Source organism: Mesorhizobium sp. P2_F8, assembly GCF_056403655.1.
In genome coordinates this window covers 282,321-337,001 of sequence record NZ_JBFUFB010000006.1, presented here as the reverse complement: position 1 = coordinate 337,001, position 54,681 = coordinate 282,321, and the positions used below count along the sequence as shown (strand labels likewise).

Below are 54,681 nucleotides of genomic sequence, written 5' to 3'. Positions count from 1 at the left end.
GAGCAATGCCGAAACAACTTCGGGACGGGAAGGCACGCAAGCAACTGGAGCAGGAGCTAGACCGGTCTACGGCAGACCGCTCCAACCGGTCTACGGCAGACCGCTCTACACCGGTCCACGATAGACCGCCTTATAAGGAGGGAACAGAAGAGATCAGCGTAAAGAAGGCTCCGAACGAAGAAGGTTCAGTGTCTACGCGCGACCCCTCCAACGCCTACAGCCAGGCCACGAGGGGCGCATGAGCCGTCCCCGCCAAGATAGGTATCTCGACCGCCAGGCGTCCGGCCGGCGCGTGCTGCGCGTCGAGGTCAAGGCAGTCGACGCGATCGAGCTCTTGCACGATGCCGGCTATCTGAAGCCGAAGCCAGTCGAGCGCGATAGCTGGAGTTGGGCAGAAGTGGAGGCCGCAGCCAGCAAGTTTTTTTGTGACGCGTCACGTCATTCTGGCGCGCGCTCTGCCATGCTTCGCGTGTTGAAACAGATGTTGAAAATTGCATGACCGACCTCGACGACAGGCTCACCATAAAAACCGCGGCGACCGCGAAGTTCACTCGCGTGAAATTCGTAGACGAGGAACAGCGCGTTATCGAGGGGACTGCCAGCACTCCGGTCACAGACCGGGCCGGAGACATCGTAGAAAGCCTTGGGGCTGAATTTGTCTTGCCTGTTCCGTTGCTGCTCGACCACCGATCAGACCAAAACGTTGGTGAAGTTTTCGAGGCTCGCGTCACGTCCAAGGGCATCCGCTTCAAGGCCCGCATCGCGAAGATCGACAAGCCCGGCGCCGCCCAGGATCTCACGAACTACGCTTGGGACTTGGTTAAATCCGGCCTGCGCAAAACGGTTTCCATCGGCTTCCGCGGCCTCGAAACGGAGGTGATGTCCAATGGCGGACTCCGCTTCAAAACGTGGGAACTCCTAGAAATTTCGCTGGTGTCGAATCCGGCCAACCCGCAGGCGTTGATCGAAAGCATCAAGGGCGATCCGGATTCGCTGCCACCACCTCGCCGCACGGTTCCGACGGTTCCGGTGGTCCCTGCACCGGCGATTGTCGTTGATACCAAAGCCATCGAGATGCGCGATATCACCGGTCGCCTTCACGATCTGGGAAAGGCCCGCAAGCGCTACGCAACACGTAAATGGCAAGTCATTGGTGCCGAGCGTGACGCAATGGACGCAGCGATCAAAACCGTCGATGCCGAGACCGAAAGGCTAATTGCGCGGCAAGTCGCTATCGAGACCGGGATCAATATCCAGACCAAGGAGGTGCCGCAGCAGCACACGGCGCAGGCATGGGAGATTCGCAATCGTCCAGAGCCTTCCCTGGCCGGCCTCGACGTCAACCAAGTGCTCGCCGCGCACCCTGACCTGCTCGACCATTACATCGATGTCGTGGCAAAAATGATGAGCGACATTGACTGCGGGCCGAACGCTTTGGTCTCCCGCCAAGAGGCGGCGGTTACCGACGCCTCCATGATGTCCACGCTCATCCAACTGCGAGCAATAACGAGGCTGTTCGACAAGCGCTTGAGCGATCTCGAGGCCAATCAGCAGAAGTTCGCAGGCGTCTACCAGCGCAGCCTGCCCTATCGAAAGGGCAACCTGGTCGTGAACGCGGGAAGCATGTGGTGCGCGCTGAAGGATGCTCCAGAGGGCGCAGCGCCCGGAGCCGATGCCGAGACCTGGCAACTAGCCGTCAAGCAGGGCGATGTCCGATGACCGACAAGCCGCGCAACCCGCTCCGCCGCCCGCCGCGCAGCGCCGAGGAGCTAGACGCCGTCGGCCGCGTCCTATTCGGCGACAAGAAATGGGATGCGCACATGGCCTCCCGCGAGCGCGCCAGGCGCAAGGCCATCGAGCTCGGTCTGTCCAACAACGCCGTTTCTCTGGACGCATTCACGAAAGGCAAGACCGATGGAAACTGAGATATGGATCCCCGCCGGCTGCGTCGACGAGGTCGAGCGGGAAACCCAACGGCAGATGCGCCACTTCCTTCCGAAGCTGACACTTGCGCTCGGCCGTGAGCCGAAAGAGGTCGAGGTCGACAAGCTTCATGCGTGCCTCTTCAAGCACTTCTCAGAGGCCCGGCAGGTGGCACCGGCCGACGCTTTGCTGAACTAGAGATGGTCACGATGTTCTGCGCCGGCATCGAGATCATAAGGCGACGGTCGCGGCGCGTTATCAGGACGCTGGCAGTGGCCGTCGCCAACCCCTCGGGGGGGACCTTCGGTTTTAGATCCGCGAACGGGCGCCTAGACCGCTCCGGGGTCATGCACAGTTTGCGTGCGCGCGCCGGGAAAACTCCAGAAATTCGGATTTTGAGGTGAACCACTGATGGCAAAGCGAGGCAGACCAAGCCGTGCCGTTGCATCGAAGCGTGCATTGAAGGGCGTCGATCTGGCCGCGATCGATCCTCTTGAGATATTGCGCGAGATCGCCGCCGACACCAGCGCTCCGGCAAATGCACGACTGCAGGCCGCCCGCACCCTCCTGGCGCGCGCTGGCAAGAAAGAGGGCGGCGACGGCGCCGAGCTCGACCGTGTCTCAGCGAGGGCCTTGGTCTTGCTGAAAGGTGGCCGCAAATGAGTCGACGCGAGGAAGACGCGATTCCGATCATCGAAACTTATCGCGGTGTCGGGCTGCACGATTGCCAGACCGAGGATCGCCTTCGCCTAGTGCGCGGCGAGATCGACAAAGTGCTCGCGCTCGACGAGGTCGATCAACTCGTCGATCTGTGCGGCAATGTTCGCTGGTCGCCGGAATCGAGGCTGTTAGCCGCGGCGAAGTTGCAGGCCACACATCAGCTTGCCGCCGAGGATCGGAAGACGAGGCCAGCGTTCGACCTTAGTTTTGTCGTCGCTTGCGTGGCCGGCTTGGATAGCGTGTACTGGCGCGATCCGTCTAACTTTGCCTCGCTGCTCGACCACGGCCCCGCGCCTGGCGAACAGGGTCCGGTGCCCCGCGCAACGCCGTTGGACGATGGCCGATGAGCACCCCTGAGATGATCGGCTTTTTCCCGAGGATCGAAAGCGTCACCATCGGCGCCGACCGCTTCGACCTCACGTCATGGGATGGCGTACGCGCCTGGCTGCAGGTCGATGCTCCTCAAGAGTTTCATTTGAACAAACAGGACGAACAAGAATGCTCCGATTTAGAGGTGGCCTAATGCTGATGCCAATGTTCTCCCCAACTCACAATTCCGCAACATGGCAGACGAACGCCCAGGCAAACCCAACCGGCAACAACGCCAGTTGGAACGGGTACACGCTTCGCATGAGGGTGAACGCCGCCGCGCTTTCCAACGGCGGCGGCTCGAAGGTTCGCGTGACCTGGAAGGCAGGCAGCTCGGCCGGTTTCACCTTCGACGCCTGCTATATCGGTGCCGGCGCCTCGGTGGGTGACAACTACGATTTCGAGACGACGCCAACGCAACTGACGTTCAATGGCGGCAGCGCAGGTGCGACGGTGACCACGGGCAATTCCATCGTCTCCGATGAGATCACCTACACGGTCAATGCCAGCAAGAACCTGATCGTGTCGATCCATTTCAGCGCAACGTCTGCCGTTGGGATTGATAACGGCGCCACCAACTTTCAGGGCTATTACAAGAGCGGCGTCAGCGAGGCCGGTACCGTGAACGTCAGCGGCTATTCGGCCGGCACCGGCACAGTCAGCTATGGCCTCGCGAAGATCGAATCCTTCGTGTGATGGCGGTAGGTTTTGCGCGACAAAGACCTGACCGAACGTCCTGGCAAGGGCCGGCGCTGGCGTGGTGGCCGTTCTAGGGCAGGTACCCCGCCAACCCGGCCAACAAATAGGCGGCAAGCAAGATGCTTGTGGCCAGCACAAGGACGCCTACAGCGGTGTACCGATCATGCATCCCCCACAGTGCACGAGGCGGGATTTGGATTCTATTGGCCATAGGGGAAGCATGCGCGATGTCGAGCTAACTCAGCGGCCTTGCCGGTGCTGGACGCGGTGGGCCGAGGGCACCGGCGAATGTGATCGCGGCGACGGGCCGGCCAACAGGCCGGCGCCAGGAGGCGCGGGGCGCATCGGTGGTGTAGGAGAGCGGCCGGCGAGAACGCGCGCGCTATCGCTCGCACCGACCCAAGAGTTGGAGCGCGCCGCTGGGGTTCAATCCGCCGGCGGCGCGCTTATTCATTACGGTGTGCAATCGCCGCCGGCGCCGCCACCGGCCGTGACGCCCTTGGTGTTGAGATTTTTGCAGAGGCCGGTGAACTGATCGCCGACCCAGCCGCCGACCGCCAGAATTGCCAGCAGCGACGCCGCAGCAATGATGCCGACCAGAATAGAGTATTCAACCATCGCGGCGCCAGATTCGTCGTCGCGAAACTGCTTAAAGAACTTATGCATGTTTACTTACCCCCTTTTTGACTTTCAACCCCGGAGCCGACCTATGCTTCAAAGCCACCCCGTCGAGGATTATTTAGCGGTCGCTTAAGTTCCGGAGTCAAAGGGATTTTAACGCAACGTTAACTGGAATGATCTCCGAAAGCGCTTGGGTGTTCGAACTAACCAAATGATTTTGCGTAGATTTTGGCGACTTTAACTATAGAAGTAGCTCTTTGTTGGAAGATATATCCCGTTATTTGTACAAACTGCGATGACGTTGTTTTTCACGACGTTCAATGCGCTGCCTGCAGGCCACAGCAGCACCAGGACGCGCTGAAACGGTTCGGCGGTGTAGGACAGCGGCCGGCACGAATCGTGCGTTCTGGGGCTGCCTTGCTGCGGCGTTTTTTAGCAACAGCTAACGGAACGGAAATAGCCCTGCGATATTGAATCAAATTCGAGTTGCAGGGAGTTTCGATGCGTAAGGGTGCCGGCGTTGGCCGGTTGTCGTTCATTGAACCGTTGATGCCGACGCTTGTCGAGAAGCCGCCCGAAGGGGAAGGCTGGCAGCATGAGGTGAAATTTGACGGCTATCGCTCCCAGATCGTCAGGGATGCCGGAGGCGTCCGCATCTTCACCCGCCGCGGCTTAGACTGGACGGCGGAGTACCGCGACCTAGCTGCCGCTGCCGCCTTGCTTGAGGTGGAAAGCGCCATCATTGATGGTGAGATCATCGTTCTGAACGACGCCGGCCTGTCCGACTTCGGCGCGCTACGGAAGGCGATCACTAGGCGCCAGCAAGACCTCTATTTCGTCGCCTTCGATCTTCTACACCTGAACGGCCACGACCTACGCGACATGCCTCTTCAAGACCGCCGCGAGATCCTGGCGGCAATGATCCCGGAAGGCGGTCGCATCCAATTCAGTCAGGCGCTGCCGGGCGACGCCAAGGCGATCTTTCATCTGGTCGACCAAGCCGGACTTGAAGGCATGGTTTCGAAGCGGCGGGACAGCAAATACCGGAGCGGCAACTCGACGGCCTGGCTGAAGGCGAAATGCTACACGATCGATGAATACCAATTGCTTGGCGTGGAGCGCGAGGCAGGTAAGCCGGCCTTCGCACTGATGGCTGATCGTGCGACCGGGAGGTATGTCGGCTCTGCCTTTATCAACTCGAGCCGCGCCATCCGCGAACGCCTATGGAAGCGCGTCCAGGAGCACGCAGGGCCGGCCCCGATGGGCATGAACCGGCCGGCCACGCAATGGGTCAAGCCGGGCATCATCGGTCGTGTGAAGCACCTGCGTGGCGAGGATGACCTACGCCATGCCTCGCTGCAGGATTTTCGGGAGGAGTGAGGAGATGCAATTGATCACCGGTCTCATTGCCCTGATAGTCTTAAGTGCAGCGGGAACCGCAATAGCGTTGAAAGCTACCTCCACCCAACTGCTGATTCATGAGGAAAAGGAAGCATCGGGCTTGTTCGCGTGCCAATATTTCACCGGGACAGGCGTAGAGATCAACCATTCCAAAGCCCGCTGCGAGCGGTTCGCCGTGGTAGCGAAATAAACGAGATGGCTCTCTCTGAGGGCCTTGCAGGTGCCATCGATATCAGGAATATAATCCTTCGTTGCGGCGAACCCCTTCAACGGAGATCGCCATGTCCAAGACCCTCGCCGATACCCTGGCCGCTCGCGAAACGATGTACGTCAATTGCGAGCACCCGATGTGCTGCAGGTCGACAAAGCTCGACATCCAGGCGCTGATAGACAAGCTCGGGCCGGACCACGGTTCGATGCATTGGGACCTGGTTGGCCGCTTCGCCTGCACGGATTGCAAGGCTGCGGGCCGCGACCGCCGGCCGGTGTTCTTCACTGTGGTTCCTGATTACGAAGGGATCAACGCGAAACGCAACCGCGACTGGAAACCGACTTTCGAACGATAGACGAGGGCGTCAGGAAGGCTATATTTTAGCTATGCCTGATAAACCTGATAAGCCTGTAACAACGTACGTGGTCAGCGTCTTCGAGAAGCCGCACTGGCGGACCGTGCTGACCACGAAGGACAAGGCCAAAGCGCTAGCGATGGCGAAGGAGATCGGCGACAAGGTGCGGGTCGAGGAGATCACGCCGAAGCCCGAAGCGGCGCTAGAGCGCTTCGTTGGCAGAGACGCACCGAAGCACGATGTCCTGGCTGTTCTCGACTTCGTGCATTCGACGTTCGCAATCTTTTTGACTGGGAAAGCCGCGCTCTCTGACTTGGTAGGCGACGCTGCCCGATGCATTCACGGCTACCATAAGCACAAATCCCCCGCCGCCAGTTCTCTGGACGCTTGGGGCCGACTGGCATCCGGCCAGCGCCACAACGGCGGTAAGCAAAGCAATCAGTTGCACTGTTAATCTCCACCTGTCCTAGCGCTGCGGCAGTGGACAGTAGACGCGAACTTTCCCAGCGCTGCGCGGCGTGCGGATTAATAGCGTCCACTGCGGCCCTGGAAAAGTGATGCTATGCTGTTGCAGGCTCATGATCATACTGAAGCAAACCGTCCGAAGATCCTTGTCTTGGACGTCGATCGTGGCCGACACCGTGCGATGGCGCGCTGAGAACTTGCAGGGAACGAGATCGCCAGCGCCGTCGATCACGCGGCAAAGGAGGCCCGCCGATGCCACAGCGTCGGCATTGGCCGGAACCATGCTGGCGAGCAGCACTGCTGCAGCGAATACGATGCCCCTCATGGCGGTGAGCATCGCGCGCAAGCTTCGCCACCGCAAGGGCGTGCTTGACGATTCAACGTCGGCGGGCCTTCTCGACCTGAAGCAGCACCCATTCCTGCGCAAGACGGATCAGTGATTTGATCAGTCTCATGGCTTGCTCAACCTCACCCCAGCGCCACCGCCGTTTCGTGGAATAAATTCGACCCCAGCCGCCTCCAGAGCGGTCTGCAGGTCGAGCAACGTGCGGTCGTATGGCGTCCGCTTGCCGGCTTCGAAATTCGCGATGGTCGTTTTCGCGACTTTCGAGGCAGTCGCCAGCTGATCCTGCGACCATCCGACAAGTGCACGGGCCGCCCGACACTGTGCTGGCGAAACTGCCATTTTGATTAAACCTTGCATTAAAAGTGTTGACTACACGATAGATGCAGCCTTATACCATTAGTGCAACATTATCGCAATTGGAGAACACCAATGCCGAACACACCTGTTCGGGCAGCCGCTGAAGGCATGCCCACGCTCAACCGCCGGACCGCCCTTGCCGTAACCAGCGCGGGGCTCGTCTCTGCGATCACCGTTCTCTCCTCGCCGGCAAAGGCGAAGCCCGCCAACGCCCCGTCCGTGTCCGACGAGTTGCTGGCGCTCATCGAGGCGAAGCATGCGCAGTATGCTCGCTTCATCGCAGCGATCGACCGCGCTACTGAACTCGAAGACGCCTATTTGCCGAAGACCGCCGAACTCTATGTTCCGCTGTCCATCGGTGGCGGGCAGTCGCGCAGCCTTCGCTTTTCCGAACTGAAAAGAGTCGAGGCCGATCTGCGCGACGACATCAAGCGCCGCTACCGCGAGCAGGAGCAGAAGCTTGGCTCGCTCGGCAAGATTGCCCCTGATCTGGCGAAGCAGTCGACCGCCGCGCTTCGTAAAGCCGAGCAGACCGATCTGCGGACATTGAAGCGCCTCGTGAAGGAAGAGCGCGCCAGGCGCCTCGCTGCCGGGCTAGAGCAGGCAATCGAGGAGCGCAACGAAGCGTCAGACGCCGAGCGGGACGCGCTGAACGCCGTCTGCGCTTTCCGCTGCACCACCATGGAAGAGCACCGGGTCAAGGCCGCTTTCCTGCTGGAGTTCGCGACCGGCAAATATGGTGACCTGCAGTCCGAAGACATCGACGCGCTGCTCTGGTCGTTCCTGCCCGTCGAGGCCTTGGAAGACGCGGTCAAGGCCTCGGAAGGCGGTGATGCATGAACGCGCCCGCACGTAACGACAGCTTCGACGCCGTCGGCAACATGGAAAAGCCGCTGGCGGTGGCCAAGGATCTGGTCGTCGCTCTGGCGATGGTTGCTGAGACAATGAGCAACGCCGAAGGCAGCGTCGTCCAGCGGCTTGCATGGCTGGCGGGAGAGAACATCGCGGCGGCTGAAGCCCTCCGATGCGACCTTTTTCGGTTGACGCACCCGAGGCGGGACGAGTTCGAAAAAGAGGGTTGGCCCGGTGACGGGAAAGGCGGTGCAGAATGACCGCGGCCAGGAGAATCATCAACCCGCAATATCCCGGCATGTTGGCGGTCGACGTGATGGACCATGCGATGGACATGCTCCGCGTCGCACGGCTCGCGATCAACGCCTTTGAAGCCGACCAGTCCAACGTTTCAGAGAAGGAGATGGCGTCGATCGGCTACGTTCTGATCTACGCGCTAGATCTTCTCCAGCCGGTCCGGGAGCAGTTGAACAGCGAGGAAGGCGACGCCTTAGGCGGCAGGAAGGCGGTGCGGTCATGAATCGCCAAACCGTATTCATCGGCATGACGCCGACCCTACGCCTTCGCCTGGAAACCACGATCGAGAACCTGCTCGGGCTGCTCGACGAGATCGACGGCGGCGACGATCGCGAAGGCGATGACGAGCGGGAAGCGAGCGACGAGCGGGAGCTTGACGCTGGCGACTATGATGGTCCCGGCTTCATATCGGGAGGCCTTGGCCTCTAATCATTCCGCACACGAAACAATCAAGCCCGCTGCCTCAGTGGCGGGCTTTGCCGTAGTCTGCGGGCTTAGGCGGCTCCGTCGTATTCCTTGAGCAAGCCTTCCAACTCAGCCTTTGTACGTCTGTGATCTGAAAGGAGACTGGCGGTCAGGTCGCTATCAATCTTTCCGTCGCGCATCGAGTAATAGCGCCCTTGTCCGCTCTCCAGTCGCTCGATCGACTTCGTCACACTCACAAGCTCTTTTCTCATCCAAGCGATGTGATTTTTCCGCATTTCATCTTTCATGGATCAGATCCTACAAAGGCGGTTTTTGATCAGTAGCAGGCCTTGGCCCCGTCAAGGGTATCGACACGATCGATACAATCCGAGATCCGGCAACGACACTGCGATCGACGTGTTCGGCCAGCCCATGATCCCTCCCAAGGTCCGAAGTGGCATATTCGCAGGATGGAAGGCGAACGCAAGCCGCCGCACAGATGGCAAGCCTATGTCGTCAGCTTGATCAGAGGCTGCACCGCATCCGCGCCAAAGCGATTCCTGACGAATTGGATTTGCTTGTCGTCGCGCCCAATAACTAAAGAATTGGCTTGTTCCACGATAAGGCGGTTCGTGTTGCGGACGAGAGCCGAGGCAGAAAGCTTTTTGAACTGTTGCACCGTGTTCGTATTGTTCGCCGCGATAAACAATATGCGGGGTCCCATCCGCAAAATTATGTGCGCGAATTCGTGGCGAAGCCCCGTTCTAACAATTGGTCTGTCCGACGTCAGGAGTTCATGGGTGGCTGCATCAGTACGCACGACGGACCAAACCATTCGGTTTATCGCTTCACCGATTCTTTCGTTGTCCATGAGCGGAACGAAGACCTCGAAAAGATACTTCTCGATCGTTTCGAGCGGCACTTGAGCCATGTATTCGCTGAAAGTCGCAGGATGATCGCCAACCTTAGCGATCTTAGCGTACTCGGCCTCTTCCTCTGGGTCTGTGGCCATAATGACGTTTTTCCAGCGCGTTCGCAGCGCCATCATATCTGGTGGCATCCGCAACATGAGCGAGATCAGGAAGCGGGACCAGGCTGACCGCATCTCAGATTTCCAAGGCCCGCCAGGCCCATTCGTCTCTAGCCGCTTTAATGCGTCTGCTGCGAGAGAATCGGTGACGCCAAAGAATTTCTCTTCGATCTGTTGAGCCATCTCCGGCGGAAAGCCTTGCATCGAATACAGATCGATCGCGTAGCCTGTTCCAGCGGGGTGCGTGCGTCGAGGGACAATTTCCTTAAACGGTCGGCTGAACTCGCAAAGGCGGCCATCCGACCCAGCACAGCGCTTCAAATAGAAAATTGGCAGGTAGTGGTGCTTTCGTGGCGCATTGTGCGTCCGATTATCGAGCGCCGCCATCTTGTTGCCCCTGGTGTTGCCCGGAGGCAAGTGGGCCTATCGGAGTAGTGTCGTTCAAAATGCTTAAGTCTTTGAAAAGTTTGGCTCCCCGGGCCGGATTCGAACCAGCGACCAACCGGTTAACAGCCGGTTGCTCTACCACTGAGCTACCGGGGAACAGAGGCTCTCATGTGAGTGGCGCAGCCTATAGCAAACCCTTTTCCGCTTTGCAAAGAAGCATTTCGCATTTTTCCGAGGCTTTTTCGCTCAGGCGTTTCTCGCAATCGTTCGCGGATGCCCTCATATTAGCCGTCTTGCTGGGGATATGGAACCGAAAGCGCGGTTGCGGCTTAGATTCAACGGTGCTCCTGAACGGTCAAAAGGGTTAATCTTTCGAGACGATGACAGCACAAGACAACCAGATGCCGACGCGGAAAATCTCGGTTTTCGGGCGTGAGTTCAAAATGCCGCGCTCGCGCGGGCTCAGAATCACCATGGGCATCGTGCTGACCATCGGCGGCATTCTGGGTTTCCTGCCGATCCTCGGCTTCTGGATGGTGCCGCTTGGATTGCTGGTGCTGTCCTATGAATTCGCCATGGTCCGCCGCCACCGGCGCCGCTTCGTTGTCTGGTGGGAACGGCGCCGCCGGCCGGATTGAGGCCGACAGCGCCCGGTCTCAGCGCCCGGCGTGCTCCTCCAGCGCTTCGCGGATCTGCTTGAGAATCGCAGCCGCCGAGGCGAGCTTTGCCCGGTCACGCGGCAACAGGCTGCTCGCGCTCCCGATGCACAGGCGGTCAATGGCTTAGCGCAAAAGCTCTTCGCACTGCGGCAGCGACAGGCCGGACGCCGCATTCATGTCGTCTGCCTTGCCTTTTGCTGCCGTTGTCCGACGCATGGCATGTCTCCCGCCATGTTCAACGTATGGGCTGCTGAATGAGTTTCTTCCGGCGTCGAGCCATGCTTAACAAGCAGCTAACGTATCGTCGTCAGGCCCGGGCCTGTGATTTGACGGGACGCTGCCCAAACCGGCGAGAGGAAACCGTTCGGAATGCACGGGTGGCCGCTTGACGGCATTTTCGCCGCAACCTATTGGAACCGGGTGGAACGCCGGGAGCAATGAGGCCTCGTGGCGGAGTGGTTACGCAGAGGACTGCAAATCCTTGCACCCCGGTTCGATTCCGGGCGAGGCCTCCAATGCCCGGGCCCCCGCGCAGCAGCGCTGGGGCCTGAAGTTCCGATCGTAATGAACCGCGGTTCTGGCGCGGCAAGCGGATTGGTTGGAACATGAGCGCTGATTTCTCCGAGCTTCGCGTCAAGATGGTCGACGGCCAGGTCCGCACCACCGATGTGACCAGCGCGCCTTTGCTCGAAGCGATGCTTGTCGTGCCAAGAGAAATCTTTGTCGGGGCCGAACAGCGCGATCTCGCCTATATCGACGAGGACATCCGCATTGCCGCCGGCGCGGACGGCGCGCGCTATCTCATGGAAGCCTCGCCGCTGGCCAAGCTCATGCAACTGGCCGAGATCAGCCCGGCCGATTCGGCGCTCGATGTCGGCTGCGGCACCGGCTATGCCTCGGCCGTGCTGTCTCGGCTGGCGAAGTCCGTTGTGGCGCTCGAAAGCGATTCGGCGCTGGCTGAGACCGCTAGATCGACGCTTTCATCGCTCGGCTGCGGTAATGTGACCGTTGTCCACGGGGCGTTGCCGCAAGGACATGCGGCCAAGGCGCCCTATGACGTCATCTTCATCGGCGGCAGCGTCGCGGACGTGCCGGCACCGCTGCTCGACCAGCTTGCCGAAGGCGGCCGACTCGTTGCTGTCGAAGGCCAGGGCAATTCCGGCGTGGCCCGGCTTTTTTTTAAAGCGGGGGGGGTTGTAACCGGAAGACGCGCATTTAATGCGGCAATTAAGCCACTACCGGGATTCGAACGTATTCGCGCCTTCGAATTCTGAATGATTTTGCCTTGCAGGATAGGCGTTGTCATGGTCGCTTGTGTTTGAAATCGTTGCTGATCCGCAAAACTGGGGGCACTTTGGGGCTGAGCAGCAGGGAACATTGAACACGCGGCGCCGGCTGCTCAAGAAGGAGAAGCCGGCGTGGCGTGGTTCCCATGGACAACGAATGAGGGATACATGGTCCTGCCTATACGCAAGAGTCTTTTCGCCGCCGTCCTCGTTTCCGCGACCGCGCTTTCTCCATTCTCGGCCTCGGCGGAATCCATCCTCGGCGCGCTGGCAAAGGCCTATCAGTACAATTCTTCGCTTAATTCGGCCCGGGCCGGCGTCCGCGTCACCGACGAGAGCGTCGCCATCGCCAAGTCGGGATGGCGCCCGACCATCAACGGGTCGGCGGACATCGACTACTCAAGCAGCCATCTCAACGGCACGAACTCAAGCGTGCGGCTGACCACCGGCAATTTTGGCGTCCAGATCAATCAGACGCTGTTCGACGGTTTTCAGACCAGGAACAATGTCGCCGCCGCCGAAGCGCAGGTCCGCGCTTCTGTCGAAACCCTGCGCAACACCGAAGAGAACACCCTGTTCAGCGCGGCGCAGGCGTATATGAACGTGATTCGCGACCGCCAGATCGCCGTGTTGACCGAGCAGAACCTGCAATTCCTGACCGAGACGGCGCGCGCGGCGCGTTCGCGTTTTGAGGTTGGTGAAGGCACGCGTACCGACGTCGCGCAGGCCGACGCTTCGCGGGCCGCCGCCGTGGCATCGTTGAGCGCCGCCCGCGCGCAAGCCTTGTCCAGTGCCGCAAGCTATCGCCAGATCGTCGGCGACGAACCGGGCAAGCTCAAAGCCGCTTCCCCGGTGGCAAAACTGTTGCCGTCGAGCCTCGCAGTTGCCGTCGAGGTGGCCGCGAACGAGCACCCGGCCATCCTTGCCACCCAGCATCTGGTCGACGCGGCCGCGTTTTCGGTGAAGTCGGCCGAAGGCGCGCTGCTGCCGCAGCTGACTGCAAGCGCGGGTGTTTCGAGCGATTATCGCAATACTGTACCGGGCGTCTTCGCGTCGCAGGACGGCACTACCAATTCGGCCAACATCGGGGCCACGCTGAGCATCCCGATCTATTCCGGTGGCCGTAAATCGGCGATTGTGCGCCAGGACAAGGAATCGCTCAGCCAGGCCCGCATCGAGGTCGACGTCAGTCGCGACCAGGTGCGCCAGGCCGTCACCGCCGCCTGGACCGAGTACACTGCCGCGCAGCAACAGCTCACGGCCAACAAGCAAGTGATCGAGGCCGCGAAGCTAGCACTGAGCGGCGTCATCGAAGAACGCAATGTCGGCCAGCGCACCACGCTCGATGTCCTCAACGCACAGGCGACGGTCATCACCGCGGAGATCAACCAGGCTGGCTTTGAACATGATGTGGTGGTGGCGAGCTATGCCATCCTGCAGGCGACCGGCCGCCTGTCCGTCGACCGCCTTGGCTTGCAGGTGACGAAGTACAGACCTGAAGAGCACTACAACGCGGTCAAGGACAAATGGTTCGGCCTGCGTACGCCGGACGGCCGCTGAGAGGTTCGACTCGGACTTTTCGGTCCCTCCTGCCTGAGCCAGCTCTTTGGCTCCACTCCCCGTTGGTTCGGTATCTGGTCTAATCTGTTGAAATCCCACAAGTCCCCAGATTGGGGATTCTCGTGCGGCGATCCGTCGGTTACGCTGGCGTCATGATTCGATCCGGCTTTGCCGGAGCGGAAATCTGCAACGGGTCACAAGGGCGGCGGATGTGACGATGGCGACGGCAAGCAGCGCACAGCGCGAACCTTCCATGGAAGAGATACTGGCTTCCATCAGGAGGATCATCGAGGACAGCGACGGCGGCCGCAAGCAGCCGGGCGACACCGACGAGCTGCGCCAGGACTTGGAGCCGGCGGCGAGCGCCGGTGCAGTTGCCGACGTAGAGGCATTCCGAGCCGACCTGCAGGCCCCAGAGATCAAGAAGCCGGTGACGCTGGCGGAAGTCCAGGCACAATTGCCGGCGGCCGAGCCGGTGATCGCGCGGATGGAAACGCCGTTGCGCCCGGAGCCAACCCCGGTAAAGCCATCGATGACACTTGCAGAAGTCAGCGCCCGGGTCGCCGCCGAGCCGACCCCGCCGCTCATGGCCGACGCGCCGGAAGCGCGTCTTATTGCCGACTCGCTGGCAGTGCGCCCTGTCGCCGACGCCCCCGTTGCCGATTGGCGGCGCGAGATCGCCGCCGTCGGCGATCACGCCAAAGCTGTGCCGGACAGAGGCGAGGCCCTTAAGCCGGTTGTCCAGCCGCCAGTGGAGGCTCCGAGGGACGAACCGACTGCCGAAGCAGCCCCCGAGCCGTCTCATCCAGGCGCAAGCGCCGTGCGACCGGCTGTGGCCAGCGACGCGCCGCGTCCGGCCATCGTTTCCGAGCACACGGGCCGGCAGGTTGCCGCCGCCTTTGGCGAGCTTTCCGATGCGTTTGCCAGCCGCAGCAAGAAGACATTCGACGAGATGGCCGAAGAGATGCTGCGGCCGATGCTGCAGGATTGGCTGGACAACAATCTGCCGACACTGGTCGAGCGGCTGGTGCGCGAGGAGATCGAGCGCGTGGCGCGCGGGGCGCAGTAGTCTCAAGTGCCATCACCCTCGAAACGCCGCCCGTGAGGCGGCGTTTTTGTCGACGAGGTCAGCCCCGCGCTGGTCGCGAAGCAAATGAGGTTGTCGTCGGGATCCCTGACGATGAACGTGCGGGCGCCCCACGGTTCGGTTCGCAATGTCTGGTGGAACGGAGCCTCGGCTGCCTGAAACTCCAGGAACAGCGCCTTGATGTTGTCGAGTATGATCGTCGCCGCCAGCAGGTCATCGGCCGAATTGGCGGCCAATGGCGGCTTGTCGACATGGCGCAGGTTGAGCCTTGCGCCATCGCGGACAATCTGGGCGTAGAAGGGTGGCTCGCCATAGGTGAAGCGTGTTTCGAAGCCGAGCTTTTGCCGGTAGAAATCACAGGCCGCTGCAATGTCGCAGACAAAGAGCTGTGGTTCGGCAAAGGCGAGATGCGGTTTTGCGGCGTCTGGTGCTGCACGATCGGTCACGGTTTGAAGGCCTTCCTTCAGCGCCTGCCAGCTCTCGAAACCTGACTTCCTGGCGACGAGTTCCTGGGCATCGGCAAGCTTGAAGCCGTGATCGAGGATCTGGCTGTCGCTGAGATCGCGAAAACGCGGCAAGAGCCATCCAATCACAGCGGCGACGGGATAGTACCGCTCGCGATGCCATTTGAGATAGAGCTTGGCCTGTTTCTTGTGGTGTTCGAGGGTCGGCATGGGCGCACTGCGGGGTTGAGGTGGCGTAGGCGGGCAATGCCCCTCCGGCCGGAAGCCGATGCGCCCTACAGCAGGCTTGGTAGCGTATTGCGGCGGCACCTGCCGGTCAAGGCGCAAGCGCTACGGCCTTCTCCGAGGAACTGGCCCCTGCCAATCTGATCGATGGAAGTGGGTCTCCTTGACCTGATCCAGGCCGTATCTATTTGACGTTGAGGTTCCGAGGCAGCCCCTGCGGTTGACTTGGCCAAAACCTTCCGATTTACACCGGACCAGCAAACTCCCGACAGCGCGGACCATTTTCCCATGCTTGAAAAGACCTACGACGCAAAAACCGTCGAGCCGAAGATCGCCAAAGTCTGGGAAGACGCCGACGCGTTCCGCGCCGGCGCCGGGGCCGAGGAGGGGGCGGAAGCCTTCACCATCGTCATCCCGCCGCCGAACGTGACCGGCTCGCTGCATATGGGCCACGCGCTCAACAACACGCTGCAGGACATATTGGTGCGCTTCGAGCGCATGCGCGGCAAGAACGTGCTGTGGCAGCCGGGCATGGACCATGCCGGCATCGCCACGCAGATGGTGGTCGAGCGCCAGCTGATGGAAAAGCAGATCCACCGCCGCGACCTGACGCGCGAGCAGTTCATCGAAAAAGTCTGGGAGTGGAAGGACGAATCGGGTGGGGCGATCTTCAACCAGCTGAAGCGGCTCGGCGCCTCGGCCGACTGGTCGCGCGAACGCTTCACCATGGACGAGGGCCTGTCCAAGGCTGTGCTGGAAGTGTTCGTCACGCTCTACAAGGAAGGGCTGATCTACAAGGACAAGCGCCTTGTGAATTGGGATCCCAAGCTGCTCACCGCGATCTCCGATCTCGAGGTCGAGCAGCACGAGGTCAACGGCAATCTGTGGCACTTCCGCTATCCCATCGAGGGCGAGGTCTTCGATCCGGAAAATCCGAAAACCTTCATCACCGTGGCGACGACGCGCCCCGAGACGATGCTGGGCGACACCGCCGTTGCCGTGCACCCCGACGACGAGCGTTTCCGGCATCTGGTCGGCAAGAACATCGTCCTGCCGATCGTAGGCCGCAAGATCCCGGTGGTGGCTGATGAGTACTCCGATCCGGAGAAAGGTTCTGGTGCGGTCAAGATCACGCCCGCACATGACTTCAACGATTTCGAGGTTGGCAAGCGCCACAAGCTGCCGGCGATCAACATCCTCACCGTCGCGGCGGCGATAAGCCTCAAGGACAATGAGGATTTCCTCGCCGGTCTCGAGGTGACGCCGGAGCGGCAGGCAGTCTGGGATGAACTCAACGGCCTCGATCGCTTCGTCGCGCGCAAGAAAGTCGTCGAGCTGATGGAAGAAGGCGGCTTCCTGGAAAAGGTCGAACCGCATCGCCATGCTGTGCCGCATGGCGACCGCGGCGGCGTGCCGATCGAGCCGTTCCTGACCGAGCAGTGGTATGCCAACGCGGCGGAACTGGCCAAACCGGCGATCGCCTCGGTGCGCGAAGGGCGTACCAATTTCGTGCCGAAGAACTGGGAAAAGACCTATTTCGACTGGATGGAAAACATCCAGCCCTGGTGCATCTCGCGCCAGCTGTGGTGGGGTCACCAGATTCCGGCTTGGTATGGGCCGGACGGGCGCGTCTTCGTCGAGAAGACCGAGGAAGAGGCGCTGAGTGCGGCGATCGAATATTATCTGGCGCTGGAAGGACCATGGAAGGCTTGGGTCGAAGACAAGCTCGAGAACTTCAAGCCGGGCGAGATCCTGATCCGCGACGAGGACGTGCTCGACACCTGGTTCTCGTCGGCGCTGTGGCCGTTCTCGACGTTGGGCTGGCCGGACGAGACGCCCGAGTTGAAGACCTACTACCAGACCGACGTGCTGGTCACCGGCTTCGACATCATTTTCTTCTGGGTCGCCCGCATGATGATGATGGGCCTGCATTTCATGGACGAGGAGCCGTTCCACACCGTCTACGTCCATGCGCTGGTGCGCGACAAGAACGGGCAGAAGATGTCGAAGTCGAAAGGCAACGTCATCGATCCGCTCGACCTCATCGACGAATATGGCGCCGATGCTTTGCGTTTCACTTTGACGGTGATGGCGGCGCAAGGCCGTGACGTGAAGCTCGATCCGGCGCGCATCGCCGGCTATCGCAATTTCGGCACCAAGCTGTGGAACGCGACGCGCTTTGCCGAGATGAACGAAGTCGCGCGCAACGACGATTTCTGGCTGAACGATGCCAAGCTTGCGGTCAACCGCTGGATCCTCACCGAACTGACACGGGCGGCGCGTGAGATCACGGACGGCATCACCTCATACCGCTTCAACGAGGCGGCTGGGTCGGCCTACCGGTTCGTCTGGAACCTGTTCTGCGACTGGTACCTGGAACTCCTGAAGCCGGTGTTCATGGGCACGGATGAGGCGGCCAAGGCCGAAAGCCGCGCCTGCGTCGCCTTCGTGCTCGACGAGATCTACAAGCTCTTGCATCCGATGATGCCGTTCATGACCGAGGAACTGTGGGCGCAGACCGCTGGCGAAGGCAAGGAACGCGCCTCGCTGCTGTGCCATGCGGCGTGGCCGTCGCCGGACTTCGAGGACGCCGACGCTGCCGCCGACATCAACTGGCTGGTCGATCTCGTCTCGGGCATCCGCTCGGTGCGCTCGGAGATGAACGTGCCGCCGGCGGCGATCGCGCCGCTGGTCGTGGTCGGCGCCAACGAGGTGACCCGCGAACGGCTCGTTCGCGAGGACTCGGCGATCAAGCGGCTGGCACGGGTCGGCGACATCTCGCTGGCCGATGTCGCCCCAAAAGGCTCGGCGCAGATCGTGCTCAACGAGGCGACGATCTGCCTGCCGCTTGGCAGCCTGATCGATCTCGCCGCCGAAGCGGCACGGCTGCAGAAGGAACTGGCCAAGGTGACCGAGGAAATCGCGCGCCTGCACAAGAAGCTGTCGAACGAACGATTCGTCGCCAGTGCGCCGGCCGAGATCGTCGATGCCGAGCGTGAAAAGCTCACCGAGTACCGCGACGCGCAGGACAAGCTTTCGGTGGCGTTGACGAGGGTTCGCGACGCTGGTTGAGGGCAGATTCGTGGCGCCTCGGCGGCTTCGAAATCAGACCTTCTTGCCTCGAAAATAGGCATTCCGCTGCGTTAATGTTGACGTAAACGGAAAGTTTTGGCCCCATTGTTGCCATAATGTAACAATGGGGCCCTGAATCCCCAAAAACATATATTTTTGAGCCTTTTGGGCGGATTTTTCTCGCGTTTTGAGGGCGGCACACACTCCGGAGGCGGTTTTTTGGCCTAACCGCAGTGGCTTGTTTTGTGTCGAAAATGCGCTTGGCGAACATGTACATGTACGCCCCAGGAATTCGTTATTGCACCGTTAACCCGAATTGGTTCTAGCTTGCCGCACTCGAATTCGGGGAGGACATTCATGACTATTTTGCGACATAAAGCACTGCTGGGGGCGGGGTGCTTTTCGCTGGCTTTGATCGGGACGGCGTTGAACTCGGCGCATGCTGGCGGCTTGGAGCGCGGCGGCTACGACATCGACTTGCTGTTCGATCCGGCGCAGGTCACAGGCGAGCTTTCCGGCACCTATGTGATGCCGCAACGAGACCTGAAGAATGCAACGGATACGGATCCATCTGACGGCAATCTCAATGCGCTGGGCAAATCCAGCACGGCGCGCGATACCGAAAGCTATTGGGTGCCCTACGGCGGCATCAAGATCGGCATGGGACCGGTCGATTGCCTGGGCGACTACTCCCAGCCGATCGGTGCATTCAGCAATCCTGGTGCGAACTGGGCGGGTGCACAAAGCAATGTCGAGACGAAGGTAGAGAGCAAAGCCTTCAGCGCGACCTGTTCTTACAAAATGGACCTCAGCAAAGGTCAGTTTCGCTTCATCGGCGGCGTGTTCCATGAGGACGTTTCGGGTTTCAAGGAACAGTTGGTTGCTCCCATTCCCGCCTTTCTCGGCACAGGCATTGGCCGCCTTGATCTCCAAGGAGATGGATGGGGATGGCGTGCCGGTGTCGCCTATGAGATCCCGGACATCGCCTTGCGCGCCAGCCTGGTCTACAATTCGTCGGTCAAGCTCGACAATTTGAGTGGAACGCTTGATTTGACACAGGTGCCTGGGCTTATCAATCCCGCAAATCCGCTTCTCGGCAACGTCACTGACGTCTATGGTTCCTCGCAGGTTCCGGACTCTGTTGAACTCAAGCTTCAGTCAGGCATCGCTCCCGGCTGGTTGGCTTTTGGATCCATCAAGTGGGTGAATTGGAGCGATCTGCAGAGCATCCCGTTCTGCCCGACCTCGACCCAGGGGCTCATTGCCTGCACGACGACCAGCCCGGTGCGCGCCACCTCGCTTGATTTGCTCTACCGCGATGGTTGGACGGTTTCCGGTGGCATCGGCCACAAATTCAACGATCAGTGGAGTGGGGCGGCGGTTCTCACCTGGGATCGTGGTACGACCACCGGCCTGAGCGCGCAGACCGACACCTGGACGGTGAGCGGCGGCGTGGCCTATACGCCGACCCAGAACATCGAAATTCGTCTCGGTGGCGCGCTGGGCGTGCTTACCAGCGGATCGATCCATTCGGTCGTCGGCAGTGACGGCGTTACCTACGGTACCGAATACACCGCAGACTTTGGCAATGATCTTGTTTCGGCGATCTCCACTTCCTTGAAGGTCAAGTGGTAACCATCTGAAGTGAAAAGAAAAAAGGCCGGGCATTGCCCGGTTTTTTTTGTTTGGGCCGGCGCCGTTTGGGCCCCGGCATCCAAGCTGCGTTGCATCGTGCGATTGTGACGTTTTGGCAACACTTTCTGAACAACCCCTGCGCTAAGACTCAGGCCAAGGAAATTGCCCATTTCCCGCCATAAACCCGGCGCACCTCGATCTTGTCTCGGGACACGCGCCAAAAGGCTCGGCGATGGGGCAGGCCGCACCGCCCGCGGCAAGGAAGAGTATGGACGCCAAAGTTATTTCCAAGGCCAAGCTCCCCAGCCGCCATGTGACCGTCGGTCCGGCGCGTGCACCGCACCGTTCCTATCTCTATGCGATGGGATTGTCGGCGGCCGAGATTGCGCAGCCGCTGGTCGGCGTCGCGTCCTGCTGGAACGAGGCAGCGCCCTGCAACATTTCGCTGATGCGCCAGGCGCAAGTGGTCAAGAAGGGCGTCGCGGCCGCCAACGGCACGCCGCGGGAATTCTGCACCATCACCGTCACCGACGGCATCGCCATGGGCCACCAGGGTATGAAGTCGTCGCTGGTGTCGCGCGAGGTCATCGCCGATTCAGTCGAACTCACCATGCGCGGCCACTGCTACGATGCGCTGGTTGGGCTGGCCGGCTGCGACAAGTCGCTGCCCGGCATGATGATGGCCATGGTGCGTCTCAACGTGCCGTCGATCTTCATCTATGGCGGCTCGATCCTGCCCGGCAGCTATCGCGGCCGCCAGATCACCGTGCAGGACGTGTTCGAGGCGGTTGGCCAGCACTCGGTCGGCACGATCAGTGACACCGAGCTGCTCGAAATCGAGCAGGCGGCCTGCCCGTCGGCCGGCTCCTGCGGCGCCCAGTTCACCGCCAACACCATGGCCACCGTCGCCGAGGCGATCGGCCTGGCGCTGCCCTATTCCTGCGGCGCGCCGGCGCCTTACGAGATGCGCGACCGTTTCAACTTCGCCTCTGGCGAAAAGATCATGGAACTGATCGCCAAGAACATCCGGCCGCGCGACATCGTCACGCTGAAGGCGCTGGAAAATGCGGCGACCGTAGTTTCGGCCACCGGCGGCTCGACCAACGCAGCACTTCACCTGCCGGCGATCGCCCACGAGGCCGGCATCAAGTTCGACCTGTTCGACGTGGCGAAAATCTTCGAGAAGACGCCCTACATCGCCGACCTCAAGCCCGGCGGCAAATACGTCGCCAAGGACATGTTCGAGGCCGGCGGCATTCCGCTCCTGATGAAGACGTTGCTCGACCACGGCTATTTGCATGGCGACTGCCTGACGGTGACCGGCCGCACTTTGGCCGAAAATATGGAGCACGTTGCCTGGAATGAACATCAGGATGTGGTCCGCCCGGCCAACACACCTATTACCCAAACCGGCGGTGTCGTGGGGTTGAAGGGAAACCTCGCCCCCGAAGGCGCGATCGTGAAGGTTGCAGGCATGTCGGAGCTGAAGTTCTCCGGCCCGGCGCGCTGCTTCGATTCGGAAGAGGAATGTTTCGAAGCGGTGACGCAGCGAAATTACAGGGAAGGCGAGGTGCTCGTCATCCGTTACGAGGGGCCGCGCGGCGGCCCAGGCATGCGCGAGATGCTGTCGACGACGGCAGCCCTCTACGGCCAGGGCATGGGCGGCAAGGTGGCGCTGATCACCGACGGGCGCTTTTCGGGCGCGACGCGCGGTTTCTGCATCGGCCATGTCGGGCCCGAGGCAGCGGTGGGCGGCCCGATCGGGCTGCTCAAGGATGGTGACGTGATTTCGATCGACGCGGTGAACGGCACGATAGACGTGGCGTTGTCCGATAGCGAACTGGCGGCGAGGGCAAAGACCTGGAAGGCGCGCACGACCGACTATCAGTCGGGCGCGATATGGAAATATGCACAGACGGTAGGGCCGGCGCGCGATGGCGCGGTCACCCATCCGGGCGGTGCGAAAGAAACACATTGTTATGCGGACATCTGAGTTGTTGAGGTCGTCTGTCTTTTCGGCACTGGTCGTGTTCGCCACTTTTGGCGCGACCTTTGGCGCCGTGGGCCAGGCCATGGCCTTTGACGACAAGGTGTTCGACGACAAGACCGGCGTGAAGCCGCAATCCAGCCCATGGGCGGTGTTCCAGTTCGGCTTTTCCGCCTACAAGAACGGCCACAAGGAACAGGCCGCCGAGGCCTATAAATACGCCGCCGAGAACGGCCAGATCGGCGCCACCTGGAAGCTTGCCCGCATGTATGCCGAGGGCGACGGCGTCGCTCGTGACGACTACGAGGCGTTCAAGTTCTTCTCGGAGATCGTCGACCAGGATGTCGAGCCCGGCTCGCCCGAGGAAAGCTATGTCTCGGACGCGCTCGTGGCGCTTGGCGATTATCTGCGCAAGGGCATTCCCGGCAGCCCGGTCACCGAGAACGAGGTGGCGGCCCAGGAATATTACATGCGCGCCGCCGCCAACTACCGCAATCCGAACGCACAGTTCGAGATGGGTCAGATGTTCCTGAAGGGCGAGGGCGGGGTGAAGGCCAGCGTCAAGCAGGCCGGGCGCTGGTTCCAGCTTGCCGCCGAGAAGGGCCATGCCGGCGCCCAGGCGACGCTCGGCCATTTGTTGTTCCAGAGCGGCAAGATCGTTCGCGGCCTGGCAATGATGACGGCCGCGCTCGAACGCGCTTCGCCGGCCGACCAGCCGTGGATCCGCGGCATGCAGGAAGAGGCATTTGCCACCGCCGGCGAAGCCGACCGCCGCACCGCGATCTCGCTGGCCGATGACATCCTCACCAAGGGCGGCAGCGCGGACCAGTAGTCTCGCGGCCTGCGCTGGCCTTACCAGACGTGCTCGATTTTGATCAGTTCTCGGTCGGTTCCGTCGGCACCATGCTGGGGGCCGGCGTTGAGATCGGCGTCACATGGAGATGCGGCGCCATCGTGTTTTCAGGACAGCTGTCTCCGACCTTGGTCCACGACGTGTTGTTGAGCACCATGTCGCAGCGGGCCAGATGGCTCTGGTCGGCGACCGTCAGGCAGGCGACCTGACCAACCGGATACGATTTTCCATTGGCAAGACATTCGGGGGCGGCGAAAGCCGGCACGACCGCGGCCATGGCGAATGCCAAGCCGATCGGACAAAGAACAATTTGAATGGTCATGGGAACCCCGGCCGCCATGATGATCCCCCATCATGCGCTGGAATGTGGCCATATGAGGTCAAACGCCTGCGTGCCCGGCGTCAGGGCCTGTTGGACAGGGGTTCTCCGTCAGGCCGGCTGCAGCGCGAGGTCGATCGCCACCGGCACGTGGTCGGACGGCTTTTCCCAGGCGCGCACATGCTTTTCGATCGAGGCCGCGGAAAAGCGGTTGGCGGCTTCCGGCGACAGCAGCAGATGGTCGATGCGGATGCCGTTGTTCTTCTGCCAGGCGCCGGCCTGATAGTCCCAGAACGTGTAGGTGTCGGGCCTGTCGGTGACCGCGCGGACCGCCTCGGTGAAACCAAGATTGAGCAACCGGCGGAAAGCCTGCCGCGTCTGCGGCTGGAACAGCGCATCGCCCAGCCAGTTCTCCGGAAACCTGGCGTCGATCGGCTCGGGAATGACGTTGTAGTCGCCGGCCAGAACCAGGGCCTCTTCCAGCTTCAGCCGCTCCTGTGCCCAGCGCTCCAGGCGTTCCATCCAGGATAGTTTGTAGGGGAACTTCTTATCGTCATCGATCGGATTGCCGTTCGGCAGATAGAGCGAGGCGATGCGCAACGCGCCCTTGTCGGTCGAGAAAACGCCTTCGATGAAACGCGCCTGCTCGTCGGCATCGTCGCCGGGCAGACCACGATTGACCTCGTCGAAGCGCAGTTTCGACAGGATGGCGACACCGTTGAAGCCCTTCTGGCCGTGGGTCTCGACATTGTAGCCAAGCGCCTCGATCTCGGCGCGCGGGAACTGGTCGTCGAGCGTCTTGATCTCCTGCAGGCAGACGATGTCGGGCGCGCTCTCGGTCAGCCAGTGGGTCAGGTTGCCGATGCGGGCGCGCACGCCGTTGATGTTCCAGGTGACGATTTTCATGACGGTCTCGATGCTGTTCAGTGGGGTTCTTGCGGCGGATGGCGTTCGACCAGGCCGATCGTATTGCCTGCCGGGTCCTTTAGAAAGGCCATCCATTCGCTTTCCCCCGCCGGACCGAACTGACCTTCGGTGTCGTTATGGACGAGCGTCGGCGGCGCGGTGAAGGGGACGCCCGCGGCTTTTGCCTCGGCATGGAAATGGTCGAGGCCCGACATGTCGAGATAGACGGTTCCCGCCGGTACGCCGTCGGTGAACAGCAAGCGCACATCGCCGGCCATGATGAAGGCAATGCCCGGCGGATCGAAGCGCGCATGCACGGCCATACCGAGCACATCGCGCCAGAACGCCAGCGTTACGTCGAGGTCGCGTCCGGCCGACAGCGCGATCTGGCGGACCGCACCGATCGCGGACATTTCTATATGGAAAAGCTCGTGCCGCAGCCGCAGGAGGCGACAGCGTTCGGGTTCCGAATCTGGAACGACTGGCCCATCAGGTCGTCAACGAAGTCTATCACCGAGCCGCCCATATAGACCAGCGACAGATCATCGATCAGCACCGTGGCGCCGTCCTTCTCGATGGCGACGTCGTCGTCGTTGCGCGTGTCGACCAGGCCGAACTTGTAGGAAAAGCCGGAACAACCACCGCCTTCGACCGAAACGCGCAGCGCCGTCTTGCCAGCTTCGCCAGAGACAATCTTGGCGATCCGCCTGGCGGCGGCCTCGGTCATGTCGACTTTCATGGCAGTCTTGGCATCCGCGCCCATGGGCGTCACCTTGCTTTCGGTTTCACATGATAGGTATGAAGCGCGAGCGGCCAAGTCAACTAGACCAATCAATTGCGGCATCGATCATGACCAACGAGTTGGGCGACATCGGATTCGGCTATCGGCCACGCGCCGCCTATGCCTGCGATCCGGCAAAGTCGCGCGGGCGGCTTTTCGATGAGGTCGAAAGCCCGACCCGCACGCCGTTCCAGCGCGATCGCGACCGCATCATCCATTCGACGGCGTTCCGGCGGCTGAAACACAAGACGCAGGTCTTCATCGCGCATGAAGGCGACCACTATCGCACACGTCTGACCCATTCGATCGAAGTGGCGCAGATCGCGCGGGCGCTGGCGCGGGCGTTGCGTGGCGACGAGGATCTCGCCGAAGCCGTGGCGCTGGTGCATGATTTCGGCCACACGCCGTTCGGCCACACCGGCGAGGACGCGCTGAACGAGAAGATGGTGGCCTGGGGCGGGTTCGACCACAATGCGCAATCGCTGCGCATCGTGACGAGGCTGGAGGCGCGCTACGCCGAATTCGACGGGCTCAACCTGACCTGGGAAACGCTGGAAGGCCTGGTCAAGCACAATGGACCGCTGACCGATGGCAATGGCCAGGGCCTGAAAGGGCCGGTGCCGCAGGCGATCCGCGATTATTCGGAGCTGCACGATCTCGAGCTGGACCGGTTTGCCGGCATCGAGGCGCAATGCGCGGCGATCGCCGACGACATCGCCTACAACACGCATGACATCGACGATGGTTTGCGGGCAGGGGTGCTGACGCTGGACATGCTGGAGACGGTCTCGCTGCCGGGAACGATCCTCAAGGGCGTGCGCGCCCGCTATCCGGCGCTCGATGACGTGCGCACCGGCCACGAGCTGATGCGGCGCCAGATCACCGCCATGGTCGAGGATGTCATTGTTTCGACCACTGCCAATCTGGACCGGATCAAGCCGCAGAGCGCGGACGCGGTGAGGGCAGCCGGGGAGACGATGGTGACTTTTTCGACCGAAATGGCTGCGTTCGAGAAAGAACTGAAGGCCTTTCTCTACAAGCACCTCTATCGGCACGCGGAGGTGATGCGGGTGCGCGCCGATGCCGAGCAGATCGTCAGGGACCTGTTCGACGTCTATTTCGCCGACCCTCGCGCCATGCCGGACGGCTGGCGAGAGGGGCTCGATCGGGCCGACGATCGCATCAAGGCGCGCAGCGTGGCCGACTTCCTGGCCGGCATGACCGACACCTACGCGCTCAAGGAACATCGGCGTTTGTTTGACCGAACCCCGGATTTGAGCTAGGGCGGGCTCGATTTTGCCGGCCAACGAGCCGGATTCGCCACAAAGCCGCCAGAGCCAGTCCAAATGAACATCTTCGCCGATTTCACCGCGCGAATCATAAAAGCCGTCGAAGCGCTTGATCTAAAAGACAATGATGGCGTTTCGCCGGACCTGTCGCGCATTGCCGTCGAGCCGCCGCGCGACGCCAGCCATGGCGACCTGGCGACCAATGCGGCGATGGTGCTGGCCAAGCCGACCGGCCAGAATCCGCGCGCGCTGGCCGAAAGACTGGCGCAGGCCCTGCGTGGGGACAAGGATGTTGCCGCCGCCGAGGTCGCGGGCCCCGGCTTCGTCAATCTCAGGCTCCGGGACGGTTTCTGGCAGGCGCATCTGACCGCGCTGCTTGGCGAAGGCCGCAACTATGGCCGCTCGACGGTTGGTGGTGGCAGGAAAACCAATGTCGAATATGTCTCCGCCAATCCGACAGGCCCGATGCATGTCGGCCATTGCCGGGGCGCGGTGGTTGGCGACGCGCTCGCCAACCTGATGGCCTTCGCCGGCTACGACGTGACCAAGGAATACGTCATCAACGATGCGGGCGGACAGATCGACGTGCTCGGCCGTTCGGTTGTGCTGCGCTACCGCGAGGCGCTTGGCGAAGATATCGGCGAGATTCCAGCGGGGCTTTACCCCGGCGATTACCTGGTTCCTGTGGGGCAGGCGCTGGCCAAGGAGTTTGGCCGCTCGTTGCTGGAGATGCCGGATGAGGAGGCGCTGGCCATCGTCAAGGACCGCGCCATCGACGCGATGATGGCGATGATCCGCGAGGATCTGGCGCTGCTCAACGTGCATCACGACGTGTTCTTCTCGGAACGCACGCTGCATGCCGACAACGCCAAGAAGATCCGCTTGGCGATCAACGACCTGACGCTGAAGGGTCATATCTACAAGGGCAAGCTGCCGCCGCCCAAGGGCGAGAAGCCCGACGATTGGGAGGATCGCGAGCAAACGCTGTTCCGTTCGACCGCCGTCGGCGACGACATGGACCGGGCGCTGGTCAAGTCCGACGGCTCGTTCACCTATTTTGCCGGCGACGTCGCCTATCTCAAGGACAAGGTCGATCGCGGCTTCGTCGACCTGATCTACGTACTTGGCGCCGACCATGGCGGTTACGTCAAGCGGCTGGAGGCCTTGGCGCGGGCGATTGCCGGCGACGAGGTGAAGCTCACGGTTCTGCTTTGCAATCTGGTCAAGCTGTTTCGCGACGGCGAGCCGGTCCGAATGGGCAAAAGGGCTGGAAATTTCATCACCGCGCGGGAAGTCATTGAAGAGGTCGGTCGCGACGCGGTGCGCTTTATGATGCTGTTTCGCAAAAGTGACGCGCCGCTCGATTTCGACTTCGCCAAGGTGACCGAGCAGTCCAAGGACAATCCAGTGTTCTATGTGCAGTACGCCTCGGCGCGCTGCCATTCGGTGTTCCGGCAGGCGAGCGAGCAACTGGGCGAGGCCAATTTCGATCGCAACAGCCTGGCGTCCGCCGTAACTATGCTGACCGACGAGGGCGAGATCGGCCTGATCCGCAAGCTCGCAGAATATCCGCGCTTGATCGAGTCGGCGGCACTTGCGCTGGAGCCCCACAGGCTGGCATTTTACCTTTATGATCTGGCTTCTAGTTTCCACGGACACTGGAACCGTGGCACAGAAAATCCAGACTTACGTTTTGTTAAGGTTAACGACCGACAATTGACGCATGCCAGACTAGGGCTGGTGCAGGCTGTCTCGGACGTTCTGACGTCCGGCCTGACGTTGATCGGAGCCGCCGCGCCCACCGAAATGCGTTAGGTTTGACTAAAAAACCTGTCACCTTTTGCCCACATTGCGCTGGTAAGGGCCAACCCTACGCGACGTCCATGGCGTCCGAATGAGTGCGAGTTCGGGAACAATAATGGCAGACAGAACCCAGCTGAGAGTAGCCGATAACAACGACATCGTTGATGATGATCCGTTCGCGGAACTGACCAGGATCATGGGATTCGACCCGCGCCAGCCGGTCAAGCCGCAAGCGCCCGTCCAGCCGAAAGCGCCCGTCGCCGATCAGCCGGCGCAAGAGGACGATTTCGAAATCGATCTCGAGAAGGAACTGATGGGCGAGTTCGGCGCTGACGACAGCGACGCCGCTCCGGTCGCCGAGGCGCATGAGCCGACAGCCGAGGCCAGCGCGATGGCCGACGATCTTGCGATGTCGCTCGACGACGATTTCCACCTGGACATGGCGGATCTCGACGACCACGCACCGGTCGCCAGCCATGCGGATGTCGCCAGCCATGCCGATTTGGACGCTGCCGAAACCGCGCCAGCCATAGAGCCGGCTTTCGATTCTGATCTCGACAATGCCGTCGCCAGTTCCCTCGAAGACGTTTCGCCCTTCGAGGACGACCAGCCGATTGAGGACGAGCTTGCCGCGTCGCTCGATCAGGACTTCCGGATTGACGACGAAGYCGACGAAGTCCGGTACGCCGCGGCCATTGCCGACGCGCCTGCTGCAGTCGAGCCTGCTGCTGTTGGGCCGGCCTCCGATCCTGAATTCGACGATGCGATCTCGCTCGAAGACGAGCTGGTGCTCGACAACCGTTGGGCAGTGGAGCAGTCCGACGCGGCTGCTGAACCGGCGGCTTCGGAACCTGTCGAGTACGCCATGCCGGCGCAAGCGACTGCGCGTGACGCCCAGGCAATCTCTAGCGAGGATTTTGCCGGTCATTTCGACGACGCCATGGCTGATGTCGATATGGATTTTGACAGTCGTGATGAGCCGGTCGCCTTCCAGGAGCCGGAAGCGCATGATGTGCTTGCCGATACCGCGGACGCGAAGGGCGAGATTTCCGACCCTGAAGGCTCGCTGGACGATGGGTTCGACCTGAACCTGGACGACTCGTTTGCCGAAACGGCTGAAGAGCCGGTCGCCGTGGTTGCCGCCGCTGCGGTCCAGCCGCTGGCGCCAGCCGCCGTTGCGGCCGAGCCGGTAGATTCGCTGATCGCGGATGAACGAAGCCTGGAAGACGAGTTGAATGCGCTGCTGGGTGCCATGACCGCGCGCCCGATGCCGGTGGCCAGGGAGCCCGTCGTGGCTCGGCCGGTCGTCGTCGCCGCTCAACCGCCCGTCGCCGCAGTTGCAGAGACCACTGAGGAGCCGGCCGATCTCGCCGACCTCGAATGGGATATCGACGGACACGCGCCTGAGGAGCAGCACCGCCTTGAAGCTGTCCAGGTCGCCGATTCGGATCTCGACGTTCTACAGCTCGATGACCTGCAGGAGCAGGATCAGCGCTCGCATGTCACCGCGCAAGGCGATGTCGATTTCGACGATGATGCGTTCGACGCGGCTTTGGCGAACAGCTTGGATTCGCGCGACGCAGCCGCTTCTCGGCACGATCAGGACGATTCTCATGATTGGCTGGCGGAACGCTCCGAGCCGACGGAGCCGACCCGTTCGTGGAGCCGCGTGACGCCGGTTCCGCAGCAGCCGGCATTTAATGCTCAGCCGACCGCTTCGATAACACCCTGGGCCGCGGCGCCGGCAGTCGCCGCAGTGCCGTCCTACCGTTCGAGCGAGCCGGTCGAGACCGTCGCCCCTGCAGCCCCTGTATCCGTGCCGCAACCGCGACAGTCCTCGCACTACGAAGACATGCCCGATGTCGAGACGATCGACGTGCCCGAGCGTGTCGTGGCGTTGGCGGACGATCTCGACATCCCGGAACTGCACTTCGAGGAAGACAAGCCGGCGACGCCTGCCTATGACGATCTCGACGCGGAATTCTCCAGCCTTCTCACCGAGATGAATTCGGTGGAGGTCGCTCCTGCTCCCGCAAGCAGTGCCGCTTATAGCGATGAATCCCACAATGCCGGCTATGAGGAACCCAAGTGGGCCTATGACGGGGTCAAGCCGGGCTATGACGGGGTCAATCCGGCCTATCAGCCGGAAGCGCGGACCTATGCCGCGAGGCCGGCCGAAATGCCTGCCCGTGCGACAGCGTCGGCAGGCTATGCGGATGCCGCTGGCTTCGACCTCAACAATCTGCCCGGCAGCCAGCCGGTTTCACAGGCGGACGATTTCACCGTCGACGAACTGGACTACGATCCCGAACTGGATGAGGCTATGGCTGTTCCGGGTCTCGGCGAGCGGGAGGCCGCGAGGCCCTCGCGCCGACGTGGCCTGTTCGTTGCAGCTGTTGTCGGCGCGGTGGCGGTGGCTGGCGGCCTAGGTGCCTTTGCGCTGTCTTTCGGCGGCAAGGGCGGCAGCGATGCACCGGTGATCGTCAAGGCCGACAACGCGCCGATCAAGGTCAAGCCGGAAAATCCGGGCGGCACAGTGGTGCCGAACCAGGACAACAAGGTTTACGACGCGGTGGTCAAGGGGACCAAGCCCGCCGAGCCTGTCCAGGATAAACTGGTCACCAACGTCGAAGAGCCGGTGGATGTGCAGGCCAAGGATCCCGCCCGCGCGATCGATCTTTCCGCCGACCAGAACGCCGCGGCAACTGCAGCGGACGACGGCAACGCCGCGCCGGTCGCCAATGCCGCGCCGGCCGCCAGCGCGGCACCGGCCGATAACGCGGCGCCGGCACCGAAATCCGAAGATCGCATCGCGCAGGTGCTGCAGGAGGCCGACAAGGGCACCAACGCCGATGTCGTCGCCGTTGCGCCGCGCAAGGTGAGGACCATGGTGGTCAAGTCAGACGGTTCGCTGGTGCCGCGTGAGGATCCGGCGCCCGCGGCACCGCAAGTGGCGGCCGCTGAGCCGGCCGACCCGGCGCCGCAGCAAGTTACCCCGTCGTCCCAGGCCGATGCGGACCAGACCGGCACCGTGACGCCCGCCACCGCCCAGGCAGACGACGAGCCGGCCCTCAAGCCGGCAGCCAAACCGGCCGCGGCGCCTAAGGCCGAGGCCAAGGCCCAATCGGCAAACACGCCTGCCAAGGTTCCGGTCGCGCCGCAGCGCCCGTCCGACCAGCCGGTTGATGTCGTCGGCGAGGTCAAGCCCGACCAGGTTGCATCCATCGATCCGGGATCAACCGCGACCGGCGGTGGTTCGTGGTCGATGCAGATCGCTTCGCAGCCGACGGTCGAAAGCGCCCAGTCCAGCTACCAGGATCTGCAGCGCCGCTACGGCAGCGTGCTTTCCGGCCGCACCGCCAACATCGTCAAGGCGGAGATTGCCGGCAAGGGCACGTTCTACCGTGTGCGCGTTCCGGCGAAGTCGCGCAACGACGCGATCAACCTGTGCACCAGCTACAAGGCTGCCGGCGGCAATTGCTTCGTCTCGCGCTAGCAAGTGAGTCAACCAATCAAAGCCGGCGCGGTCTCAGACCGCGCCGGCTTTTTCATGTGGATGAGATCTGTCTTCAAGCGCATGCGGCGGGGGACGATTCCCTTTGACCGCGCGAAGCCCTAAACTCCCGTCATGACCGAATCAAAATCCATGATCCTCGGCTGTGCCGGGAAATCGCTCACTCGCGAAGAAATCAATTTCTATCGCAACGAATGCCCGTGGGCCTTCATCCTGTTTGCGCGCAACATCGGCGAGACCGAGCAGATCCGCGATCTGGTCGCCGAGATGCGCGACTGTATCGGGCGTCCGGACGCGCTGGTGTTCATCGACCAGGAAGGCGGCCGGGTGCAACGCCTGCGGCCGCCACTGGCGCCGAACTATCCGGCCGGTGGCGCGCTTGGCGCGCTGTGGCGCGACGATCACGATGCCGGCGCCCGCGCGGCCTGGCTGATGGCGCGGCTGCATGCGTTCGACCTGCTGCGCTACGGCATCACGGCGGATTGCCTGCCGGTGCTCGACGTGCCGATCGAAGGCGCCAGCGACGTCATCGGCGCGCGTGCCTATGGCAAGGAGCCGCGACCGGTGATCGAACTCGGCCGTGCTGCCGCAGAAGGGCTGATGTCGGGCGGCGTGCTGCCTGTGATGAAGCATATTCCCGGCCATGGGCGCGCCCTTGCCGACACGCATTTCGAATTGCCGACGGTGAATGCGTCGCTCAGCGATCTGCAACGGCATGATTTCGCCCCGTTCCGGGAGCTCAACCATCTGCCCATGGCGATGACGGCGCATGTCGTCTACAGCGCCATCGACCCCAAGAACCCGGCGACGACTTCCGGCAAGGTCATCGACGAGATCATCCGTCGTGAAATCGGCTTCGACGGACTGCTGATGAGCGACGACACCTCGATGAAGGCACTTTCTGGGGATTTCCCGACAAAGGCGGCCTCGATCCTTGCGGCGGGCTGCGATCTGGTCCTTCACTGCAACGGTGTTTTCGAGGAAATGGCCGGCATCGCGTCGCGCACCACGGGGCTTGAGGGCAGGTCACTGGAGCGCGCAAAACGGGCGCTGACCTATATTAGGAAACACGACGCGGCTGAAGAAACCGAGATACGCGCAGAATTCGCCACCTATTTCGATGCGGTGGCCTGACAAAGGAAGCGAGAGAGAGTGGCGGAAACATTGGAAAGCAAGGCCGCGAAGGCCGCACCGATGGACCGTCTGTGGGCCGAGAACGACGATTCCCGCGTCACCGGCGATCCGTCGCTGGTCGTCGACGTGGCCGGCTTCGAAGGTCCTTTAGATCTTCTGCTGCATCTGGCCCGCACCCAGAAGGTCGACTTGGCGCGGATCTCGATCCTGGCGTTGGTCGAGCAATATCTGACCTTTGTCGAGACGGCGAGGGCGCTCAGGCTCGAGCTTGCCGCGGACTATCTGGTGATGGCGGCGTGGCTGGCCTTCCTCAAATCGAAACTGCTCATCCCCAAGCAGCCTGGCGACGAGGGCGAAAGCGGCGAGGAACTGGCGGCGGTGCTGCAGTTCCGGCTGAAGCGGCTGGAGGCGATGCGCGACGCCTCGGCGCGCCTGGTCAACCGCAACCGGCTCGGCCGCGACGTGTTTGCGCGCGGCATGCCGGAAATGGTCATCGTCGAAAAGCGCAACGCCTATTCGGCCTCGCTCTACGATCTCCTGACCGCCTACGCCCAGCAGCGGCAGAAGCAGGCGATCAACAATGTGACGATCGCCAGGCGCGGTGTCTGGTCGCTCAAGGACGCGCGCGACATCCTGACCCGGCTGGTCGGTGCGGTGCGCGACTGGACGGCGCTGGAGAGTTTTCTGATCGAATACATGACCAGTCCCGAGGAGCGGCGGACGGCGATCGCCAGCTCGTTCGCGGCCACGCTGGAACTGGTGCGCGAAGGCAAGATGGACATGCGGCAGGACGACGTGTTCGCGCCGATCTACCTGCGCGGCCGCGCACAGGCAATCAAGGCAGTCGAGGTGGCATCATGAGCGAGCGCGCCAACGCTTCGGTTATCCCGTTCAAGGTCGATGACGAAACGGAAGGGGAGTTGTTTCCCCAGGAACCAGCCGAGCAGGTCCAGAACCCGGCCGAGCGCCTCTATATGGCGGAAGCCGTGCGCATGGCGGAGGCGATCGTGTTCGCCAGCGCTGAGCCGGTCAGCGAAAAGCAGCTGGCGGCGCGCCTTCCAGATGGCATCAACATCGCCGTCGCGATGGCCGACCTGCAGCAGATCTATGCGCGGCGCGGTGTCAATCTGGTGCGCGTCGGCGACGCCTGGGCATTTCGCACCGCAGGTGACCTGGCCTTCCTGATGAGCCGCGACACGGTGCAGCAGCGCAAGCTGTCGCGCGCGGCGCTCGAAGTGCTGGCGATCATCGCCTACCACCAGCCGGTGACGCGCGCCGAGATCGAGGACATCAGGGGCGTCGAGACCTCGAAAGGCACGCTCGACACGCTGCTGGAAACGGAATGGGTGCGCATGCGCGGCCGGCGCAAAACACCGGGACGCCCTGTCACCTATGGCACGACCGAGACCTTCCTCGACCATTTCGCGCTGGAGGAAATCCGCGATCTTCCCGGCATGGAGGAACTGAAAGGGGCAGGGCTGCTTTCGGGCCGCATGCCGTCGAATTTCTCCATTCCACAGCCGCCGGCCGATCCCGATGCGCTGGCCGACGACGAGGATGCGCTGACCGACATCGACCTCGAGGAACTCGGCCTGCTGACGCCGCGCGTCACGGAAGATTGACTGGCAATCGCGGCCAATCTGTCGAGGATGCGCGGATTCGTAGCGGGGCATCACGCCGAAAATGCGTGACATCCGCCACCCTTTCATAAACTCTGTCGCAGTTGTGTTTGAATCCCAACGCGAAAACGCATAGATCATCGCCAGGGAAAACATTCGAGAGAGATTTGCTATGGGTTCATTTTCGATTTGGCACTGGATGATCGTGCTCGTGATCGTGCTGCTGGTGTTCGGCCGCGGCAAGATTCCTGAGCTGATGGGTGACATGGCCAAGGGCATCAAGAGCTTCAAGAAGGGCATGGCGGACGACGACGTTGCCGAAGACAAGCGCACCGTCGAACACCGCGCCGACGAGACCGTTTCGGCCGCGAAGGAAAAAGCCAGCAAGAGCTGAGCCAAAGGTTCTAGTCGGAACAGAGTGCCATGTTTGAAGTCGGCTGGACCGAAATGCTGGTCATCGCGATCGTCATGATCGTGGTCGTCGGGCCCAAGGATTTGCCCAATATGCTGCGCACCTTCGGCCGCACGACGGCCAAGCTGCGTGCCATGGCGGCCGACTTCCAGAAGCAGTTCAACGAGGCGCTGAAGGAAGCCGAGCTCGACGACGTCAAGAAGTCGGTCGACGAGCTCAGGGGCCTCAGCCCAATGTCTGAGATCAGGAAGCAGCTCAATCCGTTCGAGCAGGCGGCGGCCGATGTGCGCTCAGGCGTCGACGCGGTGATGAAACCCAAGCCGGCAGACGATCCGACAGCGCCAGCCGCTTCGACGCCGCAGGCGGCCGAGCCGTTGAAGAACGGCGCGACGACCATGCCTGGCGTCAGCGGGCCGGAAGCCGCACCAGCAGCGCCGATCTTCCCGGCAATGACCGATGAATCGGTGGTGACGGCGTCAGTGCCGGCCGAACCGGTTGTCGCGGCGAAAGCGTCGGCGGTGAAGAAAGTGGCCAAGGCTGCGCCGGCAAAAGCGCCGGCTAAAGCGCCTGCCAACGTGTCGGCAAATGGCACTATGGCTTCCGCGCCGGCAAAGGCGGCGACCGCCAGGGCCGCACCTGCGTCCAAGGCGGCGGTAAAGCCTGAAAAGGCTGCAAAGCCCACTGCGGCCAAGACGGTCGCGACCAAGCCGATCGTTACCAAGCCAATCGTTACCAAGACTGGGACGAAAGCTGAACCGAAGCCTGCCGCGGCGAAGAAGCCGGCGGCCAAGAAGACGGCTGGAGCCGCCAAGTGAGCGTTTCGGACAAGGAAAGAGACGAGATCGAGAAATCGTCGGCGCCGCTGATGGAGCATCTGATCGAGCTGCGCCGGCGGCTGATCTGGTCGCTGGGCGGCTTCTTCGTCGCCTTCCTGGTCTGCTTCTTCTTCGCCAAGAGGCTTTTCAACCTTCTGGTCGTCCCGTTCAAATGGGCGACGAAGTGGGCCGGGCTCGATCCGCACAAGGTCGAGCTGATCTACACCGCCCCGCAGGAATTCTTCTTCACCCAGGTCAAGCTCGCCATGTTCGGCGGCATGGTCATCGCCTTTCCGCTGATCGCCACGCAGATCTACAAGTTCATCGCGCCCGGCCTCTACAAGAACGAACGCAACGCCTTCCTGCCGTTCCTGATCGCATCGCCGGTCCTGTTCCTGATGGGCGCATCGCTGGTTTATTTCTTTTTCACGCCGATGGTGATGTGGTTCTTCCTCGCCATGCAGCAGGCCGGCACCGACGATCAGGTGCAGATCTCGCTGCTGCCGAAAGTGTCGGAATATCTCAGCCTGATCATGACGTTGATCTTCTCCTTCGGCCTGGTGTTCCAGCTGCCGGTGGTGACCAGCCTGATGACGCGCGTCGGCATGCTGTCGTCCAAGGCGCTAGCCGAGAAGCGCAAATGGGCGATCGTCATTGCCTTCGTCGTCGCGGCGGTGCTGACGCCGCCCGACCCGATGAGCCAGATCGGCTTGGCCATTCCGACGATCCTGCTCTACGAGGTCTCCATCTGGGCTGCGCGGCTGATAGAACGCGATCAGGAAAAGCAGCGTGTGGCCCGCGAGAAGCAGGACGCGGCCGAAGAGGTAGCCGAGAAGCCGGCGGACGCGTCTTCCACATAGGCTATGGGGCTGCCCCCGCCGGGGGGCGGCGGGCTTGGCATCGATTGCCTTGTGACGGCAATTATGCTATAGATTTGGGCATGGTGCTGATTTGCGCCAACGACCCGCCGTAAGGCGGGTCTTTTATTTCCGGCTCTCGCGCCATCCCCGGTAAAGCGCGCTAAAGCGAGCTCGAAGCCCTGGCTTGATCACGCCTGATCTTGCATCGATCAACGATGCGGTTTACGCCCTCTGGCTGAAACGCATCGCCATCGTGGCGATGCGTTTCAGTTTTGTTTGAAGCATGTCAACCGCTGCGCACTTTTGGGCGACATGCTACCCAGGAGCGTTCAAACCATGCTTGACATCAAATGGATTCGCGACAACCCGAAGGCCCTTGTCGAGGCGCTGGTGAAGCGCTCGTGGTCGGCCGGTGAGGCGCAGTCCACAGTCGACGGGCTGATCGCCTCGGACGAGGCGCGGCGGGAACACGTCACCGAGTTGCAGACCAAGCAGGAGCGCCGCAACGCCGCCTCGAAGGAGATCGGCAACGCCATGCGTTCGGGCGACGCGGCGCTTGCCGAAAGGCTGAAAGCCGAAGTCGGCGAGATCAAGACCTTCATCCAGAATGGCGAGGCGCGAGAACGCGAGCTCGACAAGACGCTGAACGATGCTCTGGCGGTGCTGCCCAACGTGCCGTTCGACGATGTGCCGGTCGGCAAGGACGAGCACGACAATGTCGTCAAGCATATCGTCGGCAATCTGCCGACGCGTCCGAATTGGGTGAAGGAGCATTTCGAGATCGGCGAAGCGCTCGGCATGATGGATTTCGAGCGCGCGGCGAAGCTTTCAGGTTCGCGCTTCACAGTGCTGAAGAGCGGGCTGGCGCGAATGGAACGGGCGCTCGGCCAGTTTATGCTCGACCTGCACACCAACGAACATGGGTATGAGGAAGTCATCCCGCCATTGATGGTCAAGGACGACGTTCTTTTCGGCACCAACCAGTTGCCGAAATTCGAGGAGGATCTGTTCTTCACGGCGCATGGTGAGGGCAGGCTTGGCCTGATCCCCACCGCCGAAGTGCCTCTCACCAATCTCGTGCGCGAAGAAATCACAGCGCATGAAAAACTGCCGCTGCGCTATACCGCACTGACGCCTTGCTTCCGGTCTGAAGCTGGCTCGGCCGGGCGCGACACGCGCGGCATGCTGCGCCAGCACCAATTCTACAAGGTCGAGCTGGTTTCGATCACCGACCAGGAATCGTCGCTCGCCGAACACGAGCGGATGACGCAATGCGCCGAGGAAGTGCTGAAGCGGCTCGGGCTGCCGTTCCGCACCATGACGCTGTGCACCGGCGACATGGGCTTTGGCGCGCGCAAGACCTATGACATCGAAGTCTGGCTGCCCGGCCAGAACGCCTATCGCGAGATCTCGTCCTGCTCGGTCTGCGGCGATTTCCAGGCGCGCCGCATGGACGCCCGCTACAAGGACAAGAACGGCAAGGGCAACCGCTTCGTCCATACGCTCAACGGTTCGGGCACCGCGGTCGGGCGCGCGCTCATAGCCGTCATCGAAAACTACCAGAATGAGGATGGCAGCGTAACCATTCCTGAAGCGCTGCGGCCTTACATGGGCGGCCGGGAAAAGATCGAATCGAAATAATGCGCATCCTGCTGACCAATGACGACGGCATTCACGCCGAGGGCCTGGCGTCGCTCGAACGGGTTGCGCGCACGCTGTCCGACGATATCTGGGTGGTGGCGCCGGAACAGGACCAATCCGGCTATGCGCACTCGCTCTCGATCTCGGAGCCGCTGCGGCTGCGCAAGATCGGCGAGAAGCATTTTGCCGTGCGCGGCACGCCGACCGATTGCGTCATCATGGGCGTCAAGAAGATCCTGCCCGGCGCCCCCGACCTGATTCTGTCCGGCATCAATTCCGGCGCCAACATCGCCGACGACGTCACCTATTCGGGAACCGTCGCCGGCGCCATGGAGGGCGCGCTGCTCGGCATCCGCTCGATCGCGCTCAGCCAGGGCTACAGCTATGTCGGCGAGGATCGGGTCGTTCCCTACGAGACGACCGAAGCGCTGGCGCCGGCACTGCTGCAGAAACTGGTGGCGACGCCGCTGCCGGACGGCGTGCTGCTCAACGTCAATTTTCCGAACTGCCTTCCTGAAGAAGTCGCCGGTACGGTGGTGACCTCGCAAGGCAAGCTCGTGCACAGCCTGTGGGTCGACGAGCGCCGCGACGGGCGCGGGCTGCCTTACTACTGGCTCCGGTTCGGCCGCGAGCCGGTCGAAGGCAAGCGAGGCACCGACCTCCATGCCTTGCGCAACAGGCTGGTGTCGGTGACGCCATTGCAGCTCGACCTCACCGCGCATGAAATCCGTGACCAACTGAGCAAGGCACTTGCATGAACCAGGGCCTCACAACCGACGACCGCGAAGGTTTTGCTGCCTTTCTGCTGCGTTTGCGCGGCAGGGGGACGGTGCCGAAGGCGCTGATCGCGGCCTTCGAGGCGACACCGCGGCGCGGTTTCCTTGGCGCCCAGTTCCATCCGATCGCCTGGTCGGACCGCATGCTGCCGATCGAATGCGGCGAGGCGATCGAAGGTGCCGACCTGCAGGCGGCGGTGATCTCAGCCCTCGCCATCGAGCAGGGCAACCGCGTGCTCGAGATCGGCACCGGCTCCGGCTACACGGCAGCGGTGATGTCGCGGCTGGCGGCGCGGGTCGTCACCACCGACCGCTACAAGACGCTTGTCGAGCAGGCCAGGCAGCGCTTCGAGGCGCTCGGCATCGGCAATGTCATCGTGCGCCAGGCGGACGGTTCCGGCGGCCTGCCGAACGAAGGGCCGTTCGATCGCATCGTCGCCTGGGCTGCCTTCGACAGCCTGCCGCGCTTCCTGCTCGACCAATTGTCGAGCGGCGGCATCGTCATCGCCCCGATCGGACCGGAAGAGGGCGAACAGGTGCTGGCCAAGCTGACCAAGGTCGGCAGCCGGTTCGAACGCGAAGACATCGGTCTCGTGCGCCTGCAGCCGATCCTGCGCAGTGTCGCCGCCGTCATCTAGAGTAATCTTTTATGCGGTGCCGGCCTGCGAATTGTGAGGCCGCAAACCGCTGCATCCGGTTACGGCGAGTCGACTTAGCCAGCCCGGCCTGAGCATAGCTTCGGCACTCTGCAAGCGATCTCAAATATTTTAAGAAAATTCGCATCGGATTCTATGGGGTTAACCGACGAGTAACATTAACGCGCTTTAATCATGCCTAGTTTGTACCGGGTATGTGCGGGTTAGTGCGATGCAACTCAGTGTTTTGAAGACAAGCGGACGCAACCTGATGCGTGGTTGTGCCGTACTCATGGTCGCAGGCGCTGCGGCAGGATGCAGCTCCCAGGCCTCGCGCTTCAACAGCGTCGATGACGTCTTTACCTCGTCGACCAACAACCAGCGCGCCATCATCAACAAGCAGGACGCCGTGCAGGCCTATCCGGGCGATGTCGAGGCCGCTCCGGTCGACGGCAGCCATACGCAGTCGGTCAGCCGCTCCAGTCTCGAACCGGTCTCGACGCGGCCGCTGCCTCCGCCCGTTGCGCAGGCACAGCCGGCTCCGGCACTCGCGCCTGCCGCAAAGCCGGTACGCACCGCATTGGCCCCGGCGCTGCATGTCGACCGGACCACGACCGGCACCGTCGCTCCGGCGGCATCGCCGTTCAAGGTCGCGCAGCCCGACGCGCCACGCGAGGCTGCGGCCGGCTCGCCGCATGCAACCGAGATCGTCGTCAGGGATGGCGAAACAATCTCCGGCCTGGCGCAGCACTACAAGGTGCCGGCCGACGTGATCATGAAGGTCAACGGGTTGAGCCCGACCAAGGGGCTGAAGACCGGCCAGAAGCTGGTCATCCCGGCCTATGCCTATTCCAGCAAATCGGACGCGAAAGTCGCCGACGCCAAGCCGGCGAAAAATGGCAAGCACGACCTGCCGGCCACCGCGCCGGACAAGGTCGCCGTCCTGCCGCAGCAGCCCAAGCTTAAGGAGGGCAAGTCCGCCGCTCAGGTCGATACTTCGACCGCCGCAAGCCAGCCCAAGGAGTCCAAGCCGCAGATGGCCGCGGCCAAGGCGACCGGCGCTGCCGGCACCTACACGGTCCAGTCGGGCGACACGCTTTCTTCGATTGCCAGGAAGACCGGTGTCGGCACCGTTGCGCTGAAGCAGGCCAACGGCATGAAGGACGGCTTGCTCAAGATCGGCCAGACCTTGAAGGTGCCGGCCGGCGGAACCGCGACCGTCGCCAGCGCCAAGCCGGCGAAGATCGATCCGGTGACAACGGCGACCACGCAGCCCGCGGCAAAGACGACGCCGTCGGAAACGCTGGCGTCCTACACGCCGCCGAAGAAAGATTCGAAGGTCATCCAGCAGGCCGAAGACGACGACGCGGTTGCACCGGATGCAACCGGCATCGGCAAGATGCGCTGGCCGGTGCGCGGCCGCGTGATCTCCGGTTTCGGTTCCGGCAAGGACGGTGTCGACATCGCCGTGCCGACGGGAACGCCGGTCAAGGCGGCCGAGAACGGCGTCGTCATCTATGCCGGCGATGGCCTCAAGGAATTCGGCAACACGGTGCTGGTGCGCCACGAGAACGGCCTGGTCACCGTCTACGGCCATGCCAGTTCGATAGAGGTGCAGCGCGGCCAGAAGGTCAAGCGCGGCCAGGAAATCGCGCTGTCGGGCATGAGCGGCACGACGGACTCGCCGAAGCTGCACTTCGAAGTGCGCAAGAACTCCGCCCCGGTCGACCCCTCGGGCTATCTCGAATAGTCGGGCTGTCTCGAATAGAACAAGAAAGCGATTTTGCGGGCCGTCTGACCTCCAGTCCGGCCCGCCGGCTCAGCCCGCCCCGCAAGGAGCGGGCTTTTTCAGTGGCTTTTCTCCGACCCTAATCCTTGAGCGGCTTGCCGAGCCGCCCAGCAAGGTCCTGGGTGAACTGCCAGGCGACGCGGCCCGAGCGGCTGCCGCGCGTCGTTGCCCATTCCAGCGCTTCGGCGCGCAACGTCTCGGGATCGACGGAAAGATCGTGATGGCGGACATAGCCGTCGATCATGTCGAGATACTCGTCCTGCGAACATTTGTGGAAGCCGAGCCATAGGCCGAACCGGTCTGAGAGCGAGACCTTCTCCTCGACCGCTTCGGACGGGTTGATGGCGGTCGAGCGCTCGTTGTCGATCATGTCGCGCGGCAAGAGATGACGGCGGTTCGAGGTGGCGTAGAAGATGACGTTGGCCGGGCGGCCCTCGACGCCGCCTTCGAGCGCTGCCTTCAGCGACTTGTAGGAGGTGTCGTCGTGGTCGAAGGAGAGGTCGTCGCAAAACAGGATGAAGCGGAAGGGGGCTGACTTCAGCAGTCCCATCAGCTTCGGCAGCGTGTCGATGTCCTCGCGGTGGATTTCGATCAGCTTCAGCGGCAGGTCGGACTTGGCCCTGGCGTTGATCTCCGCATGCACGGCCTTGACCAGCGACGATTTGCCCATGCCGCGCGCGCCCCACAACAACACGTTGTTGGCTGCGTAGCCGGCAGCGAAGCGTTCGGTGTTGTCGACAAGGATATCGCGGACGCGGTCGACGCCACGGATCAGGCCGATGTCGACGCGGTTGACCTTCCGCACCGGCTCCAGATAGCCGGGATCGGCCTGCCAGACGAAGCAGTCGGCCTCGCCGAGGTCCGTTTCAGGCACCGGCGGCGGGGCGAGGCGGCTAACCGCCTCGATCAGGCTGTCGAGCTTCTTGTTGAGGGCGTCAATGCTGCTGTCGGTCATGTCGGTCTTTTGTTTTTCGCGTTTTGAAGTGGGGAGCGTGCCGATTCCGTCGGGTTCGAAACCGGTTGCAACCTTTTGTTCGAGCGTGATCTTTTCCGAAAACCGGCTCGTGCTGTTCGCGATCATGCTCTAACACGGCTCAACAGGCCGGAAAAGCAGCCGATTTGGCGGGCCACGCAGTTGCATTGGCAACTTTACCGACTATATTCCGGCCAAATTTCAAGGGGCCGCCAAACTCCACATGGACGGGTGGCGGCTGTTTTCAAAATTCAGGAGTACCTCGATGTTCGTGACACCGGCATACGCCCAAGGCGTTGGGGCTTCTCCCGACATGTTCATCAGCATTTTGCCGTTTGTCCTGATTTTCGTGATCATGTATTTTCTGATCATCCGGCCGCAGCGCACGCAGCTGAAGAAGCGCGGCGAAATGCTGGCCGCGGTTCGTCGCGGCGACACGGTCGTCACCGGCGGCGGCTTCGTCGGCAAGGTGACCAAGGTGATCGACGAAAACGAACTCGAGATCGACCTCGGCGGTGGCACCAAGGTGACCGCGCTGCGTTCGACGATCGCCGATGTGCGCGTCAAGGGCGAGCCCGTGGCGAACCAGAACGCCAAGAAATAACCGAATTTCAGGCGGAGCGATCCGCGGATACGCTCTGACGGACGACGCCATATGCTTTATTTTTCGCGCTTCAAGATGATCCTGATCTGGGTGGCCGTGGCCATCACAGTGATCCTCGCCGCGCCCAATCTGTTCTCCGCCAGCACGCTGGCCCAACTCCCCAGCTGGGTGCCGAAGCGCCAGATGACGCTCGGCCTCGATCTGCAGGGCGGCTCGCACATCCTGCTGGAGATGAATCAGAACGACCTGATCAAGGACCGGCTGGAGACGACGCGCGACGAAATTCGAACGCTGCTGCGTGACGCCAAGATCGGCTATACCGGGCTTGCCGGCACGGGTCGGACCTTGCAGGTCCGCATCACCGATCCCGCCCAGCTCGATGCCGCAAAGAAAGCGTTGAAGTCGCTGACTGATCCCGTCGCTGCCGGCCTGTTCACTGGCGGCTCCATCCAGGAAATGACGCTCGACGATTCCGAGCCCGGCCTGCTCAAGTTCAACGTCACCGATGCCGGCATTAAATACCGCACGTCGACCGCCTTGACGCAGTCGATCGAAGTGGTCGAGCGCCGCGTCAACGAACTCGGCACGACCGAGCCGATTGTGCAGCGGCAGGGCGACGATCGTATCCTTGTCCAGGTGCCGGGCCTTCAGGACCCGCAAAGGCTGAAGGAAATCCTCGGCCAGACCGCCAAGCTGACGTTCCAGATGGTCGACCAGTCGATGCCGGTGCAGGACGCGCTCAATGGCCGCCCGCCTGCCGGCTCTTCGGTGCTGTATTCGCAGGACGATCCGCCGGTTCCCTACCTGATCGAAAACCGCGTCATCGTTTCGGGCGAAAATCTCGTCGATGCCCAGGCGACGTACAATTCGCAGAACAACGAGCCGGTGGTTTCGTTCCGCTTCGATTCGAAGGGTGCGGCGCGCTTCGGCCAGGCCACGGCGCAGAATGTCGGCAAGCTCTTTGCCATCATCCTCGACAATCAGGTGATTTCCGCGCCGCAGATCCGCGAGCCGATCCTCGGCGGCACCGGCCAGATTTCGGGCAATTTCACTGCCCAGAGCGCCAACGATCTTGCCGTGCTGCTGCGCGCCGGCGCGTTGCCGGCGACGCTGACGGTGATCGAAGAGCGGACCGTTGGTCCAGGGCTCGGCCAGGACTCCATCCATGCCGGCAAGGTCGCCGGCATCATCGGCTCGATCCTCGTCGTGGCCTTCATGTTCGTGGCCTACGGCTTCCTCGGCTTCCTCGCCAACATAGCGCTGGCGGTGCACGTGGCGATGATCGTCGGGCTGTTGTCGCTGCTCGGCGCAACGCTGACCTTGCCGGGTATCGCCGGTATCGTGCTGACCATCGGCATGGCGGTCGATTCCAACGTGCTGATCTACGAACGTATCCGCGAGGAGCGGCGAAACGGCCGCTCCGTGATCCAGGCGATCGACACCGGTTTCTCGAAGGCTCTGGCGACCATCGTCGATTCCAACGTCACCTCGCTGATCGCCACGGTGGTGCTGTTCTATCTCGGCACCGGGCCGGTGAAGGGCTTTGCCATCACCTACGCCATCGGCATCCTGACCACTGTCTTCACCGCCTTCACCTTCACCCGTCTGCTGGTCTCGATCTGGCTGCGCCGGGCGCGCCCGAAGGAGTTGCCGAAGGCGCCGGTGACCTTCATTCCGCCCGGCACCAAGATCCCCTTCATGGGCATCCGCCGCTGGACGTTTGCGCTGTCGAGCATCCTGTCGGTGCTGTCCGTGGTGCTGTTCATGACCGTCGACATCAACTACGGCATCGACTTCAAGGGCGGTTCGATGATCGAGGTGCAGGCCAAGACTGGCAACGCCGATCTTGCCGATATCAGAGGCAGATTGACGGAACTCAACATCGGCGAAGTGCAGGTGCAGCAGTTCGGAGCGCCGAACGACGTGCTGATACGTGTCGGGACGCAGGATGGCGGCGAGAATGCCGAGCAGACGGTCATCGACAAGGTGCGCGGCGAACTGCAAGACCAGTATGATTTCCGCCGTGTCGAAGTGGTCGGCCCGACGGTTTCCGGCGAGTTGGCCAAGCAAGGCACCATCGCCATGCTGGTCGCTCTGGTTGGTATCCTGGTCTATGTCTGGTTCCGTTTCGAGTGGCAGTTCGCGGTCGGCGCCATCGTCGCGACGGTGCACGATGTGGTCATGACGCTCGGCTTCTTCGTCATCACCGGGCTTGAATTCAACCAGTCGTCGCTGGCGGCGATCCTGACCATCATCGGCTATTCGCTGAACGATACGATCGTGGTCTATGACCGCGTTCGAGAGGATCTGCGAAAATACAAGCGAATGCCGCTGCCGCAACTCCTGAACAACGCCATCAACGAGACGCTGTCGAGAACGACGCTGACCTCAGTGACGACGATCCTGGCGCTGCTGGCGCTGGTGCTGTTCGGCGGCGAGGTCATCCGGTCGTTCACCATGGCCATGCTGTTCGGCGTCGTGTTCGGCACCTATTCGTCGATCTTCATCGCGGCACCGCTGCTGATCCTGTTCAAGCTGCGGCCACAGGCTGAAAGCGACGAGCAGAAGCCGGTCGGCGGCAGCAAGGCGGTCGCGACCTGACGCGCGGTCCCGAAGGGGTGACAGAACGGTGACCGGCAAAGGCATCGTCATCCGCGAGGCGCATTTCCCCGGCCGAGCGCCGATCGAGGCCTATGGCAATGGCGGGTTCCGCTTCGCCGATATGTCGCATCGCGGCTCGCTGCTCTGCCTGCCATCCGGCATCCATGGCTGGGAGCCGGCGGATCCCCTGGCGCTGACGGCGGCGGATTTCGACAGGCTGCTGGCCGAAGCCGACAAGGTCGAGATCCTGCTGGTCGGCATGGGCAGGGAACTCAGGCCATTGCCGGCAGCATTGCGGGCCGCGCTTAAGGCGGCAGGCATTGCGTCCGATCCGATGTCGACCGGTGCCGCGGTGCGGACCTACAATGTCCTGCTGGCGGAAGACCGCGCCGTGGCCGCCGCGCTCATCGCCGTCGATTGACATGTCTCAGAATGCCAAAATCGTCATGGATACGGTGCGAGCCGCCGACCACGATCGCTATCTCACCGCACTCTACGCGCCGGCCGACAAGCGCGATGCGCTGCTTTCGCTCTACGCCTTCAATGCCGAGATCGCCGGCATTCGCAATCGCATCCACGAAGCACTGCCTGGCGAGGTGCGGCTGCAATGGTGGCGCGATGTCATTGCCGCTGAAGATGACGGCGCAAGCATCGGCCACCCCGTTGCCGATGCGCTGAAGGCGACGATTTCCGCTTTCCGCCTGCCGAAACTCGCCTTCGACAACATGCTCGAAGCGCGCATTTTCGACCTCTACGACGATCCGATGCCGTCGCGCACCGATCTGGAAGGTTATTGCGGCGAGACGGCAGCCGCACTCATCCAGCTTGCGGCGATGGTGCTCGATCCCGTCGCGGCGCCACGGTTTGCCGAACTGGCGGGTAGGGCAGGCTGTGCGCAGGCGATGACCGGCCTGCTGCTTCTGCTGCCGCTGCACCGCAAACGCGGGCAATGTTTTGTTCCGGCCGATATCCTGGCCGCGGCGGGATCGTCACCGGAAGAGTTTGTTGCCGGCGATGGCGGTCCTGGCGCCAAACGTGCGGTGGCAGCGATGATGGCGCTGGCGCGCGACCATCTTTCCGCTTTCGAGCAAGGCGCGTCTGCTCTGCCGGTCTCGTTGCATCAGGCATTCCTGCCGTTGGCCCTGTCGCGTGCCTATCTCAGGAAAATGGAGAGTGGTTCGCCGCTCGATGGGGTGGCGCGGCTGTCGGCCTTGCGCCGGCATTGGCTGCTGCTGCGGCGCGCGGGCAAGGGCTGGCCGGCACTTTGACGTAAACGTCAATCATGTTAAGGAGTCTCCCGGCCAAAACTGTTGCCAAAGACGACAGACCGGCCGGAGGAGATGCTGCATCCATGAGCTTGCCTTTGCTGGTCGCGATCGTCGCCCTTGGCATTGCGCTGTCGGTCGCCGCCGTACATTTCAGCGGCGGCAGCAAGACGGCCACGCTTGCCGGCACGGATCAGGCGATGAGCCGTTTCGCCGAAGATTTTCCCGACGAGGTGCCCGCAACAGTTCGCTTGACGGCTGATGCCGGGACGGCGTTCCTGGATCTCGGGCGAGGGCGCACCGGCATCGTTCACAGCGTTGGCGACTGTTTTTTGACCCGCATCGTCACATCTCGGGATGTCACGGGCTTGACCGCCGGCGACGCAAACACGGTCTCGTTTCGGCTTGCCGACTTCACCTGGAAGGGCGGCCGCTTCCACTTTGCCAGCGCAACAGATGCGCAAGGCTTGCTGAAGGCGCTTGAGCCGCAACATTCCAATTCCGCTGGGGAGGCGGTGTGATGGACAGCTACAACTTTCCGCAGGTCACCCAACTGGCCATCCCGTTCTTCGTTGCCGCGATCCTGATCGAGCTCTGGCTGGTGCGCAGCGGCCGCGCCAAGGGCTCGTTCGAGACGCGCGACACGTTGACCAGCCTGATGATGGGCACCGGCAATGTCGTCGCCGGGCTGCTGCTCGGCGTGGTGTCCTACTGGGCGCTGCTGTGGCTGTGGCCGTTCCGCATCTTCAATCTCGGCCTGTCGGTCTGGGTGTTCCTGGCTGCCTTCCTGCTCGATGACCTGCGCTACTATGTCTACCACCGCATCGCGCACAGGGTGCGCTGGGTGTGGGCAGAGCACGTCAACCACCACTCAAGCCAGCACTACAATCTGTCGACGGCGCTGAGACAAAGCTGGACCAGCCTGTTCACCTTCATGTTCGTGCTGCAGGCGCCACTGGTGCTGCTTGGCTTCCATCCGGCGGTGATTGCCTTCACCTTCGGATTCAACCTGGTCTGGCAGTTCTGGATCCACACCGAGACGATCGGCAAGATGTGGGGCTGGTTCGAATTGGTCTTCAACACGCCGTCGCACCACCGCGTCCACCACGCCACCAATCCGCGTTATCTCGACGCCAATTATGCCGGCACGCTGATCATCTGGGATCGCCTGTTCGGCACCTTCGTCGAAGAGCTGGAAGAGGACCGGCCGCGCTACGGCATTGTCAAGAATCTCGGCACCTTCAATCCGCTGAAAGTGGCGTTCCACGAATGGATCGGCATGTTCAGCGATGCCTTTGCACCGGGTCTGACCTTGAGCGATCGGCTGAACTACCTGATCAAGCCGCCGGGCTGGAGCCATGACGGCTCGCGTGAAACCTCGGAGAGCCTGAAAGCCGCCTATGTCAGACGGAATCCGGGCGAAGCCGGCAAGCCGGGCTTACCGGAGGCGAGTGCTGAGCCGGCCGAATAGTGAAGTAAACTACGACCTGCTGGCAATTTGACAGCATGATGGCTTGATACTATTTTTGGTGTCCTAGTACTTTTGGGGGTGGTGATCATGCTTCGTCTTGTATCCACTTGCTTTTTTCTGTTGGCCACAACATTGACCTACGCCGCGCCAGCCATCGACTGGCGGGTCAAGCATCCTTTCCGGTATTTCACCGAAACCACCGATTTTGATATGCAGCGGGAAGCCATGGCCGAGGTCATGGCAACCCATGGCGGCGCCTTAACGGCTACGGCTGTTTCCGATCTCGAACGGCTGCTCAACGATCCGCGTTGGCTGCGAGAGTGGTACAAACAGGACGCCACGCTCTATCCGAATCCCAAGGGCGCGGGCCGGCCCGAACGCGGCTGGGCGAACCCTGTTAATCGTCGCCGCTCCACCTGCTGGGACGCCCGAGAACAGTGGCATTCGTCCTGCGCCAGCGATAGTTTCGGAACCGCACTTCGGAGCGACTACGTGCGCCCGCAAGGGCACACCGTTGTCTTCAGCTTGACGGATGCGCCGGCCGGCATCTGCCGATGGCAAGCCGCGCGGCCGATTTTCATTGCCGGACGTGGCCGGCTTTCGGCGACGGCGGAACAGCCCTGCGCCGCGCTCTTTGAAGCGCGCATTCCCTTCGAACCAGATATCCCGGAAGCAGCGCGCGGTGTCGATGTGTCTGTCACCTTGCCGAACGGCACGGTGCTTTCGCAACCTGCCATCTGGGTTCGCGACCGGCTCATCGCCGGTATCGGTGACAGTTTTTCGTCGGGCGAAGGCAATCCCGATACGCCGGTCGAGATCGATCCGCTGTCAAGACGAAGACTTCTCAACATCTCCTTCGTCTATGACCCCGACACTCAAGCGATCAAATCGGTGCCAGCCTATTCGTTGCCGGTGCGCTATCAGAATGCGCCGGCCGGCTGGCTCGACCGCAAATGCCACCGTTCGGCCTATAGCTATCATCTGCGTACCGCCTTGCAGGTCGCTCTTGCAGATCCCAAGCACAGCGCGGTGACGTTTCTCGGCTTTGCCTGCTCGGGAGCCGAAGTAACGGAAGGGCTGCTTTTTCCCTATGCCGGGGTTGAGGCAGTCAACAGTTCCTATTTTTCGTCGGGCGGCAAACTGCGTCGCAACTTGCCGCAGATCGATCGGCTGATGATCGAACTGTGCCGCGATGATCTTCTGCGCACGCATGCAACCCGTACAGTGACTTTCGACACGCCGCTCACCGACGAGCAAGGCCGCGCATTGCGCAGCGCCAAACTCCTCGACTGCAAACCGGGGCGGTTCCTGCGCACGATCGACATGCTGATCGTGTCCATCGGTGGAAACGATGTCGGCTTCACACCGCTCATTGTGGAAGCACTGACCAAGACAAGGCCTCCATACGCAAACGTCAACAGCAGCTTGCGCGCCGACGCCCTCGGCGCGTCAGTCATTCGAACTGTCGCGCGGATCGCCAAGGCGCATGATGTCGCCACGGCGCGTAACCGCGCAAAGGAGTTGCCGGCGCGCTTTGCCGCCTTGCGAAAGGCGCTGGCGCCGCTGCCCATCGCCAGCAACGGTGGAATGCCCAACATTGTGCTGACCGCGTTTCCCAAGATCGAATTCAACCAGGACGGAAGGCTCTGTGGCGAAGCCACACCGCGTGAAAGGCTTGAAGGCTTCAACGTCGGCGGGGTGCTGTCGATTGACGTGCCTACGTTGCGTCCCATCAGCGATTTCGCCAACAATGTGCTTTACCCGGCGACGCGCGACGCCGCCCACGCGGGAAACTGGCATTTCGTCGATGCCCAGCGTGCCGCGTTCGCCAAGCATGGGATCTGCGCGCAAAAGAGCTCGTCGAGCGGCGTCACGGCCGCCGAGAGCCTGATGTTGCCCTACTACCATGCGGACGGGCCGCGACCGGACAAATGGTCGGAATTCGAGCCTTTTTCCGCTTATCGCGACGCCGATTTCAAGGCGTCTCGCGACACGCGTGCCTACGCGCCGCGCGAGCGCTGGTTCCGCACCATCAACGATATCTGCCTTTTCGTGCAGTCCAAGGCGAGCGGCACGCCACCGCCGCCGCAAGATTGGGCGTTGCTCGATTTGGTCGAGGTTTGCCTAGGCGGTCCGTTTCATCCGACCGCGGAAGGCCATGCCCACATCGCCGACGCGGTGTTCGCGGCAGCAACCACGATGCTCAACTTGCCACGGCCAACTGTCGCGGATGTGCGACCGCACTGAAGGGAGGAGCAGGGCTACTCGGCTGCTTCCGCTTGGGATGCCAGCCCCAGCCACTGCCGGCAATCGGCGCGCGCACGTGCGGTTATCCCCTGCCGCTTGGCGACAGTCTTGTCCTTGCCGCGCAGGCGCTTGCCTTCTGACTTCGGTGCTTCCATCGGCGGGAACAGGCCGAAATTGACGTTCATCGGCTGGAAGGAGCGTTTTCCCGGTTCGTCTTCGGAGACGATGTGGCCGCCGGTGATGTGGTTGAGCAAGGCACCGAAGGCCGTGGTGAGCGGCGGCAGGGACGGTGCCTGGCCGAGCCTTTCGGCGGCGGCGAAGCGTCCGGCGAGCAGGCCGATCGCGGCACTTTCGACATAGCCCTCGCAGCCGGTGATCTGGCCGGCGAAGCGCAGGCCGGGGCGCGACTTCAGCTGCAGCGAAGCGTCGAGCAAGGTCGGCGAGTTGATGTAGGTGTTGCGATGCAGGCCGCCGAGGCGGGCGAAATCGGCGTTTTCCAGGCCCGGTATGGTGCGGAACACGCGCACCTGCTCGGCATGCTTCAGCTTGGTCTGAAAACCGACCATGTTGTAGAGCGTGCCCAGGGCATTGTCCTGCCGCAGCTGGACGACGGCATAGGCCTTGACCGTTGGATTGTGCGCGTTGGTCAGCCCCATCGGCTTCATCGGCCCATAACGCAGCGTCTCGACGCCGCGTTCGGCCATGATCTCGATCGGCAGGCAGCCGTCGAAATAGGGCGTGCCTTCCCATTGCTTAAATTCGGTCTTCTGGCCGTCGACCAGCGCTTGGACGAAGGCAAGGTATTGCTCCTTGTCCATCGGGCAATTGATGTAGTCCTTGCCGGTGCCGCCCGGCCCGACCTTGTCGTAGCGCGACTGGAACCAGCAAATGTCCATGTCGATCGTGTCGAAGTGGACGATCGGCGCGATGGCGTCGAAGAAAGCCAGCGCATCGGCGCCGGTCGCCTCCGCGATCGATTGGGCAAGCGAAGGCGCGGTCAACGGACCGGTGGCGATGATCGCCTGGTCCCAGTCCGCCGGCGGCAAGCCCGGCACTTCCTCGCGCTGGATGGTGATCAGCGGATGGCCTTCGAGCTTTTTCGTCACGGCGTCGGAGAAACCGTCGCGGTCGACGGCAAGCGCACCGCCGGCCGGCACCTGGTTGGCGTCGCCGGCGCTCATGATCAGCGAGCCGGCCAGCCGCATTTCGGCATGCAGCAGGCCGACGGCGTTGTTTTCGGCGTCGTCGGAGCGGAAGGAATTGGAGCAGACCAGCTCGGCCAGGCCATCGGTCTTGTGCGCATCGGTGCCGCGAACGGGCCGCATTTCGTGCAGGATGACGGGCACGCCAGCCTCGGCTGCCTGCCAGGCGGCTTCAGAACCGGCGAGGCCGCCGCCGATGATGTGGATGGGATTTTTGCTCATGAGCGCCGGAATAATCGCTTGGAGCGGTGATTGCAATTGCCGCGCGTGGCGCAGGGCAAGTGGCTGCGGTGCAACCAACCCCTGAAAACAACAACACCCGCCGGGGGAGGAGGTCCGGCGGGTGTCGTTTTTGGGGTCGACCCTCGGGAGGAGGTGAAGGCCGACCGTATTCGTCATCGCCGGGGAGGAGGTCGGCTTTGACGAAATCTCTTTCGCCATTTTGAAAGGGGCGAAACCCTTTTGGGGCATTCGTTTTGCCCGGGGGAACAACGCCCGCCGCGGGAGGAGGTGCGGCGGGMGCCGTTTTGTTGGTCAGCCCTCGGGAGGAGGTGAAGGTTGACCGGATCCGTCAGGGTCGGGGAGGAGGTCGACCCTGGCGAAATTCTGGCTAGATCGCCCGGCGGGCTACAATCTTGATTTCGTCGCGGACGATACCGAGATCATGCAGCTGACGGTTCGAAAGGCGACCCAGCTCGGTAACCGTCTCGCGATAAACGCGCCAGTTACGATAGTTGCGGATCAGGTTCATTGTCGTTCTCTTTTCAAAACTGTTCGGACCATTTGCGGTCCGAAGAAATTAGACCGCCTTGCGAGCGACGTAAGGAATGTCGCTGCGGCTGATGCCGAGGTCGGTCAGTTCACGGTTGCTCAGGCGGCTCAGCTCGGACACGGTGTCCCTGTAGCGGCGCCAGTTGCGGTAGTTGCGGATCAGGTTCATGGTATTTCTCGTTTCGTCTTTCTTTCGGATCATTCCGTCTTTGTGTACGAAGCATAGATAGGCGGGGCTATATCGATTTAAAAGCGCTATGGCTGCATGGCAGCAATGCAAATTGTGCAATGCAGCATTAACGCGCGTTCACGGACCTGACACAAAGAAACCCGAATCGGAAAATGCCGTTGCGTCAACGGTTTGACCGGATCGGCTGAAAAAAAGACCAAGCTGGGGGAGAAGCGGCATGGCGGGCTATTCGTCACGATTGAGGTCGGATATCGCGCGCTGGCGGCAGGCCGGCCTGATCGACGCCGCGACCGCCGATTCCCTGACGCGCGATGTCGAGGCAAACGAGCGCAAATCGCTCAGCTTCGGCTCGATCCTGGCGATGATGGCCGCCTTGCTGTTCGGCGCCGCCATCCTGATTTTCGTCGCCGCCAACTGGGATGCGATCCCAAGGCTGGCGCGGGTCGCGGCACTCTTTGCCATCATCCTTGGCGGCTATGTCGGCGGCGCGCTGTTGAAGACGCGCGACCATGCGGCGATCGGCGAGGCGCTGTGGATCGTGGCCGCGGCGGCCTTCGGCGGTTCTATCGCGCTGATCGGCCAGATGTATCATCTCTCGGGCGACGAGGCGTCGGCCTTGGTCACCTGGGGCGCGGGCACGGCACTGGCGGCGGTCGCGCTGCGTTCGAACCCGCTGACCGTCGCTGCGGTCGGCATCGCCGATGCCTGGCTGTTCCTGAAAGGCTTCGACTATTACAGCCGCAGCGATTTTCCGCATCTCTTCGTGGTCATGGCGATCGTGCTGTTTGCCGTCTCGTTCTGGACCCGCAGCCAGCCGGCGCGGCACCTGATCATCCTGTCGCTGCTGTTCTACCTCGTCCTGTTTGGTATGGACCACGCCACGCTGCAGGTGGCGATCCCCCTGGTCATCGTCTCGGCGCTGCTGTTCGCGGCATCAGTCTTTGCGCCGGAGCCGGTCGACAGCATCGTCCAGCTCGGCGGCCGTTTGCCCTTGCACGCTTTGCTCGGCTTTCTCACCGGCCTGGCGATGGTCCAGTTCGAACTGGCTGATGAAAGCACCTACAACAGCGGATTCGCCATCGCTTCGGTGATTGCGTTGGCCGGCATCGTCGCTGCAATCGTGCTGGCGGGGCGAGAAAGCCGCGGATTGCGCTGGCTTGCCTATGCCGGCTTCGCCTTTGAAATCGCCATCATCTATGTTGTGATGCTGCAATCGATGCTCGATACGGCCGGCTTCTTCCTGGCCGCCGCAGTGCTGCTCGGCATCCTCGCGCTCGTCATCATCCGCATCGAAAAACGCATGAAGGGCCCAGCCGCCAAGGGAGCCACGGCATGATGACCGGAAAGAGGCTGATCATCTCGGCGCTGGTGCTGGCGCTCGTCCAGATCGGATTTTTGAGCTGGATCATCGCCGGCCGGGCGGCGATCCTGCGCAACGGCAAGGAAGTGCTTCTGAAGATCGAACCCGTCGATCCGCGCGATCTTCTGCGCGGCGACTACATTATCCTTGGCTATCCGATATCGCGCATACCGGTGAAAATGATCGCCAACATCCCGGCCGACAAATTTTCGAGTGACGACACGCCGATCGTCGTCCGCCTGAAGAAGGGTGCCGACGGCTATTGGCAGCCCACCACTGCCTGGTTCGGCAAGGCGCCGACGCCGGCCGCTGCCGACGAGGCCGACATATCAGGCCACGTCGCCGAGGGCTGGGATCTTCGCAGCGAAGGCATGACCATCGCCCCGGATTACGGCATCGAGCGCTTCTATCTGCCGGAAGGCGAGGGGACGGCGATCC

At 62.2% G+C, this 54,681-nt stretch carries 60 protein-coding genes, 2 tRNA genes and 1 pseudogene (2 of these 63 running past the window's edge); 49 read left to right on the top strand and 14 right to left on the bottom strand.

The window, feature by feature from the left end:
• The 9 genes from AC1DZP_RS17225 to AC1DZP_RS17185 form a co-directional block, all read left to right on the top strand.
• On the top strand, positions 1–242 hold the 3' end of the coding sequence (locus tag AC1DZP_RS17225; RefSeq protein ID WP_477303994.1) for a hypothetical protein. Its footprint begins 343 nt before the window's first position; the window shows 242 of its 585 coding nt (coding positions 344–585); the start codon falls outside the window, past its left edge; the stop codon is at positions 240–242.
• On the top strand, positions 239–499 hold the full coding sequence (locus AC1DZP_RS17220; protein WP_477303992.1) for a hypothetical protein: 261 nt from the start codon (positions 239–241) through the stop codon (positions 497–499). Before AC1DZP_RS17225 ends, AC1DZP_RS17220 begins: the two co-directional genes overlap by 4 nt.
• Complete coding sequence (locus AC1DZP_RS17215) at positions 496–1,719, top strand: HK97 family phage prohead protease (RefSeq protein ID WP_477303990.1); 1,224 nt, start codon at positions 496–498, stop codon at positions 1,717–1,719. The genes AC1DZP_RS17220 and AC1DZP_RS17215 overlap by 4 nt, the downstream gene beginning before the upstream one ends.
• Positions 1,716–1,925, top strand: a complete 210-nt coding sequence (locus tag AC1DZP_RS17210; protein ID WP_477303988.1) for a hypothetical protein — start codon at positions 1,716–1,718, stop codon at positions 1,923–1,925. Before AC1DZP_RS17215 ends, AC1DZP_RS17210 begins: the two co-directional genes overlap by 4 nt.
• On the top strand, positions 1,915–2,121 hold the full coding sequence (locus AC1DZP_RS17205; protein ID WP_477303986.1) for a hypothetical protein: 207 nt from the start codon (positions 1,915–1,917) through the stop codon (positions 2,119–2,121). Before AC1DZP_RS17210 ends, AC1DZP_RS17205 begins: the two co-directional genes overlap by 11 nt.
• 213 nt (positions 2,122–2,334) lie before the next feature.
• Positions 2,335–2,586 carry a hypothetical protein gene (locus AC1DZP_RS17200; protein WP_477303984.1) on the top strand — a complete coding sequence of 84 codons (252 nt, stop codon included), beginning with the start codon at positions 2,335–2,337 and terminating at the stop codon, positions 2,584–2,586.
• Positions 2,583–2,990, top strand: coding sequence for a hypothetical protein (locus AC1DZP_RS17195; protein WP_477303982.1), 408 nt, complete (start codon positions 2,583–2,585; stop codon positions 2,988–2,990). Before AC1DZP_RS17200 ends, AC1DZP_RS17195 begins: the two co-directional genes overlap by 4 nt.
• Entirely contained in the window at positions 2,987–3,166 is a 180-nt protein-coding gene (locus tag AC1DZP_RS17190) for a hypothetical protein (protein ID WP_477303980.1), read from the top strand. Before AC1DZP_RS17195 ends, AC1DZP_RS17190 begins: the two co-directional genes overlap by 4 nt.
• 113 nt (positions 3,167–3,279) lie before the next feature.
• Positions 3,280–3,708 carry a hypothetical protein gene (locus AC1DZP_RS17185; protein WP_477303978.1) on the top strand — a complete coding sequence of 143 codons (429 nt, stop codon included), beginning with the start codon at positions 3,280–3,282 and terminating at the stop codon, positions 3,706–3,708.
• A 456-nt stretch (positions 3,709–4,164) separates the two neighbouring features.
• Here the strand turns inward: AC1DZP_RS17185 and AC1DZP_RS17180 are convergent, their stop codons facing one another.
• Complete coding sequence (locus AC1DZP_RS17180) at positions 4,165–4,377, bottom strand: Flp family type IVb pilin (RefSeq protein ID WP_477303976.1); 213 nt, start codon at positions 4,375–4,377, stop codon at positions 4,165–4,167.
• A gap of 456 nt (positions 4,378–4,833) precedes the next feature.
• Here AC1DZP_RS17180 and AC1DZP_RS17175 point away from each other — a divergent pair, with 456 nt between their 5' ends.
• The 5 genes from AC1DZP_RS17175 to AC1DZP_RS17155 all read left to right on the top strand — a co-directional run bounded on the left by AC1DZP_RS17175 (position 4,834) and on the right by AC1DZP_RS17155 (position 7,204).
• A complete protein-coding gene (locus AC1DZP_RS17175; protein WP_477303974.1) occupies positions 4,834–5,712 on the top strand; it encodes an ATP-dependent DNA ligase in 879 nt (292 codons plus the stop codon).
• 4 nt (positions 5,713–5,716) lie between these two features.
• Positions 5,717–5,923, top strand: a complete 207-nt coding sequence (locus AC1DZP_RS17170) for a hypothetical protein (RefSeq protein ID WP_477303972.1) — start codon at positions 5,717–5,719, stop codon at positions 5,921–5,923.
• Between the two features lie 91 nt (positions 5,924–6,014).
• Positions 6,015–6,299 carry a hypothetical protein gene (locus AC1DZP_RS17165; protein ID WP_477303970.1) on the top strand — a complete coding sequence of 95 codons (285 nt, stop codon included), beginning with the start codon at positions 6,015–6,017 and terminating at the stop codon, positions 6,297–6,299.
• Positions 6,300–6,330: 31 nt separating this feature from the next.
• On the top strand, positions 6,331–6,753 hold the full coding sequence (locus tag AC1DZP_RS17160; RefSeq protein ID WP_477303968.1) for a hypothetical protein: 423 nt from the start codon (positions 6,331–6,333) through the stop codon (positions 6,751–6,753).
• Between the two features lie 175 nt (positions 6,754–6,928).
• Entirely contained in the window at positions 6,929–7,204 is a 276-nt protein-coding gene (locus AC1DZP_RS17155; RefSeq protein WP_477303966.1) for a hypothetical protein, read from the top strand.
• A 17-nt stretch (positions 7,205–7,221) separates the two neighbouring features.
• On the opposite strand, the pseudogene AC1DZP_RS17150 reads toward AC1DZP_RS17155, so the two are convergent.
• Positions 7,222–7,449, bottom strand: a pseudogene (locus AC1DZP_RS17150) (helix-turn-helix domain-containing protein); the annotation flags it as partial.
• Between the two features lie 90 nt (positions 7,450–7,539).
• Here AC1DZP_RS17150 and AC1DZP_RS17145 point away from each other — a divergent pair.
• Genes AC1DZP_RS17145 through AC1DZP_RS17130 form a run of 4 tightly spaced genes read left to right on the top strand, consistent with a single transcriptional unit; the run spans position 7,540 to position 9,045 of the window.
• Positions 7,540–8,307: a hypothetical protein gene (locus tag AC1DZP_RS17145; protein WP_477303964.1), complete on the top strand. Its 768-nt coding sequence runs from the start codon at positions 7,540–7,542 to the stop codon at positions 8,305–8,307.
• Positions 8,304–8,579 carry a hypothetical protein gene (locus AC1DZP_RS17140; RefSeq protein WP_477303962.1) on the top strand — a complete coding sequence of 92 codons (276 nt, stop codon included), beginning with the start codon at positions 8,304–8,306 and terminating at the stop codon, positions 8,577–8,579. The genes AC1DZP_RS17145 and AC1DZP_RS17140 overlap by 4 nt, the downstream gene beginning before the upstream one ends.
• Positions 8,576–8,839 (top strand): hypothetical protein, encoded by a 264-nt coding sequence (locus AC1DZP_RS17135; RefSeq protein WP_477303960.1) that lies wholly within the window; start codon positions 8,576–8,578, stop codon positions 8,837–8,839. The genes AC1DZP_RS17140 and AC1DZP_RS17135 overlap by 4 nt, the downstream gene beginning before the upstream one ends.
• A complete protein-coding gene (locus AC1DZP_RS17130; RefSeq protein WP_477303958.1) occupies positions 8,836–9,045 on the top strand; it encodes a hypothetical protein in 210 nt (69 codons plus the stop codon). Before AC1DZP_RS17135 ends, AC1DZP_RS17130 begins: the two co-directional genes overlap by 4 nt.
• Before the next feature lie 65 nt (positions 9,046–9,110).
• On the opposite strand, the gene AC1DZP_RS17125 is transcribed toward AC1DZP_RS17130, so the two are convergent.
• The 3 genes from AC1DZP_RS17125 to AC1DZP_RS17115 form a co-directional block, all read right to left on the bottom strand.
• Positions 9,111–9,329, bottom strand: a complete 219-nt coding sequence (locus tag AC1DZP_RS17125) for a hypothetical protein (protein WP_477303956.1) — start codon at positions 9,327–9,329, stop codon at positions 9,111–9,113.
• Between the two features lie 200 nt (positions 9,330–9,529).
• Positions 9,530–10,438 (bottom strand): DUF4238 domain-containing protein, encoded by a 909-nt coding sequence (locus tag AC1DZP_RS17120; protein ID WP_477303954.1) that lies wholly within the window; start codon positions 10,436–10,438, stop codon positions 9,530–9,532.
• A gap of 81 nt (positions 10,439–10,519) precedes the next feature.
• A tRNA-Asn gene (locus AC1DZP_RS17115) sits at positions 10,520–10,594 on the bottom strand.
• A gap of 224 nt (positions 10,595–10,818) precedes the next feature.
• Here AC1DZP_RS17115 and AC1DZP_RS17110 point away from each other — a divergent pair.
• The 5 genes from AC1DZP_RS17110 to AC1DZP_RS17090 all read left to right on the top strand — a co-directional run bounded on the left by AC1DZP_RS17110 (position 10,819) and on the right by AC1DZP_RS17090 (position 15,012).
• Complete coding sequence (locus AC1DZP_RS17110; protein ID WP_477303952.1) at positions 10,819–11,076, top strand: hypothetical protein; 258 nt, start codon at positions 10,819–10,821, stop codon at positions 11,074–11,076.
• Between the two features lie 462 nt (positions 11,077–11,538).
• Positions 11,539–11,612: transfer RNA gene (locus AC1DZP_RS17105), tRNA-Cys, on the top strand.
• 90 nt (positions 11,613–11,702) lie between these two features.
• Complete coding sequence (locus tag AC1DZP_RS17100) at positions 11,703–12,371, top strand: protein-L-isoaspartate O-methyltransferase family protein (RefSeq protein WP_477303950.1); 669 nt, start codon at positions 11,703–11,705, stop codon at positions 12,369–12,371.
• Between the two features lie 180 nt (positions 12,372–12,551).
• Positions 12,552–13,943: a TolC family outer membrane protein gene (locus AC1DZP_RS17095; protein ID WP_457153486.1), complete on the top strand. Its 1,392-nt coding sequence runs from the start codon at positions 12,552–12,554 to the stop codon at positions 13,941–13,943.
• A 217-nt stretch (positions 13,944–14,160) separates the two neighbouring features.
• Complete coding sequence (locus AC1DZP_RS17090; RefSeq protein WP_477303948.1) at positions 14,161–15,012, top strand: PopZ family protein; 852 nt, start codon at positions 14,161–14,163, stop codon at positions 15,010–15,012.
• A gap of 2 nt (positions 15,013–15,014) precedes the next feature.
• On the opposite strand, the gene AC1DZP_RS17085 is transcribed toward AC1DZP_RS17090, so the two are convergent.
• The gene (locus AC1DZP_RS17085) at positions 15,015–15,704 is read right to left on the bottom strand and encodes a bleomycin resistance protein (protein ID WP_477303946.1); all 690 of its coding nucleotides are present in this window, start codon (positions 15,702–15,704) and stop codon (positions 15,015–15,017) included.
• Positions 15,705–16,007: 303 nt separating this feature from the next.
• Between AC1DZP_RS17085 and AC1DZP_RS17080 the strand changes: the two genes are divergently transcribed.
• The 4 genes from AC1DZP_RS17080 (at position 16,008) to AC1DZP_RS17065 (ending at position 23,245) form a co-directional block, all read left to right on the top strand.
• The gene (locus tag AC1DZP_RS17080; protein ID WP_477303944.1) at positions 16,008–18,791 is read left to right on the top strand and encodes a valine--tRNA ligase; all 2,784 of its coding nucleotides are present in this window, start codon (positions 16,008–16,010) and stop codon (positions 18,789–18,791) included.
• A 357-nt stretch (positions 18,792–19,148) separates the two neighbouring features.
• Positions 19,149–20,426, top strand: a complete 1,278-nt coding sequence (locus tag AC1DZP_RS17075) for an OmpP1/FadL family transporter (protein ID WP_477303942.1) — start codon at positions 19,149–19,151, stop codon at positions 20,424–20,426.
• A gap of 268 nt (positions 20,427–20,694) precedes the next feature.
• Entirely contained in the window at positions 20,695–22,419 is a 1,725-nt protein-coding gene (gene ilvD / locus AC1DZP_RS17070; protein WP_477303940.1) for a dihydroxy-acid dehydratase, read from the top strand.
• A complete protein-coding gene (locus AC1DZP_RS17065) occupies positions 22,406–23,245 on the top strand; it encodes a tetratricopeptide repeat protein (RefSeq protein ID WP_095087686.1) in 840 nt (279 codons plus the stop codon). The genes ilvD and AC1DZP_RS17065 overlap by 14 nt, the downstream gene beginning before the upstream one ends.
• A 43-nt stretch (positions 23,246–23,288) precedes the next feature.
• Here AC1DZP_RS17065 and AC1DZP_RS17060 read toward each other — a convergent pair whose 3' ends face one another.
• The 4 genes from AC1DZP_RS17060 to erpA all read right to left on the bottom strand — a co-directional run bounded on the left by AC1DZP_RS17060 (position 23,289) and on the right by erpA (position 25,254).
• Entirely contained in the window at positions 23,289–23,606 is a 318-nt protein-coding gene (locus tag AC1DZP_RS17060; protein WP_477303938.1) for a hypothetical protein, read from the bottom strand.
• Between the two features lie 90 nt (positions 23,607–23,696).
• Positions 23,697–24,491 carry an exodeoxyribonuclease III gene (gene xth / locus AC1DZP_RS17055; RefSeq protein ID WP_477303936.1) on the bottom strand — a complete coding sequence of 265 codons (795 nt, stop codon included), beginning with the start codon at positions 24,489–24,491 and terminating at the stop codon, positions 23,697–23,699.
• A 17-nt stretch (positions 24,492–24,508) separates the two neighbouring features.
• Positions 24,509–24,904 (bottom strand): VOC family protein, encoded by a 396-nt coding sequence (locus AC1DZP_RS17050; protein WP_477303934.1) that lies wholly within the window; start codon positions 24,902–24,904, stop codon positions 24,509–24,511.
• Positions 24,905–24,906: 2 nt separating this feature from the next.
• Positions 24,907–25,254: an iron-sulfur cluster insertion protein ErpA gene (gene erpA / locus AC1DZP_RS17045; RefSeq protein ID WP_477303933.1), complete on the bottom strand. Its 348-nt coding sequence runs from the start codon at positions 25,252–25,254 to the stop codon at positions 24,907–24,909.
• An 86-nt stretch (positions 25,255–25,340) separates the two neighbouring features.
• Between erpA and AC1DZP_RS17040 the strand changes: the two genes are divergently transcribed.
• The 13 genes from AC1DZP_RS17040 to AC1DZP_RS16980 all read left to right on the top strand — a co-directional run bounded on the left by AC1DZP_RS17040 (position 25,341) and on the right by AC1DZP_RS16980 (position 41,520).
• Complete coding sequence (locus tag AC1DZP_RS17040; protein ID WP_457150640.1) at positions 25,341–26,555, top strand: deoxyguanosinetriphosphate triphosphohydrolase; 1,215 nt, start codon at positions 25,341–25,343, stop codon at positions 26,553–26,555.
• A gap of 63 nt (positions 26,556–26,618) precedes the next feature.
• Positions 26,619–28,376, top strand: coding sequence for an arginine--tRNA ligase (gene argS / locus AC1DZP_RS17035; protein WP_477303931.1), 1,758 nt, complete (start codon positions 26,619–26,621; stop codon positions 28,374–28,376).
• A gap of 103 nt (positions 28,377–28,479) precedes the next feature.
• On the top strand, positions 28,480–31,860 hold the full coding sequence (locus tag AC1DZP_RS17030; RefSeq protein WP_477303929.1) for an SPOR domain-containing protein: 3,381 nt from the start codon (positions 28,480–28,482) through the stop codon (positions 31,858–31,860).
• Positions 31,861–31,992: 132 nt separating this feature from the next.
• Entirely contained in the window at positions 31,993–33,012 is a 1,020-nt protein-coding gene (gene nagZ, locus AC1DZP_RS17025) for a beta-N-acetylhexosaminidase (RefSeq protein WP_477303927.1), read from the top strand.
• A gap of 60 nt (positions 33,013–33,072) precedes the next feature.
• Positions 33,073–33,873 (top strand): segregation and condensation protein A, encoded by an 801-nt coding sequence (locus AC1DZP_RS17020; protein WP_095088090.1) that lies wholly within the window; start codon positions 33,073–33,075, stop codon positions 33,871–33,873.
• Positions 33,870–34,634 carry an SMC-Scp complex subunit ScpB gene (scpB, locus tag AC1DZP_RS17015; RefSeq protein WP_477303925.1) on the top strand — a complete coding sequence of 255 codons (765 nt, stop codon included), beginning with the start codon at positions 33,870–33,872 and terminating at the stop codon, positions 34,632–34,634. The genes AC1DZP_RS17020 and scpB overlap by 4 nt, the downstream gene beginning before the upstream one ends.
• 169 nt (positions 34,635–34,803) lie before the next feature.
• Entirely contained in the window at positions 34,804–35,025 is a 222-nt protein-coding gene (locus tag AC1DZP_RS17010) for a twin-arginine translocase TatA/TatE family subunit (protein ID WP_095087696.1), read from the top strand.
• Positions 35,026–35,054: 29 nt separating this feature from the next.
• Positions 35,055–35,858, top strand: coding sequence for a Sec-independent protein translocase protein TatB (gene tatB, locus AC1DZP_RS17005; RefSeq protein WP_477303923.1), 804 nt, complete (start codon positions 35,055–35,057; stop codon positions 35,856–35,858).
• Complete coding sequence (gene tatC / locus AC1DZP_RS17000; RefSeq protein WP_095087699.1) at positions 35,855–36,718, top strand: twin-arginine translocase subunit TatC; 864 nt, start codon at positions 35,855–35,857, stop codon at positions 36,716–36,718. The genes tatB and tatC overlap by 4 nt, the downstream gene beginning before the upstream one ends.
• 336 nt (positions 36,719–37,054) lie before the next feature.
• Positions 37,055–38,359, top strand: a complete 1,305-nt coding sequence (gene serS, locus AC1DZP_RS16995; RefSeq protein ID WP_477303921.1) for a serine--tRNA ligase — start codon at positions 37,055–37,057, stop codon at positions 38,357–38,359.
• The gene (gene surE, locus AC1DZP_RS16990; protein WP_477303919.1) at positions 38,359–39,117 is read left to right on the top strand and encodes a 5'/3'-nucleotidase SurE; all 759 of its coding nucleotides are present in this window, start codon (positions 38,359–38,361) and stop codon (positions 39,115–39,117) included. The genes serS and surE overlap by 1 nt, the downstream gene beginning before the upstream one ends.
• Complete coding sequence (locus tag AC1DZP_RS16985) at positions 39,114–39,773, top strand: protein-L-isoaspartate(D-aspartate) O-methyltransferase (RefSeq protein ID WP_477227415.1); 660 nt, start codon at positions 39,114–39,116, stop codon at positions 39,771–39,773. Before surE ends, AC1DZP_RS16985 begins: the two co-directional genes overlap by 4 nt.
• A gap of 229 nt (positions 39,774–40,002) precedes the next feature.
• Entirely contained in the window at positions 40,003–41,520 is a 1,518-nt protein-coding gene (locus AC1DZP_RS16980) for a peptidoglycan DD-metalloendopeptidase family protein (RefSeq protein WP_477303917.1), read from the top strand.
• A 118-nt stretch (positions 41,521–41,638) separates the two neighbouring features.
• Here the strand turns inward: AC1DZP_RS16980 and AC1DZP_RS16975 are convergent, their stop codons facing one another.
• Positions 41,639–42,514 (bottom strand): ATP-binding protein, encoded by an 876-nt coding sequence (locus tag AC1DZP_RS16975; protein WP_477303915.1) that lies wholly within the window; start codon positions 42,512–42,514, stop codon positions 41,639–41,641.
• 283 nt (positions 42,515–42,797) lie between these two features.
• On the opposite strand from AC1DZP_RS16975, the gene yajC reads away from it, so the two are divergent.
• The 7 genes from yajC to AC1DZP_RS16940 all read left to right on the top strand — a co-directional run bounded on the left by yajC (position 42,798) and on the right by AC1DZP_RS16940 (position 50,720).
• Entirely contained in the window at positions 42,798–43,136 is a 339-nt protein-coding gene (gene yajC / locus AC1DZP_RS16970) for a preprotein translocase subunit YajC (RefSeq protein WP_477227411.1), read from the top strand.
• 51 nt (positions 43,137–43,187) lie between these two features.
• Positions 43,188–45,737, top strand: a complete 2,550-nt coding sequence (gene secDF, locus AC1DZP_RS16965) for a protein translocase subunit SecDF (protein ID WP_477303913.1) — start codon at positions 43,188–43,190, stop codon at positions 45,735–45,737.
• A 28-nt stretch (positions 45,738–45,765) separates the two neighbouring features.
• Positions 45,766–46,158, top strand: coding sequence for an Mth938-like domain-containing protein (locus AC1DZP_RS16960; protein ID WP_477227409.1), 393 nt, complete (start codon positions 45,766–45,768; stop codon positions 46,156–46,158).
• Position 46,159: 1 nt separating this feature from the next.
• Positions 46,160–47,005, top strand: coding sequence for a phytoene/squalene synthase family protein (locus AC1DZP_RS16955; protein ID WP_477303911.1), 846 nt, complete (start codon positions 46,160–46,162; stop codon positions 47,003–47,005).
• Between the two features lie 83 nt (positions 47,006–47,088).
• Positions 47,089–47,523 (top strand): hypothetical protein, encoded by a 435-nt coding sequence (locus AC1DZP_RS16950; protein ID WP_477303909.1) that lies wholly within the window; start codon positions 47,089–47,091, stop codon positions 47,521–47,523.
• Positions 47,523–48,473, top strand: coding sequence for a sterol desaturase family protein (locus AC1DZP_RS16945; RefSeq protein ID WP_477303907.1), 951 nt, complete (start codon positions 47,523–47,525; stop codon positions 48,471–48,473). The genes AC1DZP_RS16950 and AC1DZP_RS16945 overlap by 1 nt, the downstream gene beginning before the upstream one ends.
• Before the next feature lie 132 nt (positions 48,474–48,605).
• Positions 48,606–50,720: an SGNH/GDSL hydrolase family protein gene (locus AC1DZP_RS16940; RefSeq protein ID WP_477303905.1), complete on the top strand. Its 2,115-nt coding sequence runs from the start codon at positions 48,606–48,608 to the stop codon at positions 50,718–50,720.
• 14 nt (positions 50,721–50,734) lie between these two features.
• Here the strand turns inward: AC1DZP_RS16940 and trmFO are convergent, their stop codons facing one another.
• The 3 genes from trmFO to AC1DZP_RS16925 all read right to left on the bottom strand — a co-directional run bounded on the left by trmFO (position 50,735) and on the right by AC1DZP_RS16925 (position 52,862).
• Positions 50,735–52,144 carry a methylenetetrahydrofolate--tRNA-(uracil(54)-C(5))-methyltransferase (FADH(2)-oxidizing) TrmFO gene (gene trmFO, locus AC1DZP_RS16935; RefSeq protein WP_477227404.1) on the bottom strand — a complete coding sequence of 470 codons (1,410 nt, stop codon included), beginning with the start codon at positions 52,142–52,144 and terminating at the stop codon, positions 50,735–50,737.
• A 388-nt stretch (positions 52,145–52,532) separates the two neighbouring features.
• Positions 52,533–52,673 carry a DUF1127 domain-containing protein gene (locus tag AC1DZP_RS16930; RefSeq protein ID WP_013895120.1) on the bottom strand — a complete coding sequence of 47 codons (141 nt, stop codon included), beginning with the start codon at positions 52,671–52,673 and terminating at the stop codon, positions 52,533–52,535.
• A 48-nt stretch (positions 52,674–52,721) separates the two neighbouring features.
• The gene (locus tag AC1DZP_RS16925; RefSeq protein ID WP_013531315.1) at positions 52,722–52,862 is read right to left on the bottom strand and encodes a DUF1127 domain-containing protein; all 141 of its coding nucleotides are present in this window, start codon (positions 52,860–52,862) and stop codon (positions 52,722–52,724) included.
• Positions 52,863–53,100: 238 nt separating this feature from the next.
• Between AC1DZP_RS16925 and AC1DZP_RS16920 the strand changes: the two genes are divergently transcribed.
• Entirely contained in the window at positions 53,101–54,219 is a 1,119-nt protein-coding gene (locus tag AC1DZP_RS16920) for a DUF2157 domain-containing protein (RefSeq protein WP_477303903.1), read from the top strand.
• A protein-coding gene (locus AC1DZP_RS16915) for a GDYXXLXY domain-containing protein (RefSeq protein ID WP_477227402.1) crosses the window boundary here: on the top strand, positions 54,216–54,681 show its 5' portion. The gene runs 119 nt beyond the window's last position; 466 of the gene's 585 nt are visible here — the first part of the coding sequence; the start codon lies at positions 54,216–54,218; its stop codon lies beyond the right edge, outside the window. Before AC1DZP_RS16920 ends, AC1DZP_RS16915 begins: the two co-directional genes overlap by 4 nt.

Bases quoted from the DNA above. Each gene is read 5' to 3' on its own strand.
- AC1DZP_RS17220 (WP_477303992.1), top strand. From the start codon at position 239: ATGAGCCGTCCCCGCCAAGATAGGTATCTCGACCGCCAGGCGTCCGGC.
- AC1DZP_RS17215 (WP_477303990.1), top strand. From the start codon at position 496: ATGACCGACCTCGACGACAGGCTCACCATAAAAACCGCGGCGACCGCG.
- AC1DZP_RS17210 (WP_477303988.1), top strand. From the start codon at position 1,716: ATGACCGACAAGCCGCGCAACCCGCTCCGCCGCCCGCCGCGCAGCGCC.
- AC1DZP_RS17205 (WP_477303986.1), top strand. From the start codon at position 1,915: ATGGAAACTGAGATATGGATCCCCGCCGGCTGCGTCGACGAGGTCGAG.
- AC1DZP_RS17200 (WP_477303984.1), top strand. From the start codon at position 2,335: ATGGCAAAGCGAGGCAGACCAAGCCGTGCCGTTGCATCGAAGCGTGCA.
- AC1DZP_RS17195 (WP_477303982.1), top strand. From the start codon at position 2,583: ATGAGTCGACGCGAGGAAGACGCGATTCCGATCATCGAAACTTATCGC.
- AC1DZP_RS17190 (WP_477303980.1), top strand. From the start codon at position 2,987: ATGAGCACCCCTGAGATGATCGGCTTTTTCCCGAGGATCGAAAGCGTC.
- AC1DZP_RS17180 (WP_477303976.1), bottom strand. From the start codon at position 4,377: ATGCATAAGTTCTTTAAGCAGTTTCGCGACGACGAATCTGGCGCCGCG.
- AC1DZP_RS17175 (WP_477303974.1), top strand. From the start codon at position 4,834: ATGCGTAAGGGTGCCGGCGTTGGCCGGTTGTCGTTCATTGAACCGTTG.
- AC1DZP_RS17170 (WP_477303972.1), top strand. From the start codon at position 5,717: ATGCAATTGATCACCGGTCTCATTGCCCTGATAGTCTTAAGTGCAGCG.
- AC1DZP_RS17165 (WP_477303970.1), top strand. From the start codon at position 6,015: ATGTCCAAGACCCTCGCCGATACCCTGGCCGCTCGCGAAACGATGTAC.
- AC1DZP_RS17160 (WP_477303968.1), top strand. From the start codon at position 6,331: ATGCCTGATAAACCTGATAAGCCTGTAACAACGTACGTGGTCAGCGTC.
- AC1DZP_RS17145 (WP_477303964.1), top strand. From the start codon at position 7,540: ATGCCGAACACACCTGTTCGGGCAGCCGCTGAAGGCATGCCCACGCTC.
- AC1DZP_RS17140 (WP_477303962.1), top strand. From the start codon at position 8,304: ATGAACGCGCCCGCACGTAACGACAGCTTCGACGCCGTCGGCAACATG.
- AC1DZP_RS17135 (WP_477303960.1), top strand. From the start codon at position 8,576: ATGACCGCGGCCAGGAGAATCATCAACCCGCAATATCCCGGCATGTTG.
- AC1DZP_RS17130 (WP_477303958.1), top strand. From the start codon at position 8,836: ATGAATCGCCAAACCGTATTCATCGGCATGACGCCGACCCTACGCCTT.
- AC1DZP_RS17125 (WP_477303956.1), bottom strand. From the start codon at position 9,329: ATGAAAGATGAAATGCGGAAAAATCACATCGCTTGGATGAGAAAAGAG.
- AC1DZP_RS17120 (WP_477303954.1), bottom strand. From the start codon at position 10,438: ATGGCGGCGCTCGATAATCGGACGCACAATGCGCCACGAAAGCACCAC.
- AC1DZP_RS17110 (WP_477303952.1), top strand. From the start codon at position 10,819: ATGACAGCACAAGACAACCAGATGCCGACGCGGAAAATCTCGGTTTTC.
- AC1DZP_RS17100 (WP_477303950.1), top strand. From the start codon at position 11,703: ATGAGCGCTGATTTCTCCGAGCTTCGCGTCAAGATGGTCGACGGCCAG.
- AC1DZP_RS17095 (WP_457153486.1), top strand. From the start codon at position 12,552: ATGGTCCTGCCTATACGCAAGAGTCTTTTCGCCGCCGTCCTCGTTTCC.
- AC1DZP_RS17090 (WP_477303948.1), top strand. From the start codon at position 14,161: ATGGCGACGGCAAGCAGCGCACAGCGCGAACCTTCCATGGAAGAGATA.
- AC1DZP_RS17085 (WP_477303946.1), bottom strand. From the start codon at position 15,704: ATGCCGACCCTCGAACACCACAAGAAACAGGCCAAGCTCTATCTCAAA.
- AC1DZP_RS17080 (WP_477303944.1), top strand. From the start codon at position 16,008: ATGCTTGAAAAGACCTACGACGCAAAAACCGTCGAGCCGAAGATCGCC.
- AC1DZP_RS17075 (WP_477303942.1), top strand. From the start codon at position 19,149: ATGACTATTTTGCGACATAAAGCACTGCTGGGGGCGGGGTGCTTTTCG.
- ilvD (WP_477303940.1), top strand. From the start codon at position 20,695: ATGGACGCCAAAGTTATTTCCAAGGCCAAGCTCCCCAGCCGCCATGTG.
- AC1DZP_RS17065 (WP_095087686.1), top strand. From the start codon at position 22,406: ATGCGGACATCTGAGTTGTTGAGGTCGTCTGTCTTTTCGGCACTGGTC.
- AC1DZP_RS17060 (WP_477303938.1), bottom strand. From the start codon at position 23,606: ATGGCGGCCGGGGTTCCCATGACCATTCAAATTGTTCTTTGTCCGATC.
- xth (WP_477303936.1), bottom strand. From the start codon at position 24,491: ATGAAAATCGTCACCTGGAACATCAACGGCGTGCGCGCCCGCATCGGC.
- AC1DZP_RS17050 (WP_477303934.1), bottom strand. From the start codon at position 24,904: ATGTCCGCGATCGGTGCGGTCCGCCAGATCGCGCTGTCGGCCGGACGC.
- erpA (WP_477303933.1), bottom strand. From the start codon at position 25,254: ATGGGCGCGGATGCCAAGACTGCCATGAAAGTCGACATGACCGAGGCC.
- AC1DZP_RS17040 (WP_457150640.1), top strand. From the start codon at position 25,341: ATGACCAACGAGTTGGGCGACATCGGATTCGGCTATCGGCCACGCGCC.
- argS (WP_477303931.1), top strand. From the start codon at position 26,619: ATGAACATCTTCGCCGATTTCACCGCGCGAATCATAAAAGCCGTCGAA.
- nagZ (WP_477303927.1), top strand. From the start codon at position 31,993: ATGACCGAATCAAAATCCATGATCCTCGGCTGTGCCGGGAAATCGCTC.
- AC1DZP_RS17020 (WP_095088090.1), top strand. From the start codon at position 33,073: ATGGACCGTCTGTGGGCCGAGAACGACGATTCCCGCGTCACCGGCGAT.
- scpB (WP_477303925.1), top strand. From the start codon at position 33,870: ATGAGCGAGCGCGCCAACGCTTCGGTTATCCCGTTCAAGGTCGATGAC.
- AC1DZP_RS17010 (WP_095087696.1), top strand. From the start codon at position 34,804: ATGGGTTCATTTTCGATTTGGCACTGGATGATCGTGCTCGTGATCGTG.
- tatB (WP_477303923.1), top strand. From the start codon at position 35,055: ATGTTTGAAGTCGGCTGGACCGAAATGCTGGTCATCGCGATCGTCATG.
- serS (WP_477303921.1), top strand. From the start codon at position 37,055: ATGCTTGACATCAAATGGATTCGCGACAACCCGAAGGCCCTTGTCGAG.
- surE (WP_477303919.1), top strand. From the start codon at position 38,359: ATGCGCATCCTGCTGACCAATGACGACGGCATTCACGCCGAGGGCCTG.
- AC1DZP_RS16985 (WP_477227415.1), top strand. From the start codon at position 39,114: ATGAACCAGGGCCTCACAACCGACGACCGCGAAGGTTTTGCTGCCTTT.
- AC1DZP_RS16980 (WP_477303917.1), top strand. From the start codon at position 40,003: ATGCAACTCAGTGTTTTGAAGACAAGCGGACGCAACCTGATGCGTGGT.
- AC1DZP_RS16975 (WP_477303915.1), bottom strand. From the start codon at position 42,514: ATGACCGACAGCAGCATTGACGCCCTCAACAAGAAGCTCGACAGCCTG.
- yajC (WP_477227411.1), top strand. From the start codon at position 42,798: ATGTTCGTGACACCGGCATACGCCCAAGGCGTTGGGGCTTCTCCCGAC.
- secDF (WP_477303913.1), top strand. From the start codon at position 43,188: ATGCTTTATTTTTCGCGCTTCAAGATGATCCTGATCTGGGTGGCCGTG.
- AC1DZP_RS16955 (WP_477303911.1), top strand. From the start codon at position 46,160: ATGTCTCAGAATGCCAAAATCGTCATGGATACGGTGCGAGCCGCCGAC.
- AC1DZP_RS16950 (WP_477303909.1), top strand. From the start codon at position 47,089: ATGAGCTTGCCTTTGCTGGTCGCGATCGTCGCCCTTGGCATTGCGCTG.
- AC1DZP_RS16945 (WP_477303907.1), top strand. From the start codon at position 47,523: ATGGACAGCTACAACTTTCCGCAGGTCACCCAACTGGCCATCCCGTTC.
- trmFO (WP_477227404.1), bottom strand. From the start codon at position 52,144: ATGAGCAAAAATCCCATCCACATCATCGGCGGCGGCCTCGCCGGTTCT.
- AC1DZP_RS16930 (WP_013895120.1), bottom strand. From the start codon at position 52,673: ATGAACCTGATCCGCAACTATCGTAACTGGCGCGTTTATCGCGAGACG.
- AC1DZP_RS16925 (WP_013531315.1), bottom strand. From the start codon at position 52,862: ATGAACCTGATCCGCAACTACCGCAACTGGCGCCGCTACAGGGACACC.
- AC1DZP_RS16920 (WP_477303903.1), top strand. From the start codon at position 53,101: ATGGCGGGCTATTCGTCACGATTGAGGTCGGATATCGCGCGCTGGCGG.